Source organism: Tritonibacter mobilis (assembly GCF_001681715.1).
Taxonomy (GTDB): domain Bacteria; phylum Pseudomonadota; class Alphaproteobacteria; order Rhodobacterales; family Rhodobacteraceae; genus Epibacterium; species Epibacterium mobile.
The window spans coordinates 1-53,590 of the sequence record NZ_LNWY01000025.1; the positions used below are offsets into that span (position 1 = coordinate 1).

Here is a 53,590-nt window from a genome sequence, read left to right on the forward strand (position 1 = left end):
TTTTGTCAACACGTCCTAGGTGGTTTCACCCGAGTATTGCGGCCCCGGATGAAGGCAAGCTGTAGCATGTGCGCCAGTATTGGGCTGTGGCACGATCTGCGCGCAGTCGTCTTGAGCACGCGGGCACCGACCACGGAAGACACAGCCGGAGGGCGGGTTCATCGGGGACGGCATGTCACCTACCATCGGCATGATGCGCTTTGCTCGCTCCGCCACCGGATCAGGGATTGGCACCGCCGAAAGAAGCGCCTGTGTGTAGGGATGTTGCGGATCATTGTAGAGTTCAGCTTTTGGCGCCTTCTCCATAATCCGTCCCAGATACAGCACCATAACCTCGTCAGAGATGTTTTTAACCACACTCAAATCGTGGGCGATAAAGATCATCGCCAACCCCAAATCACGCTGCAATTCCTTCAAAAGCTCAATCACTTGTGCCTGAATTGAAACATCCAGCGCCGAGACGGGTTCATCACAGATCAAGAGTTTTGGTTCAACGATAAGCGCACGGGCAATACCGATACGCTGACATTGGCCACCGGAAAACTCATGCGGGTAGCGGTTGATCATCTGCGGCAACAATCCCACCCGCTCCATCATCTGCGCAACACGTTTGCGGCGTTCCTTGGCCGGAATATCTGGGCGGTGCGTCGCAAGTGGTTCGGCAATGATTTGCCCGAGTGTCATACGAGGGTTCAGCGAGGCCAGCGGGTCCTGAAACACCATTTGGATTTCAGAGCGGTATGGTTTCATCCGGCGTGGACTGAGCGACAGAAGGTCGGTTTCACCACGCCACGTCACCTGCCCCGTGGCCGGTACCATCTGGATCAGACCCCGCGCCATTGTAGACTTGCCGCTGCCAGACTCGCCGACAACACCGAGCGTTTTGCCCGCCTCCAGATCGAAATCCACACCGTTGACCGCGTGCAGATAGCGCGGTTTGGTCCAAGGCATGTCGCCGGGGCGCACGAGCTGAAATTTGATATCCAATTTGCGGACGGAGAGAAGTGGACTCATGCGGCGACCTCCTCAACTGGGCGCTGGCATGCGCGCGCGCGGTCTTCGGCAAAAGCTGTTAGCGCGGGCATTACGCGGCAATCCTCCGCGGCAAAGCGACAGCGTGGGCGAAAGGGGCATCCTTCCGGCGGAGCGGCCATATTCGGCGGGTTGCCGGGGATTGCCTTCATTGCGGCGTCAGCATCATCGACACGCGGCACTGCCGCCAACAATCCGCACGTATAAGGATGCGAGGGAGCCGCAAAAAGCGGCTCTGTGGGGCCCTGCTCCATCACGCGACCGCCATACATAACCAGCACACGTTCGCAAAACCCCGCGACCACCCCCAAATCGTGCGTAATCAGGATCGTCGCCATGCCAAAGTCTTTTTGCAAATCGCCCAATAGATCCATGATCTGCGCCTGCACGGTCACGTCGAGCGCAGTTGTCGGTTCATCTGCGATCAAAATGTCAGGCTTGCACAAAAGTGACATGGCGATCATCACGCGCTGTCGCATGCCGCCTGAAAATTCATGCGGATAGAGCCGAACACGTTCCCTCGCTGCAGGGATTTTTACAGCATCCAACATGCGTATCGACTCTGCGAGCGCGTCTCGCTTTGACAGACCCTGATGCAATGTCAGAACTTCGGTCATCTGGTCAGATATCCGCATATAGGGGTTGAGCGACGTCATTGGATCTTGAAAGATCATCGCAACCCGCTCCGCTCGAATTTTATTGAGCACCTTGGGCTTTGCACCCAAGATCTCTTGCCCATCAAAACGTATGGAGCCTTCGGTACGTCCGTTGGGGGCGAGCAACCCCATAATAGAAAAGGCGGTTTGCGATTTGCCAGACCCGCTTTCACCGACGATGCCCAAGGTTTCACCACGGTCGATGGAAAGCGAGAGGTTATTGACCGCATGCACCGGTCCGTCTTCGCCGTCAAAAGTGACACAGAGATTGTTGATCTGCAAAAGCGACATCAGCGATCCTTGGGGTCAAGTGCGTCTCGCAGCCCGTCACCCACAAAGAACAGGCCGAACAGCGTGAGACAGAAGAACAGAAGAGGAAAACCCAACTGCCAGGTGGTGCCATAAGCGATGGTCCCAGCCCCTTCGGAAATCAGAGCCCCCAAAGAGGTCAGGGGTTCCTGTACCCCAAGGCCGAGAAACGAAATGAAGCTCTCGGTCAGGATCATCAGCGGCACCAGCAGAGTGGCATATACCGCGATCACACCAAGCAGGTTTGGCACAATATGGCGCAGAATGATTACTGGTGCGGACACCCCCGTGGCACGGGCGGCCTCGACGAATTCTCGGCCCTTGATGGTCAACGTCTGGCCCCGCACGATGCGCGCCATTTCCATCCATGAGATCACACCTATGCCCGCGAATAGTATCGTAATCGAGCGTCCGTACATGACCAAAAGCAGGATCAGCACAAACATGTAAGGCACCGCCATAAAGATATCGACGAGCCGCATCATGATGTTGTCTGTACGCCCGCCGACGTAACCTGCGATAGCCCCGTAAAGAGTACCAATGATGCAAGCGATCAGCGCACCGACCAGTCCAACCGCGAGACTGATTTGCGTTCCTTGTACCGTACGCGCAAAGAGATCCCGTCCCAGATCATCAGTGCCAAAATAGTGGCCACTTGCGAATGATGGCCCACCCAATTCGGCAACCTGCCCCATCACGTTATAGTCGAGTTCCTCGTTCGACCACTGTGCGAAAAAATTTCCAAAGAGTGCGAAAACCACCACGAAACCGAGGATGGCGAGCCCCACAAGGGCCGCCTTGTTGCGAAAGAAACGCCGCCGTGCATCAGACCATGGGGATCGGCCTTTTCCAACGAGCGCATTGGCTTCGACGGCCTGTTCCGGTGTCATTGCCATGTTAATACCTGATCTTTGGATCGATCCATCCATAAAGGATATCGACCACGAGGTTGAAGAAGATGGTCAGCGCCCCCATCAGGATCGTCACGCCCATCATGACTGCGTAATCGCGATTCAGGGCGCTATCGACAAAAGCCTTGCCGATGCCGCCGGTCGAAAAATAGATATCAACCACCACCGAGCCTGTGATCATCGCCACAAAGGCGGGACCAAGATAGGAAATGACAGGAAGCATCGCAGGCTTCAGCGCGTGACGCAAAATTACCTGACGTTCGGGCAGGCCTTTCGCACGCGCTGTACGGATATGGTTTGAGGTCAGCACCTCAAGCATGGATGAGCGCGTGATCCGCGCGATCGACGCCATGAAAGACGTTGAAAGCGCGATCACTGGCATGATCCAATATTCGGGTCCCTGCCAGCCACCTCCCGGCAACCAACTGAGCCACAGTGTGAAGACCAGTACGAGGATTGGTGCCATCACGAAGTTGGGCAACACTTGCGCGCCGATGGAAACACCTACTGCGGCATAATCCAACAGAGAGTTGTGTCGCATGGCTGCTGCCACACCAAGGCTCGCGCCAACAATCACCGCAACAGCGAAGGACAAAAGCCCATAGGTCAATGTGATCGGGAAGCCTTGCGCGATGATCTCGTTTACCGTGCGGTCTTTGTAGACAAAACTCGGGCCGAAATCGAATTCGCTGACGATCCCCCAGACATAATTGACGATCTGCCTCCACAAGGGATCGTCGAGGCCGTATTTCGCATTTAGGTTGGCCAAGACCTGCGGCGGCAATTCCCGTTCCGATGTAAATGGCCCGCCGGGGGCGGAATGCATCAACACGAAGGAAATCACGATCAAAAGCAAAAGCGTCGGGATCGCAATAGCAAGACGCTTAAGGATGTAAGTGAACAAGACTGTCGCTCCCGGAACAAGTCGAGGTGGCTAGGTATAAAGGCGAGCGATCCACCAAAAAGGACCGCTCGCCCGAGTAGGATTACTCCGCGACGCGGTATAGATCCTTACCATACCAGTTATTGTTCACATTGTTCTGCGGCAGACCTTTGATATCTTCGGCGATCATATCGACGTTGGCATAGTGATAGATCGGGATAATCGGCATTTCTTCCGCCAGAATGCGTTCAGCGTCTTGATAGAGCGGCTGCGGATTTTCAGCGGTCTTGCTATCTTTCATGACCTTGTCATAGGCGTCGTTGAAAAACTCGCCGTTGTTGTGGCCAGAGTAAGAGGTCATCAAGTCCAGATAGGTCGACGCCTCATTGTAGTCTCCGCACCACGCATAACGCGCCATGTCAAAGTCCTGATTATGCATCCGATCAGTGTGAACCTTCCACTCATAGTTATCGAGCGTGATGTTCACACCGATTTGCTTGAGCATTTGTGAGGCCGCGATGGCAATCTTCTTGTGGTCCTCGGACGTGTTGTACTGCAGCGTCAGATCAAGCGGATTGTCTGATCCATATCCAGCCTCTGCCATCAGGGCCTTGGCTTTTTCGAGACGTTGAGACTGATCCATCTCATCCGCCCATGCCAACTCCGGACGCTCAAAGTCGGCAATTGCCCAATGGGTCCAATTATATGAGGCCTTTTGCCCCCCCTGCAGAATGCGGTCGACGATAATGTCGCGGTCAATCGCATAGGCCAGCGCCTGACGAACCCGCACATCGCGCAAGGCTTCAGGACCCTTTTCCCCCACATTCAGCACGTAGATGTAAGAACAATTATAAGGGGTCGAGACCGCTTGCTCAGGGTATTCTTTCTTTAGCCGCGGATATTGCCCAGCGGGAATATCAACCCGATCCAGCTCGCCCGCAAGGTAGCGTGTCAAGCCTTGGTTCACATCATTAATGGTCAATGCCGTGAGTGTTTCCATCACCACATTGTCAGCATCCCAATAGGTGTCGTTTTTCTCCATGACGACCCGTTCGCCCAGTTGATGCGCGGTCAGAGTATAGGCCCCGTTGCCCACCAGCGTTCCCGCATCGGTCCAGTCATCCCCATGCTCTTCCACAACACTTTGTAGCACCGGGAAGGTTGATGCGTGGACGAGCATTTGGGGGAAATAGGGCAACGGTGTCGTGATCTTGACCTCTAGGGTGTGGTCGTCCACTGCACGCACACCAAGTTCTTCGGGAGATTTGTCACCCGCGATCACCTCAGGTGCATTCTCAACCTGCATCAATTCCATGTACCACGCGTACTCCGACGCGGTCGCAGGGTTGGCCAACCGACGCCAAGAATAAACAAAATCCGCAGCGGTCACTGGTTCGCCATTCGACCACTTGGCATCTTTGCGCAGGTTGAATGTGTAGGTTTTACCATCCTCCGACACCTCGTGATCCAGTGCCACGCCGGGAACCAAGTCGCCGTTTCCGTCTTCGTTGTAGAGCCCTTCAAAGATGTTACGCAGAACATCAGAACCTTCGACATCGGTATTGATTTGCGGGTCCATCGACTTGATCGCATCCAAAAGCCAGAAGGTATAGGACTGATCAGCGGCCAAAGTTACGCCCTCAGGCACATCCGCCGCATGCGCCTGCAACGCGAGGCCCAAGGCAAGTGCCGAGGACGCCAATGTTGTGCGAATTTTCATGATGACTCTCCGTCTGTTGGTAGCTTTTCTCGTTATGATTGAAGTCATCCAATCTGAATCTGTATTCAGTTGCAAGAGGGTGCCTTGCGTCATCAACAGAGAGCAATTTTGCGCCGATGGAAGAACGGGCGGTGTGCAAAGGAAAGGAATATGAGGCTTGGCTGGGCCCTCCGCATTTTTCCTAATCGGTCATAAATCGATTGCCCGCCATCACACGTGTACCGCCATTTGGCAGCCTGCGGATACGGCACGGGGTCAGGGGAATAGACCTGCGGCTTTTGATGATGTCACACGCCTGACAACTGCTCGCGAACCCACGGGCGTTCAGGTATTTGGCCTTAGATGACAACGCCCCGTGTTGCGATGTGGATGGATGGCACAAATAGGTATCAAGCGGCGACCCATCACGGCCAACAGCGCATAGATCACCCGCGCCCCTATCAGAACAAATCTACGAACTCAGCACCGTACAGCATGTTCCGGAACACCTGATTGCTCCACGGGAACTTGATAAACACAGCCCTGAGATGGATTTGGGTTGGCAATTCCCTCAAAGGCCGTCGTTACAAAAAGTGTCTGCATATTCGGCCCACCAAACGCAGGACAAGAAGAATGCAACCCTGCCACTTCAATGATCCGGTCAACTTCTCCGTCTTGAGAATACCGAACTACCCTACCCGCACCCCATTGCGCATTCCAAAGGCCACCTTGTGCATCAACCACCGAACCGTCTGGGTTAAAACCTTCGGATCCGGGATCAGCAAAGGCGCCGGGTTCCCCTTTGGGCCACCCTTCATGGTCAAGCGGTTGCTTCAAAATCCGCCCCTGCTGCGTATCTGCAAAATACGCAGTGCTTCCATCCGGAGAAAAGCAGATCGAATTGGGGATCGACAGGCCCGACCAGAGATTTCGCAACTCGCCACGATAATACCGGTAAATCGCGCCGTATCCGGCTTCTGCGCGCTTTCCCATGGTGCCGATCCAGAACCCGCCTTTTGGGTCGGCGCGACCATCGTTTGATCTGGTATCAGGATTGTTGGCTTCAAGTTCACAAATCAAATCGCGATGACCTGTGCCAATATCAAATCTCCACAGCCCAGTCTCCGAGGCGATAAGCAATGTGTCTTTATCAATCCAACCCGCGGCAGAGTGGCATTCGCTGAATTGCCATTCCAAGGCCTGACCGTTGACACGGGACAAGAGTCTATGGCCAAGAATATCAAACCAGAACAAGTGCTTGCGCAAAGGGTGCCACAACGGGCCTTCCCCCAATTCGCAGGCGCGCTCATCAAATACTGTCGCAATATCTGTCATGGTCGGGCCTCGTCGTAGCTCGCCGCAAATGCGGCGGCTTTGTCTGCTACGATTTGAGCCGTATCCCCCGGCTTAAAAAGTGCACTCCCAACGCCGACGCCATTGGCCCCAGCCGCAAACCAGTGCCCCAATGTTGTTGGTGAAACGCCACCGACCGCCCAGCAGGGCACTTCAGATGGTAAAACTGCACGGACAGCCTTTAGTCCGGTCGGCCCGATAACCTCACCCGGGAAGAACTTTAGCGCATCTGCACCACTGGCCAGAGCCGTGAAAGACTCAGAAGGCGTCATCACCCCCGGATAGGATGTAAGCCCAATCTGCTTGGTCGCGCGAATAACATCTGGGTTTACGTTCGGCGAAACCACAAAGCGCCCGCCTGCCGCGGCGACCTCGCCCACCTGTGTAGATGTCAGCACTGTTCCGGCTCCAATACTGGCCCGTACTCCGTGTGCTTGAACCATGCGGCTGATAGAGGAGAGAGGATCGGGAGAATTTAGCGGCACCTCAATGATGGTAATGCCTGAATCGATCAGGGCCCCGCAAATTGCAACGGCTTCATCCGGGGTGACGCCGCGCAGTATCGCCATAATGTTTCGGATCACACATCTTCTCCTTTTAGCGCAGACCGTGCAGCGATGAGACCTGCGAGGGTCATGTCCTCAGTTTCGGCGTGGCGGACCTCGGGCGCAAGTCGGCCCAGAGAAGCATATAGCTCCCTTGTCCGTTTCTCGCCCACTAGAATTACAGGGTTTTGTTCCCAGAACGAACGCGCCCCAGCGAGTTCCAAACCTATCAACACTCCTGATAAGCGCGCCCGCGTTTCCCCGCGACCTGTTGTGGCGAGCAAATTCTGCGCTCTCAAACCAAAGAGCGCCGCGCTGGTGTCTTCAGGGGTGGCTAAACCCTGTGACACGGCGTCGGTAAACGCGGCATTGTCCCAATCACCGTCGAGGCTCTGCCGTAGGATCGAGTGTTGCGTGAGAATGGCAAACAACTCTCCAGTCATAAACGTCCTGAACTCAAGGACCGCGCCACCTGCGACGCGCACCCATTTTGTATGCGTACCGGGCAAGCAGATTACGCCGTCAAACTCCGGATTTCGGGCGAGAACACCAGCTATCTGAGTTTCTTCGCCCCGCATCACATCCGGCGGGTTTGTTTGTGACAAGCCCGGCAAGATGCGCACATCTATGCGACTATCATTCGTGATAACCCGCGATACGGTCCCGTTTTGCGGGGCCGCGGGAACCGAAACATAACCTGCCTCCCGCCAGCCGCCTCGCGCCCCAGCCATACCGCAAACCAAAACCGGAGTTGGGCGGTCTGGCAGCAAGTCTTCGACAAGCGACAGAAAGCTCTCCTCAAATTGGTCCTCTCGCAGACGACCCATCCCGTGATCCGATTTACGCCGTTCCAGAACAGTGTCATCGGCGCGCATTGCCCAAATCCGAAGGTTGGATGTCCCCCAATCAACCGCGATCCAATCTGGTGCTGTCATAAGCCGCTCACGTCGTTGGGCAGCAGCGCGTCAGGCATATTCTGATAGCAAACCGGACGCAGAAAACGCCGGATCGCCAGCGTTCCCACACTGGTCGCGCCGAAGTTGGTCGATGCAGGATATGGTCCGCCATGCACCATACTGTCGCAAACCTCGACTCCGGTTGGATAGCCGTTGGTCAAAATACGCCCTGCCTTTCGCTCAAGAACTGGCATGAGGTGGTGCGCAAGGTCGCTGTCACTCTCATCCATCATCAGCGTGCAGGTCAGTTGACCCTTGAGAGCGCGCGCCACAGCAAGCATCTCCTCACGATCTTTTACTCGAACTATCACACCAAATGGGCCAAAAATCTCGTGAGCGAGCGTGTCGTTTGCCAGCCATTCCTCGCCCGTTGTATCGGAGAGGTACGGCTTTGCCCTGCGCCCATCACAGGCAGAACTCAGAACCTCCGTTACTCCACTCATGTTAGCAACCCGTTCGCAGCCAGCCCGATAGCTGTTTGCAATCCCTTCGGTCAGCATGGTCTGGGCACCACCCTCAGACAGGGCCAAACGCGCAGTTTCAGTGAAAAAGTCTGCACTGGGCCCCTCCATCAAAACGACCACGCCGGGATTGGTACAAAACTGTCCTGCTCCCATGGTGAGTGATGCGGCCCAATCTTGGGCCAAGGCCTCGCTCCGCGCTGACATCGCTTCTGGCAGCAGGAATATAGGGTTCACACTGCCCAATTCGCCGAAGAACGGGATCGGCGTTGGGCGGCTAGCACACAAGTCAAAGAGCGCGCGCCCGGCACCGAGCGATCCGGTGAACCCCACCGCTGCAATCAGCGGGTGCTGCACCAATGCGGCGCCCAATTCCTTCGTATTGCCTTGCACAAGATTAAAGCACCCAGGATGCAGATCGCATTTCGTGATCGCGGCAAGGACCGCTTCGGCAATAATTTCGCCTGTGCCTGGGTGGGCTGGGTGGCCCTTAACGACAACCGGACACCCGGCTGCCAAGGCTGACGCGGTATCGCCGCCGGCTGTAGAAAAGGCGAGCGGGAAGTTTGATGCACCAAAAACCGCAACTGGCCCTATGGGGCGCTGCACCATCTTGAGGTCCGGTCGTGCCAGAGGCTGACGGTTCGGTAATGCGGGATCGTGACGATGGTCGAGGTATTCGCCCACTTCAATATGGTCTGCGAACAGACGCAACTGACCAGTGGTCCGGCCCCGTTCCCCCTGCAATCGCGCCTCAGGCAGGCCGGTTTCTCGAACGCCAATTTCTGTGATTTCATCTGCCCGAGCCTCGATCTCCTCCGCGATGGAGCGTAAAAACGCTGCCCGCTCTGCGCGAGAGGTAGAGCCAAAGGTCCAGAACGCGTCCTCTGCGGCTTGAACCGCGCGATCGACATCCTTTGCGTCACCATTGGCCGTCTCGTGCGATAGTCCGTCGATCGGCTGCGACGCAAAAGTGGTGGCAGAGCCGATCCATGCGCCTCTAATCAAGTGTTTTCCGTGCGGTCGATACGCCATGAATTACCTCTTTATTTACCCCAGCGCAGCGCGATCAGGTCGAGTTCTCGTGACAGCGAAATAAGCCGCTCTTTGGTACGTGGCGACAGCGGAGTCAGCGGATGGCGCACGTAATCAGAGCCGATAACGCCACCCTCCATCATCACCGTTTTTGCAGCGCGCAGCCCACACTGGCGGTTTTCGTGGTTGATCAGCGGCAGGCATAGCTTCCACTGATCCAGTGCCGCCTCCATGTTGCCTGCACGGTAGTCTGTTACAATGGGGCGGATCTTTTCCGGCTGCAGTGCCGAGGTCATCGTTCCCGTACAGCCTGCATCAAGATCGGCCAGCAAGGTCACTGCTTCTTCGCCATCAAATGGTCCGACAATATGCTCTGCGCCCAAGTCGATCAGCGCGGCGAGTTTGTCGGCTGCAAACGGTGTTTCGATCTTAAAGTAAGAGACGTGTTCGATCTCCTTCGCCATCTTGACCAGCAATGGTACGGGCAAGGACACTCCCGATAGCGGAGCATCCTGCACCATGATCGGGATAGAAATCGCGTTCGAGACGGCCGCAAAATGTTCGAACACTCCCTGTTCAGAAGGAGCAAGCCCCACGCCATGATACGGCGGCATCATCATGAGCATCGACGCCCCCAAACTCTGCGCTTCTTTCGCGCGGTGTATGACGATGTCTGTTGCAAAATGGCTGATCGTGACAATGACCGGAACCCGGCCCGCCACATGGTCAAGACTGACCCGAGTGAGGGTCGCGCGCTCTTCGTCCGACAGCAGGAACTGTTCGGAATAGTTGGCAAGGATACAGATCGCATCAACGCCTTGGTCGATCATACAATCAAGCACGCGCCGCATCCCATCGGGATCAATGGCCCCATCGCTGTGAAACGGTGTTGGAGCGACCGGCAGAATACCGGTAAGTGGATTTTGCATTTTGACCTCTCAGTCTCAGGTCACGCCAAGACGTGAAACCTGCATGAAAACTGCCCTCTGCACTGCCAGAGAAGCGAAAGAGTCAGCGTTGCGCTGGACTTGGTGCTCAACGACTCCCAGCCCCCGCTCAGTCGATTACCATTCGAAGGGTTCAACGGTGATGCGCTTGCCGAGTGTAAAAGCATCGGCCACATGCCGCATGGGCGACAGATCCATATCTATGCCCCCCCTTTGCACCAAAGAGGCCATCTGAGCGTAAAGACGAGGGTATTCACCGGTCAGATCCGAGACACTTTCGTCAATCTCGCCATCAATCGTCAGCTTATCACCACCATTTTCTAGGATCATAATGCCTTGATCGGTTTCGGCCTGAATGGTCCATGTCGGCGCACCGGGCTCCAGCCAGTCGAGGTTCATGGACACCTCAGCTCCCCTCGGATGATGAAAGCTGCATTCCGCTGCAATTGGCGCCTCGCGGTTCGCGGGAAAGTGGAGCTGAGCCCCGGTCAGATGAACTGGCTCAGGCAGAATTTCCGTCAGGATCGACAGTGCGTTGATGCCCGGATCAAAGACACCTAAACCGCCTGCCTCAAACACCCAGTCTTGCCCGGGATGCCATTGCCGCACATCTTCTCGCCAGTTGATCGTCAGTTTCTGCAGCGCCTTTTCTGCAAGCCAAGCCTTTGCCGCAAGCACTTTGTCTGCTTGCCGTGAATGCCACGTTGCATAAAGCGACACCCGATGAGCTTGCGCCATCGCTTTGAGCGCGTGGCATTCCGACAGCGTCGCACCGGGCGGTTTTTCAAGCATCACGTGCCGACCCGCGCGGATTGCCGCAGCCGCATAGTCAAACCGTGGAACCGGCGGCAGGCAGAGCGACACGACACGGATGTCTGGCCGCTCTTCCAGCATCTGTGCAAAATCATGAAAGGCAGGAACGCCCGCCACTGTACCATGACGTGACACGGTCGCAGATAAATTCCAGTCAGGGCTGTTCTGGATCGCGGGCACATGTTGGTCGATTGCGATCTTTCCGATGCCGATTAATGCGATTTCCATCAATGAGAGTCCTTTCCGACAGGAGATCCGCGGCAACCCTTCAGAAAATCGAGATCAGCGCCGGTATCCGCGCCCTGCACGTGCTGCTGATGCATCCAGAGATAGCCGCTATCAACTTGCTCGTGGCTCGGCGCCCAAGCCTGTAGCCGGGCCGTCAGTTCAGCGTTGGGAATATCGAGGTGCAAACGTCGCGCTTCTACGTCCAATTCAATCATGTCCCCGGTCCTGACCACCGCAAGGGGTCCGCCTGCTGCGGCCTCGGGCGAGGTATGTAAAACGACAGTTCCATAAGCCGTACCCGACATGCGCGCATCCGAGATACGAACCATATCGGTTATACCTTTCCTCAGAACTTTGGGTGGCAGCCCCATGTTGCCGACCTCCGCCATGCCGGGGTAGCCCTTTGGGCCGCAATTCTTCAGAACCATCACGCAGCTCTCGTCTATGTCGAGCGCCTCGTCATTGATCCTAGCTTTGTAGTCGTCAATATCCTCGAACACGACCGCCCTGCCCCGGTGTTTGAGCAGCTGTGGTGTGGCAGCCGAAGGTTTCAAAACCGCGCCCTGCGGGGCAAGGTTGCCACGGACCACGGCGATGCCGCCCTGCTGGGTCAGCGCTTTGGAGAGCGGCAGGATGACGTCTTCGTTCCAGTTGCGGACATCCTTCACCTCGTCCCAGATCGTTTGTCCGGATACCGTTAGCGCAGTTTTGTGCAACTGCCCTCCTTCACCCAAGCGTTTCAGAACGACAGGCAGGCCACCTGCATAAAAGAACTCCTCCATCAGATAGGCCCCCGAGGGCATCAGGTTGACGATCGTGGCAACGTCCCGCCCGCAACGATCCCAATCGTCCAGCGTCAGATCGACCCCGACCCTGCCCGCGATGGCAAGCATGTGGATCACTGCATTGGTTGACCCCCCGATCGCGCCATTTGTCCTGATTGCGTTTTCAAAGGCCTGCTTTGTCATAATGTCCGAGGGCTTCAAATCATCCTTCACCATCTGAACGATGCGTCGTCCTGACATCTGCGCGATCACCCGGCGGCGACTGTCGACAGCTGGAATTGCAGCATTGCCTGAAAGAGCCATACCAAGCGCCTCAGCCATACTCGCCATCGTCGAAGCGGTGCCCATGGTATTACAAGTCCCGGATGACCGGCTCATGGATTCTTCGGCTTCGAGGAACTCGTCCTGTGTCATCTCGCCCGCCTTCACCGCCTCGGAGAACTTCCACAAATGAGTGCCTGATCCGACCCGCTCACCGCGAAAATACCCGTTCAGCATCGGCCCGCCCGTCACCACGATAGATGGCAAATCAGTAGAAGCCGCCGCCATCAACAATGACGGTGTGGTCTTGTCACACCCAACCAGCAACACCGCACCATCGATTGGTTGCCCTCGCATCTGCTCTTCAATCGACATGGCGGCGAGGTTGCGAAACATCATCGCTGTTGGACGAAACGTATTCTCAGAAGCTGAAAAGACCGGAACTTCGACGGGGAAACCGCCCGCCTCCCAGATGCCAGCCTTCACCTTCTCAGCCAACTCGCGAAGATGCCCGTTGCAAGGTGTCAGATCGGACCAAGTATTAAGGATACCGATGATCGGACGCCCGTCGAACAGATCATGTGGGTAGCCTTGGTTTTTCATCCAGCCGCGGTGATAGATCGTGTCGCGACCGTTTCCGGCATACCATTCCTGCGAGCGGAGCCTGCGCGGCCAGGGTGCGGGTTCGAACGCCATAGCTTACCCCTGCTTTGATTTGTTGTAGACGTCAAAGATGACAGCGGCGAGCAGAACAAGCCCCTTGATCATCTGCTGATAATCGATGCCGATCCCCATGATCGACATGCCGTTGTTGAGCACCCCCATCAAGAATGCACCGACCACTGCCCCAACGATCGTGCCCACCCCGCCGGACATGGATGCGCCGCCAATGAAGACTGCCGCGATCACGTCGAGTTCCAGCGCGAACCCTGCTTTTGGCGTCGCAGTGTTCAGGCGCGCGGCAAAGACCAGACCCGCCGCCGCTGCCAGCACCCCCATGTTTACAAAGGCCAGAAAAGTCAGCCGCTCGGTCTTAATGCCAGATAATTTCGCCGCCTTCTGATTGCCGCCTAGCGCATAAACCCTGCGCCCCAGCACGGTGCGCTCTGTGAGGAACGCGTAGATCATGGTCAGCACACCCATGGTAATCAGCACATTCGGCAAGCCCCGAAAGGTCGAGAGCTTGAACATAATGAATACGATGGCTCCTACGACGATCACATTGCGGGCAATAAAGAACGCGCGCGGCTCGTCCACGACACCGTATGCGCGATTGCGGGCTCTGGCGCGCAGGCCGCTCCAGACGATTGCGACTGCCGCGATGATCCCGACACCAAGCGCTAGGACGTTCACCTGTCGCGCACCAAACATCGCCGCAAATGTCTGCCCAATTCCTGCGGGAAAGACGTCCGCCACAAACCCATTGGCCAGGGCCTGAAATTCCCGCGGGAACGGTCCGACAGATTGACCTTCAAGCAGCAACAAAGACAGCCCACGAAACACCAGCATTCCTGCAAGCGTCACTATGAACGACGGGATTTTCCAATATGCGACCCAATATCCCTGCGCCGCACCAATCAGGCCCCCGACGACAAGGCAGATCACGATAGCCAAGAGATAAGGCACATCCAATTGCACGATCATCACCGCCGCAAGCGCACCGACAAAGCCCATGACAGACCCAACCGACAAGTCGATGTTTCCCGACACGATGACGATCAGCATCCCAAGCGCCATGATGATGATGTAACTGTTTTGTAGCAGCAGATTGGTAATATTGACCGGCCGCAGCAATGTACCAGACGTCGAAATCTGAAAGAAAATCATGATGGCGATAAGCGCGAAAAGCAGCCCGTAAGTCCGCAGATGGCCCAACAGATATTCACCGATCCGCATCGGCTCTGCTTCGGTGGTGGTGGCTTGCGCAAGTGTCATTCCTTGCTCCTCTCTATTCGGTCACGATGAGCGACATAATCCGCTCTTGGCTGGCCTCTTCGGCGGTCAACTCACCGACCAGAGCGCCTTCGTTCATGACGTAGATGCGATCACACATGCCCAAGAGTTCGGGCATCTCGGACGAAATCATCAAAACGCCTTTCCCCATCGCGGAGAGCTCGTTGATGATCCCGTAAATTTCGAATTTGGCACCGACATCGATCCCGCGTGTCGGCTCGTCCAGGATCAGAACCCCAGGCTCGGCAAAGAGCCATTTGGACAGCACCACCTTTTGCTGGTTGCCACCTGACAGGTTCATCACCTTCTGAAATACAGATGGCGTGCGAATATTCATCGCCTTGCGATAGCGCTCGGCCACCTCTGTTTCGAGGTTGTCGTTCAGGATTCCGTTTTGTGAGACACCCTGCAGGTGGGCGAGCGATACGTTGCGACTGATCGGCTCCTCCAGGATCAGCCCAAGGCTTTTGCGATCTTCGGTCACATAGGCAAGCCCGGCGTCGATGGCGCGATCAACACGGCTGACATCCACCTCCTGCCCTTTAATACGGGCTGAGCCCGAGATGTTTTGACCATAAGAACGGCCGAAAATACTCATAGCGAGCTCAGTCCGGCCGGACCCCATAAGCCCTGCGATCCCCACGACTTCGCCAGCGCATACCTTGAGATTGGCCGATTTAATCACCTGCCGGTCAGACTGTTCGGGATGCCAGACATTCCAGTTTTGAACCTCGAAAAGAACATCTTTTGCAACACGTCTCCGGGCCGGATAGCGATGCGCCATATCCCGGCCAACCATGTCGCGCACAATGGCGTCTTCGGTGATCTCCTGCGTGCGCGCATCCATGCTGGAAACGGTCGCCCCGTCACGAATGACAGTGACGCTGTCAGCGACGCGACGCACCTCATTGAGCTTGTGACTGATGATGATGCTGGTCACGCCCTGTGCCTTCAACTCAAGCAGCAGATCCAGCAACGCTTGACTGTCGCTTTCCGACAGTGCTGCCGTTGGCTCGTCGAGGATCAGCAGACGCACTTCTTTGGACAGCGCCTTGGCAATCTCGACCAATTGCTGCTTACCCACGCCCAGTTTGCCGACCAGTGTTGTAGGTGCCTCGCGCAAGCCAACTTTATGCAGCAGTTCTTCTGTCCGCCGAAAGGTGCCATGCCAGTTGATAACCCCGCGCGAGGCTTGCTCGTTGCCCAGGAACAGGTTTTCCGCGATCGACAGAAGCGGCACAAGTGCCAGTTCCTGATGAATGATGATAATGCCACGTTTCTCGCTGTCGGCTATGTTGCGGAACTCGGCCAAACCGCCGGAATAGTGAATTTCACCCTCGTAACTGCCCGCCGGATACACACCGGACAGAACTTTCATCAGTGTTGATTTCCCGGCTCCGTTTTCCCCGACCAACGCGTGAATTTCTCCCTCGCGGACCGTCAGGCTGACCTCATCCAGTGCCTTCACGCCAGGAAAGGTTTTCGTGATCGAGCGCATTTCAAGAAGTGCGGACATAAAACCCTCTCGGACTTTTTGTGGACCTGCCCGCACAAATGCCCGGGCAGGCCAAGGAAAATCCTTTGTTTACGCAGGTATTACTGGATTTGGTCCATGGTGTAGTAGCCCGAACCGACAAGCACCTCTTCCCAGTTCGCAGCCGTCACCGGCAGTGGTTCGAGCAGATATGAGGGCACGACTTTTACGCCATTGTCATAGGTTGTCGTGTCGTTGATCTCTGGCTCGCTGCCTTTGAGCAGCGCATCCACCATACCCACGGTCACCCCAGCCAATGCGCGCGTGTCCTTAAAAATGGTGGAATACTGCTCGCCCGCGATCATGGATTTGACCGAAGGCACCTCCGCATCCTGCCCGGTCACAATCGGCATCTGCATGTCGCCAGACCCGTAGCCCACGCCCTTGAGAGATGAGAGAATACCAATCGACAAACCGTCATAGGGGGATAGGGCACCGTGCAGGGGCTTGTCTGTGTAATTTGCGGACAAGAGGTTATCCATCCGCGCTTGTGCAACAGCGCCATCCCAACGCAGGGTCCCCACGGTATCCATACCCATCTGGCCAGACACAACCTGGATCGAGCCGTCGTCGATCAGCGGTTGCAGCACGCTCATCGCGCCATCATAGAAAAAATACGCATTGTTGTCGTCGGGCGAGCCTCCGAACAGCTCGACATTCCAAGGCTTTACATCCGGAAAGCGCTCCTTCAAGCCATCAACCAGCGTCGTCGCTTGCTGCACACCAACCTTAAAGTTGTCGAATGTCGCGTAATAATCGACATTTCCGCTGTCGCGGATCAGCCGGTCATAGGCAATGACCTTGATGCCAGAGGCCGCCGCATTTTCCAAAGCGTTCGACAAGGTCGTGCCATCAATCGCGGCGATCACCAGTACATCGACCCCCTTGGTAATCATGTTTTCGATCTGAGCCAGCTGGTTCGGGATATCGTCTTCCGCATATTGAAGATCGGTCTCATATCCTGCGGCCTCAAACTGATCGACCATGGAATTGCCATCCGAGATCCAGCGCGCCGAAGACTTGGTCGGCATGGCGATCCCGACAGTGCCATCTGCCAATGCCGCTGTCGCCAGAATGGCAAGAGCACTGGCCGAGGCCAGGATTTTCTTGAACTGCATGGTGTTCCTCCAACTTGAAGCCAGCATCTCCCGGCTGTGCTTCATCTCCCTTTCAGGTCCTCCCGAACCCTGAAGATGGGTAACAGGTGAAATTCATACCACTCAATTCGAATTTTCGAGATTCTGCATATCACTTATGGTATACACCAGTATGGATTTAGCCAGTCACCTCAAACCAGCACATCTCAACCTGTTGATGAAAATCGCGGAATCCGGTCAGCTGCAAAGAGCTGCTCAGATGGTCGGCATGTCGCAACCCGCTGCATCCCGGATCCTCGCCGAGATAGAAGAACGCGTGGGCGGCCCGCTCTTTGAGCGTCACCCCAAGGGAATGGTGGCGACGGCGCTTTGCGAGATCTGCATCAGGCACGCCAAGATTATCCTAGAAGAATATCATGCACTTGATGAAGACGCCCGCCGGATCATGTCGGGTCAGGCGGGCCGCGCCCGAGTTGGCGCGGTGACAGGGCCTGCGGTTGGGCTGTTGATGCCCGCGATCCGTGCCATCAAAGCGTCAGCCCCCGATATCGAAATGACCATCGAAGTCGGCCCTTCCACGGAGTTGGTGCGCGGTCTGGTCGAAGGTCGTTTCGATTTTGTGATCGCCCGCATCCCGCCGGAGTATGACGCGCGTGATTTCCGCCTTCAGCCCGCGCGTAGCGAGATCGTTTCCCTTCTCGTACACCCGGAACACCCATTAGCCAGCAAGACGCGCATTGATCTGGCAGAACTCACCGCGTTTGAATGGGTCGTGCAGGAAATAGGTTCCCCGATCCGTCAGGCCGTCGAAGCCGCCTTTCACGAAAAAAAGGTTGAAACACCAACGCGGGTCACCAATTCGTCCTCTTTGTTGGTGGTTCTGTCGTTGCTCGAGTCAAAAGAGATGATCGCGCCACAATCTGAAGAAGTCGCAAAAATGCTGGCGCACGGGCCGCTCGGGACCAAACTGGTTGCTCTCGATCTGGCTGACCCGATCATGGTTTCGCCTTGTTTCATCATCCGCAACAGATTTCGGCAACTTCCTCAGTCCGCCATGCAGGTTCTCGATTCTGTATATGGAAATCTATAGTCAACAAATTGATGTTGTCAGATTGCGAAGGGTGACTTTCGCTACTCACTCCAACCAAAGTGGACCCGTTCGAATGCTCTTGCATGATGAAACGGTGGACGAACACGATAGTTTGTGAGGTCAGCCTATGCCCGAGGGTACTAGGTCCATTTCAGTGCTTTGTGTTGAGGACCTCTACTTAAAACTCTGCAACTATCTGTATAAATTTCGTTTCCCCCTGGCAGGGCTTTTTTGACTTGAAGAGGCTCTCCATGCAACCTATCACGACCATGTGCCGCTGTGGTGGAATGGTAGACACAAGAGACTTAAAATCTCTAGCCTGTATGGGCGTACCGGTTCGAGTCCGGTCAGCGGTACCACTCATTTACATGAGTTGAATTCACTTTCACCAGCGGCTCATTCGGTTACAGCTTCTACTCGGATCGCGAGCATAACATGAGCAGCCGACAGTGGCTGAGCTGCGCCAACTGAATAGTCCAAGTTGAAAGTTGAGTGCATGGTCGGCCTTTACCCGTCAGAACGATGCCCTCGATGAAATAGCCCGCAGTCAGGTGCGGGCGCTGGGCCTGCTGCAAGTCGGGATCGCCGAAAACCTAGAGGCGCAAAACATCGGCTTTAATCGCATCGAGATCGCACTTACACCCGTGCTCGCGCAGCGGTTCGGGCCCAAGGAGGCGCCCGTTGGGGGCAGCTAAGCCGGTCATCCCTATACGATCTTTGAAGACGAAGGCGCGTTCTACGGGCCAGAGCAGGAATATGTCCTGCGCGACGCCATCGGTCGGGACTGGCAATGCGGCGCGCTTCAGGTGGATTTCAACCTGCCGGAAGCCTCACCCGAATCCACATGTTGATGACAGGTGCGAGCTGAGTAGGGTTAACGTCAGCAATTGGGCTTGCGGCCCTCGTAATCGATTGGCTTTAAACTCAATAAAAACAGGTGATAATTCATTGATTTTGCGTGGTGTTCACACAGGCCACGGCATCCCCGCCTGCGTCATCACCTCTGCGAACCACCAGCTTTTGATTGAGAACAAGACCATGTGGATCAATAATCTACAATTAAAACCAAAGTTGCACCTCTTGCACCAATGTGCTTTTACATGAGCGCCTTCAGCTAATCTCAGATCGCTCCCAACCAGTATTTTCGGTTTCCGGTAGCAATTTAGGAAAGCCAGTCTTTCAAAATTCATAGGAAACGATCATGCCGCAAAATTTGCGAATACTTCGTCGTGTCTTAACGACGACCACCAGTTGTGCTGCGCTCAGTCTTTGGGGGCTGAATGCCCATGCAGCCGAACAAGAGCCTCACGCGCTGCAGGAAATAAAAGTCACCGAAGGACATGAGGGAGACACAGCTGTTTCCTCCGACGACCTCATACTCAAGAGTGCGACAAACCCGCAGAATGTCTTAAACTCCACGCCTGGCGTTTCAACGCGCCAAAGCCCTAACCAGCCGGGAATTGAAGTCAATATCCGCGGCCTTTCGGGATATGGCCGGGTCAATAGCATGATCGACGGTGTGCCGCAGACCTTCAAGAATACCGCAGGACATGAAAGCTCCGGCGGCAATCTTCTCTACACGCATCCTGAACTGCTTGCGGGCGTCGAAATCGAACGCGGCGTGGTCAACGGCGCACACGGCGCCGGCACCCTCGCTGGGGCTGCGAATTTCCGTACACTCACGTTTAGCGATGTTGTGAAAGCCGGTCAAAACCAAGGAATCATGGCGCGCCTCAGAACAGGGAGCAACGGCTTTGACCATTCCGGCGTGCTGGCGATCGGGAAGCGGTTTGAAGGGATTTGGGAGCAACAAGGCCATATTGATGTGGTATTGGCCTATGCTGAATCCGAAGAAAGCGAATACCAGACCGGATCGGGAAGAGAGCTCGACAGCTCTGACTGGAATCGCGGCTCGGCCAATACACCACGTGGAGCTTTGGCAAAGGTGGAATTCGTGCCCAACGATCAGCATCGCGTGGCGCTGGGATATCGGTGGTATGAAAACAGCTTCCGCAATTCAGGATATGGCTGGGATGTGGACAACCGCACATGGACGCTCGACTATCAGTTCACGCCCGGCGGCAATTTAATCGATCTCACCTTCGCTGCCTATTATAACGATACAAATCTAGAATATCCGGGCACGGGCGGGTCTTATGCGGGGCGCAAAACGCAGGAAGAGACGTCCGGTTTTTCCATTACCAACACCAGCCTGCTGCAAACAGGACGTGGCGAAGACATTAAGCTCAACTACGGGATCAGCTGGAACCGCGATGATTTTCAGACGCATGCGATGCGAGGTGGCAATCATCCGGGCAAACTCGACAAAGCCAGTATCTTTGCCGATGCAGAATTCACCCACGGGCGCATCACTTTCCTCGGGGGGCTGCGGTATGATCACTGGAGCATCAATGGCTATCGCCCGCCCTACAGCGCGGGCGTAGCGGATTGTCCAGCAGGGGGACCAAGCTGCGGTGATGACTGGGTAAAAAGGAACGGAGGCAAGCTACTTCCAAACATTGGTATCAACTACCAACTCTCCTCAGAGGTCATGCTTTCCGCCAGCTATGCCCACACCTTCCGCCCGCCCACAACGCATGAGGCGTTCTATAGTCTCGTTCCGTTTGGCGATGGTGTCGGCACTGGTGAAACCAACAATATCAACCTCAAACCTGAATTCAGTCGAACTTTTGAACTGAGCGCAGAGTATCGCGATACTGGCCTATTTTCATCTGGCGATGAGGCGTGGCTCAAGGTAACAGCCTTCCACAGCCGGATTGATGACTATATCTACAATGATTTTGTAGAAATTCCCGGTCGGTCTTTTACCCGCGCGATGTGGGTCAACGCCGATGACACCACCACCATGCAAGGTCTCGAACTGGAGGGCGGCGTCGATACCGGTCGGTTCTATGCAAAACTGAACCTGTCACTTAGTGATACGGATACCGCACCAATTGGACAGGGAACCGCGATGGGCAACGGTCTGACCTCGGCTCAGCCTGATACATCAGCGTCTCTCGACTTGGGGTTCCGGGCCATGGATGGACATCTGACGCTTGGCGGGATCGTGCGTTACACGGGCAAAGCCACACAGGCAGCATTTGACTGGTCGAATTGGCCGGATGGAGCCTACGTGGAGACTATGGACAGCTACACACTCGTCGATCTTTACGGCAGCTATGAGCTGTCAGATCACGCCACACTCTTTGTCTCGGTGGAAAATGCCTTTGACAAAGAATACGGCTATTCTGGGGGAAGCGTCTCAGGGTACCAAGAATTGAGCGGGCGCGGACGTACCGTCGTCGCGGGCGTAACAGCGAGATTCTAAAGTCAATGAAACCTGCGCCTCGTCTGAGAATTCCCCAGATGAGGCGCATTTCAAATGGCGGCAGCATAGGTACTGACTGCTGCGATACAGTATCGATTGGCTGATGCAGACAGCGGCTATTGAACCAGCCGCCACACTCGAATGTTGCATGAACCGCTGAAGAAAAACTGCCCGATAGGGCGTCCCCTGCCCTTTTTTTGGGCTTACTCCCCAATCCTTTCGTCACGTTGGCGAAAATGGGACGGCGCTACACCGAAGGCCTTCTTTATCGCGGTCGCAAAGTTTTCAGGCGAGGAATAGCCAACACGATATGCGGCCTCACTGATGCTTAACCCAAGCCGCTCTATTGCATCCCGACCCGCGTTCGTGCGTTCAGCCCTTAGGTATGTCCCCAGCCCCACACCTTCATATTGCGAAAACAGACGTTGGAACGTGCGCAAACCGACACCGCAGGCCGCCGCCACATCCTTGGAGGAAATCTGGCGATGGAGGTTTTGAGAGATGTAGTGCTTTGCATGCTGCATTACCAGCGCATGGTCATCCGCACGCCTGCGCAAATCATCGAGTGCGCCATTAAAGAGATCAAGACCCAATGCCATGCGAGTGATCTTGGCTTCGTTCTCGACAAGCTCGCGTGCCAAGGCAACCAGCGCCGATCCGGGTTTCCATGCCCTATAGGCCAGAGGCCCCGCGCCCGAAATCAACGATGGCATCCGCCCGACGCCGATCACTTGCATCCAGTCAGGTGACATCGACACAGCCGTTTTGATCAACGGGTTTCCTTGGTTTTCGAGGAAACGAACGGGCAGCGCCGCATCTGTTTGAAACAGCAATGCAGCCGGGGACTGCGTGGCATCCATCGCGAACTCCTGCGCGCCCAACTGAAACTTTTGCCGCCCTGACAAAAGGCAAAGAAGCGAAACCTTAGGCTCTGCGAGCTTGCCGTCTTCCGCCATGACGCCGTCCACGCGCTGGTTCAAAACGCCAACGCGAAAATTTCCGGGAAATCGTTCAACGCCCATGTGCTCTGCCTACTGTTTTGGAGCTTTACGTGTTGGCGCGAAATCAAAGGCGTTTGTCAGCTACTCAAATGCCAATGTTATCGACGGGCTACGCTCAGCACTAATATAACCTCGCAAATGACTCAAGTATTCTGACCGCCTAGCGAATACATGACAGCGCCATGCTGCCGAGCTGGGTACAGCTGAAAAAGGACCCCCCAATGATGAAGCGCATGACCCGCACCTCTCTCGGCGCGCTTATGCTGACAGTTGTTATTCCGTCAGCCGCCCTTTCCCAAAACGTCACAGAGCTGGAAGAGATCAACGTCGTCGCTGAGGACGCAGATGGCGTGGTCGAAGGTTACATTGCGACGAATACCTTATCGGGTAGTAAGACAGGCACCGCACTTGTCCGCCTCGATCAAACAGTGAATGTCGTTCCAGCTGACCAGATCGAAGACCAAGGCGCGCAGAGCGTTGCTGAGGCTCTGCGTTACACGCCGGGTGTCTTTACAGAATATCGCGGCACATCGAACCTGCATGACGAAACATACATCCGTGGGTTTGGCTATGCCCCGCGGTTCGTGGATGGGTTAGCGTTTGGCCGCAACTCATTTGGCCAGATGGACCCGTGGTTGCTTGAACGGGTTGAGGTCATCAAAGGCCCGGCATCCGTTCTCTATGGTCAGGCCAATCCCGGCGGCATAATAAACCTCGCGACCAAGCGCCCCACCGGTGAAAGCGCCCGGCGTGGTCGGTTGACGCTGGGATCGGATAACCGCGCAGAATTTAGCTTTGATATGGGGGGCAGTTTTGCGGACAACCCCGCGTACGCTTGGCGTATCGTTGGGATGGCACAGCAGTCTGACACCCCCGAAAACGGATTGAAGGAACGTCGCTACGCGATCATGCCATCGCTCACCTGGCGCCCCGATGACAGCCGCAGCCTGACCTTGTCCTTCCTGAGCCAAAACGAACCAGACGCCGGTTTTCGAAACTTCCGCGAACGCCTCGGCACCTTGGACCCCACCTTTTTTGGATATATCCCGCGTGACTTCTTGGTCTCCGATCCGAGCTTTCAACAGTCCGAACGCACCACACATGCGTTTTCACTCCAATACGAACAGGAAATCGGTGCAGCCTCCACTCTGCGCTCGAACCTGCACATCACCGATTTTGCAACAAAATACCGCAGCCTAACATGGGGCTCGCTTGCAGCGGATGAAGTGACGATCTCTCGGACCGCATCGGGCGGCACCGATGATCTGTTCCAAATCGCCCTAGATACAAATCTCGAAACCCGGTTCTCGACAGGCGCGGCGGAACATACGTTGCTCGCCGGGGTCGACCTGCAGCGCAACAAACGAGATTACGCTTGGGGCTTCAATTTCTCGGTGCCCTCAATTGATTGGCGCAATCCAGTCTACGGTCTTAACCCCGAAGACTACCCGCTAACAGATCGCCAGAGCAACACCGACACAACATCGCATCAGGCTGGTCTTTATATTTCTGACCGTGTCGAGATCGGTGCACTGATGCTCTCGGGCGGTCTGCGCTATGACTGGTTCGAAACCGAAGTGACCGACAATCTGGCCGGCTCAGTGAACACCTACAGCGACAGCGCATTGACCGGTCACATTGGCGCGCTTTACAGCCTCGACAATGGGCTTGCGCCTTACTTCAGCTATTCAACCAGCTTTGAACCCGTGACGGAAACGCCGCTGCCCGGCAGCCCTGCATTTGACCCAACAGAAGGTGAGCAAGTCGAAATCGGGGTCAAATGGCAATCTCAGGATGGCCGCTATTTTGCACAGGCCGCGCTGTTCGACATCACTCAGAAAGGCGTACTCAACTATAACTCCACCTTAGGGGGCTATGAACAAACCGGAAAAATCGCCAGCAAGGGATTTGAACTCGAAGGGCGCGCCGAACTGGCTCAGGGGCTGAGCCTTATTGCGAGCTACTCCTATGTTGATGCCATCGTGGAGGAATCCGTCAGACCCTCCGAAGTCGGCAAAACACCCGCGCGTTTGCCCCAACAACAAGCGTCCATCTGGGCGAACTATCAGATGGACTCGGGTCTCGGCCTTGGGGCCGGTCTGCGTTACATCGGCACAAGCCAAGGCGACGGCAGTAATAGCTTTGAAGTGCCGGCCGTCACTCTGGTCGATCTTGCACTGAGTTATGATTTCGGACGTCGCAATCCCCGCCTCGAAGGGCTGACAGCGCAGCTGAACGTGCGCAATGTAGCAGATAAATTTTACACCGCATCATGCGCGTCCACCTACGCTTGTTTTGTGGGCACCGGGCGCACAGTCACCGCATCCATGGACTTTGCATTCTGATGTCGCGCATTGGACAACTGGTCATGGCAGCAGCGGCAGGGATCTCCCTGCCGTTGGCGGCCCACACAAAAGACCTGAATGTCAGCGGGACGCTTGATGGTACTGCCGCCATCATCGCGCTGGAAGGTAACATCGGCGATTACTACAGTGGCCATCTGCAACCTGGCAAAGCCGAGGTCTATATCTTCGCGCCAAACGCAACGGACAAACGCCTGCTGGCGCGCGGATCGGGTGGCTCAGAACGCATCCATTTCGTCGCAGCCACTGATGAGCCGCGGCTCGAAATTGTTGGCGCTAAAGGCACAGACTATGAGATTATGCTCACCCGTCGCACCCCCAATGGATCCCAAGACGCACCAACCCATGAGCTGCGCAGCCCCAAACTACAACAAACCCTGACCGCACTGCAGGCAGGTGCAAATTCTGACGCATTCTGGATTGATGTCTCGGCGCAAGGCACGCCCCTCATCGAACATGTCGATGGCCGCACCCTCATGACGTTTCTCTATCGCGGGGCGGCAAACAATGTGCGTCTCCTTGGCGGCCCCTCTTCGGATCATGACTGGCTAGCCCGTCTTGGCGATAGTGACATCTGGTATAAAACATATGAGGTGCCAGACGAAACCCGCCTGTCCTACCGGCTCGCCCCAGATGTGCCGCGCTTTGACGGGAACCCGCGCGATCAGCGCATGGCAATTCTCGCAACCGCCGCTGCAGATCCGCGTAATCGCGCGCCGTGGCCGGAAACGGCACCCAGTCGCTGGCAACAATGGTCCACCGTGAGCTTGGAAAACGCACCTGTGCAACCGGGCTTTCCGTTGAAAGGCGCGAAAACGCCGGATCTTACCTCAGAGAGTTTTGCATCGGATGTTCTCGGAAATCGCCGCGAAATCACCTTCTTCCGGTCTGAAAACTTCAGCCCGGATGCAAACGACGCGGTGCTTCTGTTCATGTTCGACGGCCCCAGAGCAATCGCAGAGATGCAGATCCCCCAGATGCTCGACCGGCTTACGGCATCACAGGCCATCCCCCCTGTCGCGGCTGTATTTATTGATCCGATCGACGTGGCCCATCGCGGTGCGGAACTGCCGGGAAACCCGGACTTCAGCGCCTTCATGGCCCAAGAGCTCCTGCCGCGCGCGTTGCAGCATTTTGGCATGGAACACGACCGGACCCGCACGGTATTGGCGGGGGCCAGCTACGGTGGAATTGGCTCAACCAATGCGGCCTTGGATAAACCTCAGTCGTTTGGGAACGTCATCTCACTCTCGGGGTCTTACTGGTGGGCGCCAGAAGGTGCAGCATCAGACAACGGATTATCTTATGTAGCCAACCGCTTGATCGAAAGCGATCTATCAGAGGAAATTCGCTTCTTCATCGGCGCAGGCCGTTTTGAAACCAGCACAACAGGACACTACGAAATCCGCGAGACATCTCGGCAACTGCATGCCGTACTTAAGGCGAAAGGCATGGAAAGCCATTGGTGTGAATACGATGGAGGCCACGACAGTTTCGTCTGGAGAGGTGGCTACGGAGACGGCCTGATCGCCCTGTTTGGAGGCGGTGCGAAGGTTTGCGATGAGAGCGAATAAGGTGCTGATTCTATGTAATAAGTCTCGAGTGCCGAAGCACACTGACCTATCCACAACGAAGTACCTGGTAAACCACCGCTTCAGTGCTTGATGCTCTTACAGTCTGCGCGCTGGTGGAGCATTTCATGCTTGATCCATGCCAACACACCCCGGCACGTAACACCTTGAGTATGGGACCAGCAAACCTCAGAGCACTGTGTAAGAAGCAACAAAGGCGCCCAAGGGCGCCTTGTTTTATTGGTCGGAGCGAGAGGATTCGAACCTCCGGCCCCTGCCTCCCGAAGACAGTGCTCTACCAGGCTGAGCTACGCTCCGACCGTGGCGCGTGAATTATACTTAGCCCACAGCATTTGCAAGCCCTATTCAGAGCGATTTTCATCAGAACTTGACTTGGACAACCAAGACAAACCAAAGCCACTGCTTAGGACGGGGCGGCTGCGGGATTTAAGGACAGGCGTCGTGGAAGAGCGTCCTCCCCGGGCCTCTCTGAGGACAATGAAGACGCCGCTTGCGATGATGATACCCGCACCAAGGATTGTGAGCAGATCCACACTCTCTTGGAACAAGAAGACACCAAACAGGATAGCCCAGATCATCTGTGAATATTGCATCGGGGCGACCACGGCCGACTCCCCGAGCGAGTATGAATAAACCAGCAGCAAGGTGGCACAAAACCCGAAGGCGGATATGATCACCAATCCCCCCATCTGCGCGCCGGTGAGCGGCACATAGACGAATGGAAGAGCGACCCCCATGACCACCACTGTCGTCAGGATCGGAAACAGCATCAATACCACTCGGCGTTCCACATGCCTGAGCTTGCGTAAAATGACCGACTGAAAAGCGTTTCCAAAAGCTGCCAACAGGGCAGCGGCATGACCAAGCCCCAGCTCGGTTTCACCCGGACGTAGAACCACCAAAACGCCAACAAACCCCGCAATCACCGCCGCCATTCGAGGCAGGCCCACTTTTTCACCAAGCAAAGGAATTGAAAGGATGGTGATCAGAAATGGCGTTGCAAACAACAGCGCATAGGTCTGCGCCAGCGGCAGCACTGAGAACGCATAAAACGCACATGCCGGTATGATCGCCATGGCGAGCGATCTTAACGCGATCCAACCGGGGCGGTTAGGCCGAAGTGTGCCGGGCGTTGCATCGCGCACCATCATCAACGTCAGCAATGGAAAGGACAACAGGCTTGAAAAGAATACGATCTGAAAAGCAGAGACTTCCGCACTGACATATTTCACCACCACATCATGGGTGGAGAATATTCCATAGGCCAGCAAGGCCAAAAGCGCCGCTTTAATGTTCATCCAATCACCAACATTCGTCTTTACTGGCGACCGATGCGCCTCTCACCTATAGCGCTAACTCTGACGAGGGGGATGTGGCAAGAGCGTGATGACCTCTCAGGGCACAGCTTGTTGAAAAAGCAACAGGCCGGAGCATAAACTCCGGCCTGAACGTAAAGATATGAGAATAATATCAGAGGCTCGCGTCGAGCGCGCTAACGATCGCGTCACCCATTTCGGATGTGGTCACCGGGGTTACCCCTTCTTCACCAAGCAAGTCTGCGGTACGCACGCCATCGGCGAGAACCTTCTCAACAGCGGCCTCGAGACGATCGGCCTCGGCCCCCATATCGAAACTATAGCGCAAGGACATCGCGAAGGAGAGAATGCAGGCGATCGGGTTAGCTTTGCCTTGGCCCGCGATATCCGGCGCGGAGCCATGTACCGGCTCATAAAGCGCCTTAGGGCGACCGTTGGCCATCGGTGCACCGAGTGACGCAGATGGAAGCATGCCAAGGGAACCTGTCAGCATTGCTGCCGCATCGGACAACAGGTCGCCAAAGAGGTTGTCGGTTACAATGACGTCAAACTGTTTGGGCCAGCGGCACAGCTGCATCGCGCCAGCATCTGCGTACATATGAGACAGCTCAACTTCGGGGTAGTCCTTGCCCACTTCTGTCACAACTTCGCGCCACAGAATGCCGCTCTCCATAACGTTAGCTTTTTCCATCGAGCAGAGCTTTTTCCCGCGACGCATCGCCAGTTCAAAAGCGGAGCGCGCAACGCGGTCGATCTCAGACTCTGTATAGCGCTGGGTGTTGATCCCCACACGCTCGTTGCCTTCCTCGATAATGCCGCGTGGTTCGCCGAAATAGATGCCGGATGTCAGCTCGCGCACGATCATAATATCGAGACCAGCGACGACGTCCTTTTTCAGTGACGAGAAATCCGCCAGCGCGTCAAAGCACTGAGCCGGACGCAGGTTGGAGTAAAGATCCATTTCCTTGCGCAGGCGCAGAAGGCCGCGCTCGGGCTTTACGGAGAAATCAAGCGCATCGTATTTAGGCCCGCCCACGGCACCAAGCAGAACCGCGTCCACCTCTTGCGCCTTGGCCATTGTGTCGTCATGCAACGGTGTGCCATGGGCATCATAAGCCGAGCCACCAACGAGATCTTCGCTCACATCGAACTGAACGTCACGCTTGGCACCGTACCAAGAAATGACCTTTTTGACCTCCGCCATAACCTCTGGGCCGATGCCGTCTCCGGGCAAAATCAGAATCGATGGGTTAGACATCTCGAAAACTCCTTTGACGTGTTGCCAAAGGGCGTAGCGGGCCGCTGTCGCGGGGTCAATAATCGCAGCGCAATTATGCTGCGCATGAAGCGCTTTCAGCGCCTAATATCGACCCAAACCAGCCCGTGGCGGCTGCCTTTGCTGCGCAGGATGCCGGAATCGATCACATTCATGCCTTTGGATGGCAGCACATAGTCAACCCGCATCGGGCCGGTTCGCTCCCAATTCACCGTATGCGCGCCTTGTGAATCCGATGGCTCGACTGCTTGCAGATGAGGATCATTCAACAGCCGATGAATTGCGTCCTTGTGTCCTTCGCCGCGGTCGGGATCATTGTTTGCATCCCCCATCAGGACAAACGGCTCAGGCATCCTGTCGCCGAGCAAACCGTTTAAGACATGCACCCAAAGCAGGATCTCATCCGCATTGCGTCGTCCGTTTCGATCCTCAGGCCCATCAAACACAGGCGGGGTCGCATGAAAGCTCAAGATCCAGAGCGGTTCGCCATCCGGCAATATCACAGGCACCGCCCAGTGGTTGCTGGACGACAACCGCAGTTGTGCTGCGGTCGCGGCGTTCGGATAAGGCTGCCCTTCTTTGGTGAGAGGCATGCGATGATCTGGTAAATCCTGCCAGCGCATCTGGGTAAAATCTTGCGCTTGATCCGCCGCTACAGGGAACTTCGACAACAGCGCTATACCGCCTTGTCCGGTAAACCGCCCCCACCCCCAAGCATCTTCCGGCTCACCCGTTCGGCCGTCACCATCCAGATCCAATCCAGAAGCGACGCCCGCGTTAGGTTTGAGCATGAAGAAATAAGGATACTCCACGCCACGCATTGCGATACCCGATTGCAAAGTACGTAGCGCGGTATTTTCATGGTCCCAATCCAACCCTTGCAGTGCAAGGATGTCCGCGTCTGCGGCCGCAATTGTCGCGATCACCGCCAACACCTGCTCATTATCACCGCGCAAATCCTTTAGCAGCAACCCCGGCCCTTTGCGGCTCAGTTCTGCATTAAAGGTCGCAACGCGTATGGTCTCAGCCGTCACACCAAGCGGCAATAAAAGGGTCACGAGCAGCCACGTAAATGCCGCTCGCCCAATCATACGACTTGAAGGTCGTTGTCGTGATTGAAGGTGCGGCGTTTCTGTTCGATCAGATCTGCAACACGAAGGCGCGCCATGCCGCGGGTAATCATACTCGCTGGGACCATCGCCCAGCCGGTCACGCACCAGATCAGCAATTGAGGACTGCCAAGCAAAGCAGGATCAAATACGCTGGCGGTCATCTGCACCAGAGCAGGCAGCAGAAAGGGCAGCAGAACGCCCGCCACAATATGTAGTTTTGCATCGCGTTGCAGCCGGGTCACCACATCACCGCCGGTGGTCGGGTCGAACAACGGCAAGTTCACCCAGACGTTAAAAGTGCCGCTTGCCAAAGGCCAGTTCCGCAACCGTATCACATAGGCGAAATACGCAATCGACACCAATGAGATCAGATAAGACAACCCAGCAGCCGCCCGCACCAGATCCACCGTATATTGCGGAACATGCGACGGCATCATCAACCGCGCCAGTTGCACCGGCGAATAAGCAAAGTCGAGCGCATCGCCAACCGTAAAGGCAAGCTTATGCACCAAGGCGGAAAAACCCGTGGGCTGAAAAGGATGACCTGCAAGAAGACTGAGCAGAATCATGCAGAGCGATACAAAGATGAACCGGCTGCGGTTCAACGGTGGCGCATCTCGAAATTCCAGAAAGCTCGGGAAATTTGAGTAGTACTCAGCAAAAATCAAACCGCCCGCGAGCAATGCGGTAAAGGCAACAATTTCCGGAGACTGCGTTGCCGCTACTGGCAACAGCAAAGAAGGCAGCACGACCAGCAGCGCTACCAATAGCCCACGAATTGCCGCGCTTGTTATGCGTGCAAGCACTCTCTGTTCCCTTCACCCTAGGGTCTTCCGGTTTTTTAGTGGAATGACCCGGTATGAAGCACCCCGACTGTGTCAGGCTGCTCTGCCTCATTTTTGCCCTAATTGTGCACGGCGTCTCCCGGTTTCTCAAGCATAGGGTTAAGAAAATGCATCAAATTTGACAGGCCGGGCATGAAGTGATGCCAGCATGCATCAATCTAAGGTCGATAAATCATGCACTTAACGAACATTCTTGAGAGATCATGAGGCACTCCAGCCACCGTATGCAGTTAAGACGCCATTAAATTCGTTGGCGCACATGCAGAGCGATGCGGCTTTTGATCTTGCCACCACACAGGATCAAACTGTCCACATGAGGGAAATTTTGCATCTCTCAAAGGTCCAAAATGTCCGCGAACTTAGGTTTTTATCGCCTGCAATTGGGAATCCCTTGCGAGACGGAGGTGTGGATCGCTAATCTCTACGTCGGAGAAAATGCAAAAGGCGTAAATTTTGCAAAACATGGGAGAAGCTCTTTCATTGGCTGTTCAGCTGGTGATATCCGGGGACGCCGATCTGTTCGAGATCGTCGGTCTTTCCCTGCGCGTGAGTCTCAGCGCGACGCTGTTGGCATGTCTCATTGGATTTCCGGTTGGTGCATTGGTGGCAATTAGCCGTTTTCCCGGTCGTGGAGCGGTTTTGGTGCTGATGAACGCGCTCATGGGGCTGCCGCCGGTTGTGGTTGGCTTGTTGGTGTATCTGCACCTCTCTCGCTCCGGCCCTCTCGGTTTTCTGGGGCTGCTCTATACGCCCACTGCAATGATCATTGCGCAAACCATTCTCATCGCTCCCATTGTTGCGGCGCTGTCGCGACAAGTGATCGAAGATCTGCACGCCGAATACGCCGAACAGTTTCGCTCCCTGTGCCTGAGCCGCATGCAGACTGTGACGGCCTTATTATGGGATGCACGGTACTCCCTCCTGACTGTCGGGCTGGCCGGGTTTGGCAGAGCCGTGGCAGAGGTCGGCGCAGTGATTATCGTTGGCGGCAACATCGACCATCTGACCCGCGTGATGACCACCGCGATTGCGCTTGAGACCTCTAAAGGGGATCTGGCGCTGGCATTGGCGCTGGGACTAATCCTGCTGGTGATTGCTCTCGGCGTGAATGCCGCGGTGCAAGGCCTTCGTATGAGCGCTCGGAGGCAAGCCTATGTCTAATGCCCAAATCGCAACCTTCAGCCCAACCGCCCAACGGGTAACGACCGATCCTTGCCTGCTGCCGCTGCGCGTGCGCGATCTGGGCCTAAAATGCGCTGAGACCTCTATTTTACATGGGCTTGATTTAGATCTTGCCCCCCGTGGCTGCACGGTGATCATGGGTCCGAATGGCGCTGGCAAAAGCATGTTGTTGAAACTGCTGCATGGATTGATCCAACCAACAGCTGGGCGGATCGAGTGGGGCGGAAAATCCCCGACGGAGGTCACAGCCCGTCAGGCCATGGTGTTTCAAAAGCCGGTTCTGTTGCGCCGGTCTGTTGGAGCCAACATCGATTTTGTCCTGAAAGCGCGACGCAAACCCCTCACACAAAGGGACTCGCTGCTTGAGCACGTGGGATTGCTCCACAAAGCGCGCGACCCGGCGCGGCGGCTGTCGGGGGGCGAGGCGCAGCGTTTGGCGCTTGCACGCGCTTTGGCATCCGAACCCGAGGTCTTGTTCCTTGATGAGGCAACGGCGAGCCTTGACCCCGCTTCGGTGAAGGCCATTGAGGACATCATTCTTGATGCCAGCGCACGCGGTATTCGCATCATCCTTGTGACCCATGACATCGGGCAGGCCAAACGCCTCGCTGATGACGTGGTCTTTTTGCAAGGCGGCCGTGTCGCAGAACACAGTGCCGCGCGCGATTTCTTTCCCAATCCGCAATCCCCTGCGGCGCGGGATTATTTGAACGGCAGACTTGTTTTCTGACCCAAAACTCTAGGGAGATCCTACATGAAACTGAGCCACACCATTGGCGCGACATTGTCCGCGCTGACCCTCGCCACGGGCGCGATAGCGGCGGACCAATCCATTATTGTGCAGTCGACCACATCCACTGCCAACTCGGGTCTTTATGATTACCTGCTGCCGCTGTTTCAGGACAAAAGCGGCATTCAGGTGAACGTCGTCGCAGTCGGCACTGGTCAAGCGATCAAGAACGCACAGAACTGCGACGGGGATGTGCTGTTGGTCCACGCCAAGGCGGCGGAAGAAAAGTTTGTTGAGGCCGGATTTGGCACCACGCGCACCGATCTGATGTATAATGATTTTGTCATTGTTGGCCCCGACGCCGATCCCGCAGGCGTAGAAGGCATGAATGATGTGCAAGGCGCGCTGGCAAAGATCTCCGAAACCGGTGCCCTCTTTGCGTCGCGTGGCGATGATTCCGGCACTCATAAGAAAGAGGTCGCCCTTTGGGCGGATGCAGGTGTCGACCCCACCGCAGCCTCTGGCGAGTGGTATCGCGAAACTGGGTCTGGCATGGGGGCCACTTTGAATGCGGGTATCGGCATGGGCGCTTATGTGATGACCGACCGCGCCACTTGGATCAGCTTTGATAACAAGCAGGATTACACCATCAAGGTCGAAGGTGACGACGATCTGTTCAACCAGTATGGCGTTATCCCAGTCAATCAGGAGCAATGCCCATCGGTGAATGCCGAGGCCGCCAAGACTTTCGCAGATTGGCTGATCTCGGATGAAGGCCAAAACGCCATTGCCGCCTATAAAGTGAGCGAGCAGCAACTGTTCTTCCCCAACGCACCGAAGAACTGATACAGTCAAAGGGGAGCGGCCAGTGTTTCGGCCGCCCCCTTATTAGACTGCACCATGACCAAATTTGATCTGCCAGACCACGAATACCTCACCGTTCCTGAACTGGCGGAGTTGCTCCGCCTCAAGGAACGCAAAATCTATGATCTCGCGGCATCGGGTGAGGTGCCCTGCTCTCGGGCTACGGGTAAATTGCTGTTTCCTGCGCTCGAAATTCGAGCGTGGATAGAACGGGCAAAATCTGGCGGTGACAACACCACGCCCATGGAACGCCCACAAATCCTGCTCGGCAGTCATGATCCCCTGCTGGATTGGGCGATGCGCCAGTCACGGTCTGGCCTTGCGAGTTATGTCGACGGCTCGCAAGATGGGTTGGAGCGTTTCATCAAGGGTGACGGGATCGCCACCGGACTTCACTTGCGTGATAGCAAAACCGGCCAATGGAATACGCCTATTGTAGAGCGAATGGCCGCGCGTCAAAACGCGGTTCTGATTCACTTTGCCAGCCGCCAGCGTGGGCTCGTTTATCGGGGCGATGGCCATGAATTGACAGCCCTCGATGACATCGCGGACTTGCGGTTTGTGCCGCGCCAAGCGGGCTCTGGCACGGATCGGCTGTTTCTCGATTTAGCCTCTGAAACGAGCCTCAATCTTGGCAAACTGACACAGTCAGACGTGGCCCGTTCTGAAGATGAAGCAGTCGAGAGCATTCGACGTGGCACCGCAGATGTGACCTTTGGCCTAGAGGCCGTCGCACAGAGTTACGAGTTAAGTTTCACACCGCTCATCGAAGAAAAATTCGCGTTGCTTGTGGACCGAAAAGCGTGGTTCGAGCCCGCATTTCAGTGTTTCTTGACCTTCTGTCAGACCGAAGCGTTCGCCCAACGTGCGGCAAGCATGGGCGGCTATGATGTCAGCGGCCTTGGCAAGGTGCTTTGGAATGCCTGACTTGGCGCGGCGCTCCCTCAGGAACGCCAGCCCAGCACCCGCCGCTCAATCATGCCGATGGCCCCGGACGTAAGTACCCCGAGCAGCGACAGGATGACCACGCCCGCGAACAGACGCTCCAGATCATAAAGGGAACCTGCCTCAAGGATATAGGCACCGATCCCGTATTGCGCCCCCAGCATTTCTGCGGCCACAAGCAGGATGATTGCAATCGCAAGACTGATACGCAGGCCCGAGAGGATACCCGGCATCGCCCCCGGCAAGACGATTTTGCGGACAATTGACAACCACGACAGACCAAAGCTCTGCCCCATACGGATCAAGGAGCGATCCACATTGTCCACCGCACCATAGGTGGCAACCACTGTCGGCGTGAACGTGCCAAAGGCGATCAGAGCGTATTTCGACCCCTCATCAATGCCGAACCAAATCACAAACAACGGCAGCAACGCGATTTTGGGAATGGGAAAGATTGCCGCCATAACCGGCACTAAACCAGCACGGATGTAAGAAAACAGGCCGATCAGTATACCGACCCCCACCCCGAGGCTCGCCCCAAGCGCGGCCCCCACCGCAAGCCGGGTCAGCGAAGGCCCCATGTGTTTGAAAAACAAACCAGATTGCCATAGCTCGACCAAGGTCGCGAAGACATCCGAGGGCTTAGGCAGCGTCAGTGCAGAGATGAAACCAACACGCGTGCCCCATTCGACAAACCCGATGACGACAACAAAAACCGCCAGGCCCACCCAGCGACGATTGCCGGGCGCAAAGCCACCACCGCGAAACCGGACCTCAAGCGGCTGTCGGGAAAGAGAGGTATCAGACATTGAGCAACTCCTCGTCCGCCGCGCGGGCCTCGTCTCGCATCAGGTTCCACAGGTGTTTTTGAACCTGCTCTAACTCCGGGTCTGCATAACCACGCTGCGATAGGGTTTTTTTGATTTCGACCACTTCACGGATCTGCCCGGGACGCCGTGACAGCACGACAATCTTATGCCCCAGACGCACCGCCTCAGCGAGGTTATGGGTGACGTAGACTGCCGTAAAAGGCTGTCGTTCCCAAAGGGCAATCAGATCATCCATCAGCAATTCGCGCGTCTGACTGTCGAGTGCCGAGAGCGGCTCATCCATCAGCATCACCGCGGGCTTTACTGCCAGTGCCCGCGCAATCGCGACACGTTGTTTCATACCGCCAGACAGTTGTTTGGGCAGCGCTTTGGCAAAGTCCGTGAGCTTTGTGCGCGCAAGCACATCTGCGATGATCTCTTCTGCCTTGGCTCCGCGAATTCCGTGATCTTCAAGCACGAGGGAAATATTCCCGCGTACGCTGCGCCAAGGCAGCAACGCGAAATCCTGAAACACATAGGTGAGCGGGTTGAGGCATCCTTCTGGCGGCGTTCCCAATTGCAAAACCCGACCGGCTGACGGCCGCTCTAACCCGCCAAGAAAGCGCAGGAGCGTAGATTTACCGCATCCAGATGGCCCCACGAGGCAGACGATCTGCCCAGAGGCCACGTCCAGAGAAATGTCCCTCAGGACTTCGGTCTCGCCATAAGAATGGCTGATCCCGTCCAGTCGAATATCCATGAGAATATGCCTTGTGTGGGGAGCGGCATCACCGCCGCTCCCGGAAGTTCCGGTTCAGGCGCCGATGGTCTCGACGTAGCTAGTATCAAGGAAGGTCTCCAGCGTGATCTCGCTGTTCACCAGACCTTCCGCCTGCATCCACGCCAGTTGATCTGCAACAGAAGCGACATTGATCGCAGCATCTTTGTTCAGACGCATGGAGCCATTGATGATCGACGGCGCGGCCTTCTCGCGCGGGCGATCAGTGTAGACATATTTGTGGATCAGATCGACCATCTCATTGATCGCCTCGTCCCCGTTTTCCTTGTCAACCATAGTGGCGTTGTAATCCGACACCCCCATGCCAAAACCCTTGAGGAAGCTCTCTGTCAGACCCCGCTCATCGCTGGCGTTCTTGGCTGATGTGAAAACGGTCGTGACCTGATAATTCGGCAAATAGTCCGCGACATTGCCAATGATATGCACCGCGCCGGAACCGGCCAGCGGTTTCGCGATATGGGGCACGATGGACCATGCGTCGATCTGGCCAGATTTGAGCGCCCCGATGATTGCGCCGACTTTTTGCAAAGGCACGAACTGTGGCGTGCCGCCTTCGGCTCCCGCAATCTTTGATCCCATATAGTGAAAGGACGATCCCGCCGTGGTCATACCAAACCGTTTGCCGTCCAGACCTGTGGCTGAGGTCAGGCCAGCCTGAAACGCCGCGTCGGAGGCGAGGATTTTCTGGCCGTCGATGCCCGGCTCCTCGGAGAGAGCGCCCCCGATCACCTTGACCGCGCCCTTGTCTGCAAGGCTGATCAAGCCGCCGGAAATCGCGGTCACGCCAAAATCTACATCACCAGAGGCAATCGCAACCGCCATTGGCTGTGCCGCCTGAAAGAACTTCAATTCGACATCAAGTCCCGCCTCTTTGAAGTAGCCGCGCTCCAGTGCGATAAAGCTTCCTGAATGGCTCGTAAGGCTCAGTGCGCCCACAACCGGCTTTTTGCCCGACGCAATAGCTGGAGCTGCGAGGCCGGACGCGGCGGCCGCGCCCATAAGCGCCAGTGTCTGTCGTCTGTTGAATGTCATGATGGTGTCCTCCCTGTGGTCGTTGACCGGCAAGCATCCGGTCGTATTTGTCAGTTTATTAACCACGCAAATCTGCGCACGTATCTTCCTCCAGCAGTCTGAGCGCAGATGCAAAATCACGCTCCATCACTGCAGATTTCAGGGCTTCATGCCGGTCGCGGCGGGCCCCAAAATCTATGCGCCCTTCCCTGAGACGCGCCAGTCGGAACCGGCGGGACTGATCGTAAAACCGCCCAACCATCTCATGAAGGCGTGGTGATCGACATGCAGAGATCAGGGTCGTGAGATAGGATCGACAGGCCTCGTCCCAGCCAAGCGCCGTGGCGTCATCTGGTTGCTGGCACAGCTGGTCTTCGGCACGTATCATCTGATGATGCGCTGCGACGACGGCCGCCTCCCAATCAACACCACCGTGCTTCATTGCGCGTTCAAGTGCCAGTTTCTCTACCTCGATCCGCATCATGAGGATGTCGGCCAGATCATCCTCTGTTGCGGAGGTCACCCGGAATCCACGTTGGTTGGTTGCTTCAACCATCCCCTCGGAGACCAGCATGCGCAGGGTTTCCCGCATGGAATGATTAGAGCCACCGTATCGCTGGCGCAGGGCTTCGATTTTTAGTTTTTCGTCAGGGTGCAACACACCAAAGGAGATATCGCGCCGGATCGCTGATGCGAGCATGGCGACGACGGTCTCGTCTTCGGCGGATCGGCGAGAAAACAGCATTTCATCCCTGAAAATCGAAAATGTTGGATATTTAGGACTCTGCTCCACCAAACTGTCAACCCGCCAGTCCGATAAGTGCGCTCTCTTCGACCCTTCGCGGACTCTCAAAGTTTACGCGAGAAAGCGCCTCAGCAGGAAATCTTCGAGCAGCTATATACTTGACTCTTTTAAATAGGTTTTATAGCCGCTGAAGCATTCAAGCCGTTGCCGCCAAAAAACGCAGCATCGACGCCGCAGCACCAAACCAATCAAGCGAGTTTGCACGCATGGACCTCCACCTGGGCAATATCGAGAGCAAACCTCGCGCAGAAATCTACAATTTATGCTTCAACAACAATGACTTGTCTGACCATATCAACCAAAGTGAAAGCAGCACATAATGCGCTGTTTCGCTCTACTCATCGCCTTATTTTTTGCGTCATGGCTCCCTGCACGCGTTATGGCCCAGAGCTTTCCGGTCGAAATCGAAACGATCTACGGCGTTGCGCGAATTGAAGCGGAACCCAAGCGCGTCGTTTCGCTTAGCTTCATTGGACATGACTTTCTGCTCTCCCTCGGGGTGGTGCCATACGCGTTGCGCAAATGGTATGGACCGTACCCTCAGGGTGTCTGGCCTTGGGCCAATAAGGCACTTGGTGAGGCAACCCCGATCGTGATGCAGGGTGAAATCGACATTGAAAGAATCGCAGCGCTCCAGCCAGATCTGATCGTGGCGCAGTGGTCTGGGATTACCCAACGAGAATATGATCTTCTGTCGCAAATTGCCCCCACAATTGCGCCAGCGCCCGGCGAAGGGGATTACAGCATGGCGTGGCAATACATGCTGATGAGGCTTGGAAAAGCAACAGGACGCAGTTCGCGTGCAACCGAGGTCATCGACCGGATTGATCAGCGCTTTACCTCATTGCGTCAGCGCCACCCGGACTGGCAAGGCGCCACGGGTATCATGGTCTGGGCGGGTACCACTGGCGCATACACTGAAACAGATCTCCGGGGAAAATTCCTCGCACAGCTTGGGTTCGTGATGCCGGATGCTATTCGCACCAATGCAGGCGCACGCATGGGCTATTTTCCAATTTCGCCAGAAGACCTATCACCCATAGATGCGGATGTATTGATCTGGCTCGACAGCGGTGCGTCCATTGATCGCCTAAACAGGCTTCCACTGCGCCGTTTCATGCGCGCCTACCGTGAGGGCCGCGAGATTTATTCAGGTGCGTTGCTGTCGTCAGCGGTGTCGCATTCAAGCCCGCTCAGTCTCGACTACGCGCTTGATGAATTAGAGCCATTGCTGGAGCAGGCCATGGACGGCGATCCCAAAACCACCGTCACAAGCTCTGAAAAAGTTGGTATTCTGGCAAAAGGCGTTTCAGATGGCAGCTGACAGCTCCTCCGTCGCGTTCAGTGGGCACCGCCCTCATCGCCTGATGTGGCTCGGCATTGGTATTCTTGCCATGCTGATTAGCGCTTTGTTGTCCTTGCGCCTTGGCGTGCGCCTCATTGGTTGGGCAGATATTGGGCGAGCGCTGTTTTCTTTTGATCCCGATACGGCAGATCACATCGTGCTATGGCAGATCCGTCTGCCCCGCATGGTTGGCGCGTTGCTCTGCGGCGGCTGCCTCGGGGTCGCTGGTGCATTGATGCAAGCCCTCACACGCAACCCACTCGCAGACCCCGGCCTGTTGGGCGTCAACGCAGGTGCAGCTCTTGGGGTTGTCATCTGCACGATTGCGCTCGGGCTAACTGACCCTGCCCAGTTTATCTGGGCCGCGCTCGCAGGGGCTGCAATTGCCGCAGCGCTGGTTTTTGCACTTGGTGGAAACGCCCCTTCTGGCACTGGGCGACTGATCCTCGCCGGAGCCGCCGTAAGCGCCCTTTTTTATGCGCTGATCCGTGGGTTACTTCTCGTCAGCCGTTCCTCGCTAGAGGTCTATCGAGTCTGGGTATTGGGCGGTTTTGACAACGTCACATTCTACATGGTGGCAACTCTGATGCCGTTTCTTATCGTGGGATTGGTCTTGGCATTTGCCGCCGGGTTCAGCCTCAACGCGCTACAACTTGGCGAAAGTACCGCACAAAGCCTCGGTGTGAGAGTCGGATTTTTGCAACTTCTGACCGGGGCCGCCATTGTTCTTCTGTGTGGAACGACGGTGGCGATGGCCGGTCCAATTGCCTTCATCGGCTTGATCGTACCGCATCTGGCCCGCGTCACTGCCCCGACCGATATGCGATGGCTATCAATTTACAGTGCAGTCTACGGCGCAACCCTGATGGCGCTTGCAGATCTGATTGCACGTTCTGGCATGTTCGGAAGCAACATGCAGGCCGGTGTGATGTCTGCGATCATCGGCGGCCCGGTCCTGATCTGGCTTGTGCGCAGTAAGGGAGTGCGCAAACTATGATCTACACAGTCCGGCTTGGCTCCCTGTCTGTACGCCTTGCAAGACGACACCTCCTCATCGGAATGGGGCTACTCTTAGCTCTACTGATTGCGGGAGGTATGGCCTTGCAACTGGGTCAGTTTGATCTGGGTGCAGGCGATCTCTGGACAGCCTATCGCGGTGAATTGGACAAGATCAGCCAGATGATCCTGCTGGATCACCGCCTGCCGCGTGTGCTCGTTGCGATTGGTGCGGGCGCGGCCTTTGGGGTGTCCGGTGCCATTTTTCAATCAATGCTGCGCAACCCGATGGCCTCACCAGATGTGATTGGTTTCAACGCTGGTGCAAGTTGCGCTGCGGTACTTGCGATCCTCGTATTTGGATCTGCACGTTTTGTATTGCCTTGGGCCCTAACGGGCGGGCTTTTGACGGCAGCACTGGTCTTGCTGCTTGCATGGGATCGAAACGGAAAATCTGGTATTGACCCCTACCGCCTCATCCTTGTGGGGATCGGGGCCAGCCTCACCCTAGGCGCGACGAGCGATTTGCTGATGTCGATGACCGACGAGCAGCGCGCAGCCGATATGGCACAATGGCTGACCGGTACGCTCAACGCTCGCAATCAGGCGGATGCAGCCTTGATTTGGGGCGGTCTGGCCGCGCTGACACCGGTTCTGATCTGGCTACAATTTCCATTGAACCGTCTGATTATGTCCGATGACTTCGTCCATGGTTTTGGCCTCCGACTGGCCGGTTTGCGTCTGCTCATCACCGGTGTTGGCGTTCTGCTTGCAGCCCTCGCCGTGAGCGTCGCAGGCCCTCTGCCCTTTGTAGCATTTGTGGCAGGCCCGGTTGCCCGAAGGGTGCTGAAAACCGGGGCGCCCGTCCTGTTTGCGGCGGCGCTGGTTGGCGCTTTGGTCACGCTAGGCGCGGACACCGCAGCGCGTATGCTTTCTGTCGTTCAACTGCCCGCAGGGGTCTTTACCGCCGTGATCGGCGCCCCCGTTTTGATGTGGCTGCTCGTCGCCCAATTTCGCAAAGGAGCCCTCTAGACCATGAGCGCAGAACCCCGCCTCGCAGCCTGTGAGCTGAGCGTCAAGTTTGACCGAACCACTGTACTGGATCACCTGTCAGTCGGCTTGCCCGATGGTCAAGTCACCGCAATTGTCGGCCCAAATGCCTGCGGAAAATCGACATTGCTGCGCAGCCTTGCCCGGCTACAAAAAGCAAGTTCCGGGCAAGTGATCCTGGACGGTCAAAGCATCGCAGCGCAAAACAGCAAATCCATCGCCCGCCGGCTGGCTATCCTGTCTCAGTCCCCCGTCGCGCCCGAAGGATTAACGGTGCGAGATCTGGTCCTGCGTGGGCGCACACCACATCAATCAGCTTGGCGACAATACTCTGTCGAGGATGCGGCCGCCGTTGCAGCAGCCATTTCTGCCACTGGCCTCAACGGGCTGGAAGAGCGCGTATTAGACACATTGTCCGGAGGCCAGCGCCAGCGCGCATGGATCGCCATGGCATTGGCCCAAGACACAGAGCTCCTGCTGCTTGATGAGCCTACAACCTACCTAGATCTGCCGCATCAGGTCGAGTTGCTTGAACTCGTACGCAAACTCAACCGTGAAACCGGTCGTACCATCGCTATGGTTTTACACGATATCAATCTTGCGGCCCGGTACTGTGATCACATCGTTGCCCTACGCGGGGGACAGATCCACAGCACCGGCACCCCGCAATCCGTCATTACTCAGAACATGATGCAGGATGTTTTTGGCCTGTCCTGCACGATTATCGCCGATCCAAATCACGGCACACCTCATATCATTCCAACCTGAAAAGGACGCTTTCATGTCCATACAAGAGCAGTTCCCATTCGCAGCGCATACTTTGCTGCCAAACATCTCATATCCGACCTTACGCAACGCGATCCAACATCGTGCAAAGGAATTCGACTTACCGCTGGCGCAAGACAGCGAAACCGAAATTCAACTCAAAACCGCCTATGGCACCTATCGCTTTTGGCAAGGGGATGAGGCTCCTATTGCAGAAATCGGGTCGAGCCGGTCTGACTGGCTGTATGTGCTGAAAGAAAGCCTGCAGGATATCGTGCACGAACTCTCGCCCGAAATTGCAAAGGCAATTCATTGGTCAGATGCTCAGGAAAGTGCTGGCAACCGCCCACCGAACTTTCAGTTTATAACGATCGAGGACGTGACAGCCCTGGCCGGTGGATTCTTGCGTGTCACCGCACTGGCGGAAGACCTGTCGCATTTCACCACAGACTCAATCCATTTCCGCCTCGCTCTGCCTAATCCCGAACGTCAGGAACCGCAATGGCCGTATTTGTCAGACAGTGGCCAAACCATCTGGCCCAAGGGGGAGGCCGCATTGCATCGGCCAGTTTATACCGTGCGCGACATGGATATATCCACGTCTCGGCTCACCTTTGATATCTTCATCCATGAAGGCGGACGCGCGACCGCATGGGCGCAGAACGTGACGCCCGGCACTCGCGTTGGACTGACCGGGCCAGGTGGTGGTGGCATTCCAGAGGTCGATCAGATCACGATGTATGCGGATGAAACCGGCTTTCCCGCCGTGGCGCGCATCCTTGAGGCACTGGAGCCAAACGCCAGTGGGCATGTGGTTTTGCAACAGACCTGCAGCGCCTCAGCCCATTATCCGATGCCAACCCACCCCGGTGTAAGCATCGAATATGTGCAAGAGTCAGATTCCGACCTTGGCGATCTGGCAATAGAAACGATGCGCAACAGACCCGATCAGATGATCTGGCTTGCAGCCGAAAAGGCAGCCGCGCAAAAATTGCGAGCCGCTTTTAAAACCGAGGGGCTGAATACCAAAGAGCATTATATCGCCGCATATTGGACCCGGCCTGCAATTTCCAATACGCAGGGTTAACTTGACAAAAATGCTATGCTAAATTAGGCGCCAATTCAGGAGGGCAATCCTCCACTAGCCATCTTCGGCAAGCACTATGATGCGCGCCGTGTAGCCAAGTCAGCCTGCCAGCGAGATGCCCCCTAAGAGCACCGTTGCGCCATGTATTGCTACACGGAGCCGAATATGAAAACCTCCCTACTTATCTCGACTTTTTTGCTGCTGCCGGGTTTTGCGCTCGCGCAGAATATCGCTCCAGAAGCAGAGACCCCGCAACCGCCTGTGCCGGAAGTCGGCACAGATATGGTTGCGCCACCAGCGCCCGAAACGCCAGAATTCACAACGGCACCGGAGACAAGCGCAGCTGGTGATGCGAGCACGAGCGCGCCTGATGACACTGCAACTTCTGCACCCGTAGCAGAGGCCGCCGTGGAAGATCCTACAGTGCAAGAACAGCCCATCCTCGAAGAGCCCGCAACCCCTGGCGACGTTCAATCAATGGCACGCGGCGCGTTCGAAGAAGCAAAGACATTCCTGCAAGATGGTGGCCCTTCCATTTGGGCCATCGCGGCACTGTCGGTTGTCACCCTTGCGCTGATCCTTTGGAAAATTTGGCGTCTTGCGCTCATTGGTGCATGGTCGAAGGGCAAAGCCCGTCAGGCAATTCTCGCCTATGAGGCAGGTGATGCGGATCGCGCGCTGGCGCTAGTTCATGGCCGTCGAGGCGTGCGCTCCAAAGTGGTGGCCGCAGCACTAGGCGCTCTCAAGTCGATGCCAGAGGCCCACGCACGCGAAGAAACAGCACGCGTCGCCAAACGCGAACTGGGCTCTGCGCGCAGCGGTCTAGGGGCGTTGGAACTGATCTCGACCATTGCGCCTCTGCTGGGTCTTCTCGGCACAGTGATGGGGATGATCGCAGCCTTTCAGGCGTTACAGGCCGCCGGGTCCAAGGCAGATCCGGCGATGCTCGCTGGCGGTATCTGGGAGGCTCTCTTGACCACCGCCGCCGGTATGGCCGTGGCGATCCCCGCCTCCGCCGCGCTGACGTGGTTCGAAGCCGTGATTGATCGTATCCGCCGTGATGTCGAGGATGGGGCAACGCGTCTTTTTGTCAGCGAACAGCCCAGCAAGATCCGCCTTGCGGCGGAGTGATCCGCAATGCTGTTAAACGACATGCCACAGCGGCCACGCCGCAAACCCAGCCTCACCCCGATGATCGATGTGGTGTTCTTGCTGCTTGTCTTTTTCATGCTGGCATCACGTTTTGGGATTGATGCTGCACTGACATTGCCGCTGGCTGCGGGCGGTGGCGAGTATACCGGGCCGCCCCGATTAATCGACGTCGCCCCAGCGCAGGTCTTTGTGAATGGACGTCTCGTTCCAGAAGAGGCGCTCGCACCTGCATTAGAGCTCCTGATGGAACACAAAAGCGACGTTTTGATCTTGCGCGGCAAAGATGGTGCAAACCTGCAGCGGATCGTGACCCTGACAGAAAGTCTGCGCAGCGCTGGATTCACCTCAGTGGTGCTGGTGGAGTAACCGCAGATGGATTTTACAGACGCCCCCCGCCGCCCTCGCGCGGAATCAATTGTGCCGATGATCAACGTAGTGTTCCTGCTGCTGATCTTCTTCCTCATGACGTCCCGTTTGGCACAACCTGACCCGTTCGAGGTCACCCCGCCAGAGGCGGCTTTGGACACTCCGCTCGAAGCCCAAGCCACGCTCTATGTGGATAAGAGTGGAAAGCTATCATTTGACGGCTTTGAAGGAGACGCCGCTCTGTCTCGGTTGGCAGATGTATCGTCGCAGGATGCCGTTTTACAATTGCGTGCGGATGCAGAACTAGAAGCCGCCGCCGCTGCAGGGCTGCTTGGTCAATTGTCGGCGGCAGGCTTTGCGCGTGTCGAACTGGTGGTGAGCCCAAGATGAAACATTGGATCGAAGGCAGCCTATTTTCTGGCCTCGCACTTGCTGTTCACGTGGCGATATTCGCCAGTTTCCCACAAGACGGCAGTGAGGCCGGTGGGGCTGGGGGCGAATATGTCGTCTCAATCGCCGGCGCTGCTCCGACGGTTCGGGAGATGGTGCAACAGTGGGAAAAACCGCCAGAAACGCCACAAGTTCAGCAAGAGGTTCTGGATGCACCAGAGATGGATACGCCTCCTCCCCCCGGACTTGCGCAACTGGATAACACCCCCGCCCCCCGCGCCGAAGTGCGACTGGCCATGGCTGAACCCCAAAAGGTAGATGCGCCTGAAATCGATACGGAAACAGCGCCGCCACCACCGGAACCCGAGCCAGAACCTGAACCCGAGCCTGAGCCGGAAGAAGCTCCTGAAACCGGACAAAAAGCGCAAAACAACAGCGCCGGGCGCACCGAACAACGCGCCGCTGGTTCGGGTGGCTCATCGCAGGCAGGAACCTCGACGAGCGCCAATACAACCCTTAACAAAGGGCAACAGGCAAAACTCGTCGCTGTTTGGGGCGCAAAAATTCGCTCGCGTATCGAGCGACGCAAACGCTACCCCTCAGGGGGGCGAGGCGACGGGTCGGTTGTTGTGCGACTGACGGTCAGCCGCGATGGGCAGCTGCTGAATTACGGTATCGCGCGGTCCTCAGGACAGGCTGCCTTTGACCAGGCGGCGCTCAGCGCAATCAAAAGCGCACGCAGGTTCCCCAAAGCGCCGAACAATTTGCCGGGAACTCAGTTCCCATTCTCCCTGAAGATCTCATTTAGCCGATAAGCTTTGGCAACAAACAGCGTGTCCGGTGTGGAACCACCCCCTCCGGGCGCGCTCTTTTTATGGCCTGCCTGTCTGCCGTTCTCATGACCCGGCTCGGAGATCAAACAGTGTTTCAATACGCCCATAGCCACGGGAACAATTTCCCACGTCATGCGTATTATTCACCATGTCGGACCTGTCTGCATGCGTGGCATTGAAGTTGCGCCGCCTGATCGATACCTGCGGGTCAAGTCAATGGAGCTTACCCATGAAGAAACAGATCGCCATCACCGCACTCACCCTCGCCACCGCATTCGGCACTGCCCATGCGGAAACCATCAATGTCGGCATGTCCGGCGGCTACTTTCCCTTCACCTTCGTCAAGCTGGATGAACTGCAAGGGTTTGAAGTTGATGTGATCAACGCAATCGCCGAAGAAACCGGCGATGAGGTGAATTTTGTCACCATGTCGTTCTCGGGCCTGATTGGCGCATTGGAATCCGGCCGCATCGACACTATCGCAAATCAGATCACCATCACGCCCGAACGCGAGCAGAAATTCGCGTTTTCTCAGCCGTATGTCTACGATGGCGCGCAGGTCGTGGTCAAACGCGGCAATGAGGACACCATCAAGAACACCTCTGATCTGAGCGGGAAATCCGTGGCCGTGAACCTTGGCTCCAATTTTGAGGAGCTGCTGAACACACTTCCGAACGCCTCTGAAATCGAGATCCGCACCTATGAAAGCAACATTGCACAAGATACCGCTCTGGGCCGTGTCGATGCCTTTGTGATGGATCGGGTGTCTTCGGCGCAGCTGATTTCCGAAAGCCCGTTGCCGCTCGCGCTCGCGGGGTCTCCTTTCAGCGAAATCCGCAACGCCCTGCCCTTCCGCACTGATGAAAACGGTATCGCGCTGCGTGACAAATTTGATGCCGCGCTGACCACGCTCAAAGAAGACGGCACCCTGTCGGAGATTTCGAACAAATGGTTCGGCACCGACATCACCGTGGCGGAGTAATCCTGTGCAAGGCCTGAATCTGGAATACATGTGGGATCTGGTTCCGATCCTGCTGGGCTATGTTCCCCTGACGCTGTTTATGGCGGTTGTCGGCATGGCCTGTGCGCTGGTGCTGGCATCCATCCTTGCAGTCGAGCGGGTCTTTCAGATTCCGGTTCTTGATGGTGTGGTACGGCTGTTTATCAGCTTCTTTCGCGGCACACCGCTGCTGGTTCAGCTGTTCTTGTTCTACTATGGCTTGCCACAGGTGCTATCATTCCTTGGCACCATCAACGGCGTGACCGCAACGATCATGGGGCTGACGCTGCATTTCTCGGCCTATATGGCCGAGAGCATTCGCGCAGCCATCCTCGGGGTTGATCGCAGCCAGTGGGAAGCCGCCCAAGCGGTTGGCATGACGCAAGGCCAGATGATGCGGCAGATCATCCTGCCACAGGCCGCCCGCGTCGCAGCTCCGACGCTGGTCAACTACTTCATCGACATGATCAAAGGCACGTCTCTGGCGTTTACGCTGGGCGTCACCGAACTGATGGGCGCGACGCAAAAAGAAGCTGCTGGCAGCTTTCTCTACTTCGAAGCCTTTCTGGTCGCCGCCGCGATCTACTGGGGCATTGTCGAGGCGCTCTCTTTTGGTCAGCGTCATCTGGAAACCTACCTGAACAAGGCGCACGCACGATGAGCGAGACCGCAGGCATCAGCATTTCCGGCCTCAGCAAATCTTTTGGCGAGACAACCGTTCTTCGCGATATCTCGCTTGAGATCGAACCGGGTGAGCGCGTGGTCATTATTGGCCCGTCTGGCACTGGGAAATCGACGCTGCTGCGCAGCCTGAACTTTCTCGACCAGCCGGACCGCGGATTGATCCGGGTTGGCGATTTGACGGTAGACGCCGCACAAGCAAGCCGAGCCGATATCCTCGCGTTGCGGCGGCGCACGTCCTTTGTGTTCCAAAACTATGCGCTCTTTGCCAATAAGACCGCACAACAAAACATCACGCAGGCTCTGATCACGGTTAAGGGCCTCTCTCGCCCGGAGGCCGATGCGCGCGCAGAGGCGATTTTGAAAGAAACCGGCCTGTTGGATAAGGCAAACGCCTACCCAGCTGCACTTTCAGGCGGGCAGCAGCAACGGGTTGGGATCGGTCGTGCGATGGCATTGGATGCCGATCTGATGTTGTTTGATGAGCCAACCTCTGCGCTCGATCCAGAATGGGTGGGAGAGGTGCTTGATCTGATGCGCCGGGTTGCTGAAAAGGGGCAAACCATGTTGATCGTCACGCACGAGATGCAATTCGCCCGCGAAATCGCGGATCGGATCATTTTCATGACTGGGGGTGACGTGGTCGAACAGGGCCCGCCAGACCAAATTCTCAACACCCCCCAAGACCCGCGCACGCGCGCATTTTTGCGCCGCGTCTTATAATTGCGCCTGCGAATGAACTGATCCGTAGCCGCGCGACCGAAAAGGCCCCGAGCACAGGATTGAACATTAGCCCGGCCCTGACGGGCTCGTGTGCCCACTACAGAGATACAGCCATTCGGCACAGCCTCACAGCCGAGCGCTCAAAGCTGCAACAAAGCGCTTTCTCGCGACTTTAGCGTCAGGCGTGCGGAGGGGCCGTAGTTTTGCCAATCTGACATGAGTTCCAGAACTTCGGCCCGTGTCTCGGCATCAAATGCTTCAAGCGTCTCGGCACCAGGGTGATAACTTTCGCTTTCCAGCCCGTTTCCACACACGATTTCATGGCGGTCAAAGAGCAGATGCACATATGAAACAAGTGCGCCATCTGCCTGAAAACGAATGGTATCACCATTGACGAGATGCTTTGCCTTAACCAGCACTTCAGATTGACCAAACTGCAAATCCGCCAGTTCAGACGTAACAAGAACGCGGTGATTGGGCGACAGCGCCACTTCTCCATGGTCCCCTAATGCACCGGAGGCAAAAACGACCGGTGCATTGTGCCCGGTTGCATAGCGCCGGCTGCGCCCGATCCAGCGTAGAGGCTGTAGCCCGTGGTCTCGGGTCACAATGTGCATACCGATGCTGAGATCTTCGACCGCGATCGGCCCCACCTCGGTATTGATCAATGTGCCTGCCACAAAGCAAGGTGGCGGCGTGACCTTGGTTTCCACTTGAACCAACCCGGTGTCACTGTGTCCTTGGTCGTCCTTGACCGTATAGGTGAAACTGCTGGTTTCATCATGAGGTGTGTCGTTGGTTATCGTGAGCGTACCATCCGCATTCAGCTTCACCACCTCACCGCTGCTCAGCGTCACCGAGTCCCCGGCGGAAACCGGTTTTCCTGCAATATGAGTGATGGTCAGTGTGCTGCCGTCGGGATGTTCGTCATTGCCCAGGATATCAATGGTTTCCGATCCATCTCCAGAAATCGAAATCACATCGTCAATGGCGACAAGTTCAGGCTCAAATGGGCCAGTCAACGTGTCGATATCGGACTTCCAGACCAGATCCCCCAATAAGCCCCCACCGGGAAGCCCAGTGAAGTCAATCGTCATCGTGGTGTAGAGGTCACCGACAGGTGCGTTGCCATTCAGGCCCGCAATACCAGAGTAGGTCGTGGTGATCTTGCCGCTCAAATCCTCATAGTCTGGGGAAAGTTGGAAAGGAAAACCCTCCTTCGACCCGGTTGTCGAGGGGTCATCTGGATTGCCGTCACTGGCGTAGGTGGTATCGAAAACAGAGTTTGCAGGCGCGAGATCAATTTGCAGCGACGTCAGGGTCTTGGTCGTGGACAATTCGTGCCAGTCATACCCGAAGAACATATCGATGTTGTCGCCGGTGGCTCCGCCGGCAGTGTAGGGGTCCAGCGCCTTCCAGGTAATGGTCTCAGTTGTTCCATCTGCATAGGTGGCAACAATCTGCGCCCCCTCAAGATCAACCCCGCGAGACGCCGTGTCCGCCCGAATGCCATGATCGCTTTGCCGGGGATCCTCGTCGAGCCGGATAATGTCGATTTCGGGCATGGCCTACGCCTCTTCGTAACAAACACACTCTGCCAATGGCAGAATTAGGTAAAGATATCGAAACACCCCGCGCACATGTGAGCCACCTCATAGGCGGCGCAGGAACGCGATATGGCTTCGATGTATCCCGGCACTTTCACCATGAGGGCAGCGACAACCGGCATTCATTGCATGTGTTACGTCTTGGGTAGGCAGTGTGATCTTATGATGGCAAAAACACATCATGTTTGCGGCACATACCATTCACGGAATGTGACATATTCAGAAAATGACACAGAACTTGGCGCGCATCCGTCTCATCCATCTTGTTGATGCGTCGCCTACGAACACGCCCCATATTTGTCCGTCGTCAGGGATTTTGGGACAATTGGCTGCGTGATCTAGGGTCAGGATGCATTGATTTCGGTCGCACTGCCTGATTCACAGCTCCGAAAATGGAGCTGTGACATGAGCGATCTTTTCTGGCTGACCGACGCGCAAATGGCGCGTCTGGAACCTTTCTTTCCGAAGTCGCACGGAAAGCCCCGGGTCGATGACAACCGCGTTCTGAGTGGGGTAATATTCATCAACCGCAATGGGTTAAGGTGACGCGCTGCCCCTGCAGCCTATGGCCCGCACAGTTGAAGGGGACCGTGGCCCCGGTGGGGCCGCATAAGCCCCGGAAACGCTTTACAGCCGCTGGAAGCATTGGAGCGAGAAAGGCATCTTCGCTCGAATGATGGTCGGGCTGGCTGCGAAACACGGCGAGGAGAAGACCGTGATGATCGAAGCAACATACCTCAAGGCACATCGAACGGCGACCAGTATGGTTGCCGAAAAAGGGGGACGTGGTCGCCTGATCGGTCGCACCAAGGGCGGTACGAACACCAAGCTGCACACCATCTGTGACAGCCAGGCTCGGCCGCTGAACCTGTTCGTCACCGCTGGGCAGGTCAGTGATTACATCGGCGCGCGAGCTCTGCTGGGCAGTCTGCCAAACGTAAAATGGCTGCTCGGAGACCGAGGCTACGACGCCGACTGGTTCAGAGAAGCCTTGCAAGACAAGGGCATACGCGCTTGCAATCCAGGCCGGAAGCAGCGGAAGACATCGGTCAAATATGACAAGCGCCGCTACAAACGGCGAAACCGTATCGAGATCATGTTCGGCAGGCTCAAGGATTGGAGGCGCGTGGCAATCCGCTATGACCGATGCCCCAAGGTGTTCCTCTCAGCCATCGCCCTAGCTTCTCTCGTAATTTATTGCTTATGAATCATGACCCTAGGGGTTGCGTATCAAACCTGTGAACTCAGTTTTCAAAATTGAATGACCGCAACACTGAGGCGGGGCTGATGGCCCCGCCGCTTCTGTTTTGTGGGCCAGTGGGATTTGGAAAAGCCAAACGCCCCTGGCCGTCAGGGAGAGGGTGCTACCCTCCCCCTCGGGCAATCCGATTAGACCGGGCCGTGTCCTCGGCTGCGCCTGCGGGCCGCACCTACCCGGTCGAATAGCATTGCCTCGCCCCCTCCCGCGTTCGCCACGTGGCAGATCAGCAGGAACAGGCGGCTTCGCCGACTGAACCTGCAAATCAGCCCTGATTTTCCGAATGGAAGGTCAGATCAACGCAACAAGCCACACGGCAAAAACAGTGGATTGGGTCAGTTTATGACGCCTAGGTCAATTTCGCCTGACGTTCAACAAATGTGTGGAACGTCGAACACCTATGACCCAATCAACGACCAAAACCTAAAGAAACTACAAGACCGCAGCTTTCAATTCTGACCCAAACGTCAAGCATTTCTGACCCAAAATCGACAGCGGCCATTCATGCAGAGCGGCGAAAGCTGACTGCAAGTTTGCCCGTGTCAGGCGGCAGCGGATGCAACGCCGGCAACAACAAGGTAGCGTCCGCCCTTTGCGATGGTCACGATAAGCACGAAGCGCCAAAGCGGTTCGCGCAGGAGACCTGCCGCCAGCGTCAGTGGATCTCCAATCACTGGCACCCAAGACCCGAGAAGACTCCAGCGCCCATATTTGCCGTACCAAGCCGCTGCCTGATCCAATCGCGCACGAGATACCGGGAACCAGCCGCGATCCGAGAAATGCATCAGATACCGCCCGGCCGCCCAGTTGAGGATAGAACCCAGGACATTTCCTGATGTTGCAACCGCCAGAAGCAGCCATACCGGGTGACTGCCGACAACCACCATCCCAGCGAGCACAGCCTCTGACTGTGCAGGCACGAGCGTTGCAGCCACCAAGGCCGCCGTAAACAGACCGGCGATGGACAGCATGTCAGGAGCGCATCGGCCAACTGCGGTGCAGATCGTCAATGATGACCTCATGCTTGTGCCCGGTTACCCCGTGATCCCGCAGATGCGGGTGGTCAAGCGGCAGATCGTCGTGCGTGTGCTCGATTTCCCCAGCCGTTCCGCTGGGCCACAGCAGCAGACAGACCATGATCCCAATTCCCGCCAGCGCGGCCAAGGTGACCAGCGCGGGGATGGCACCCAACTGTGTCATCAGCCAGCCGGACAGCGGATAGGTGACCAGCCAGCAGGCATGCGACAGCGCGAACTGTGCAGCAAACACTGCGGGCCTGTCCTCGGCATGCGCCGAACGCTTCAACAACCGCCCTGCGGGGGTCAGCACTGCGGAATAGCCGAAGCCCGCAATCAGCCAGGCGAGAAGCAGAGCTCCCCAGTGCAGATCCGAAGCGGCGATGCTTCCCGCGAGCCCAAGCAAGGAGAGAATCATGAGGAAGGCACCCGAGAGCATGACGGGGCGGTCGGGAAGCCGGTCCAGAAGCCTTGGTAGCAGCAGTGCCGCCGCCATGGAGCCTGTGCCGAATGCGAACATCGTCCAGGCTAGCGCGCTTTCCGGCAGGCCGAGCAGGCCGCGCACCAGAACGACCGAGTTGACCAGAACCATCGCCCCGGTTGCCGAGACCGCAAGGTTGAGCGCAAGTAGGCCGCGCAATCGCGGGGTTGCCAGGTAAATGCGCATTCCACGCGTTGTGCGGTCATAAATTCCCCGCGGTTCCGCGGCCTGAGGGCTCGGCAGTATCACTGAAACCACTAAAAGCGCTGAAGCAGCAAAGCCGGCCACAGTTCCTAGGAACAGCGTATTGT

At 56.3% G+C, this 53,590-nt stretch carries 48 protein-coding genes, 2 tRNA genes and 1 pseudogene; 23 read left to right on the forward strand and 28 right to left on the reverse strand.

Translation table 11 applies throughout. From position 1 onward, the window contains the following. Nucleotides 1–15 precede the first annotated feature (15 nt). The 15 genes from UB90_RS20360 to chvE all read right to left on the reverse strand — a co-directional run bounded on the left by UB90_RS20360 (nucleotide 16) and on the right by chvE (nucleotide 17,479). Complete coding sequence (locus UB90_RS20360; RefSeq protein WP_065326707.1) at nucleotides 16–1,014, reverse strand: oligopeptide/dipeptide ABC transporter ATP-binding protein; 999 nt, start codon at nucleotides 1,012–1,014, stop codon at nucleotides 16–18. Continuing rightward, entirely contained in the window at nucleotides 1,011–1,979 is a 969-nt protein-coding gene (locus tag UB90_RS20365; RefSeq protein WP_065326708.1) for an oligopeptide/dipeptide ABC transporter ATP-binding protein, read from the reverse strand. The genes UB90_RS20360 and UB90_RS20365 overlap by 4 nt, the downstream gene beginning before the upstream one ends. Next, nucleotides 1,979–2,893 carry an ABC transporter permease gene (locus UB90_RS20370; RefSeq protein WP_065326709.1) on the reverse strand — a complete coding sequence of 305 codons (915 nt, stop codon included), beginning with the start codon at nucleotides 2,891–2,893 and terminating at the stop codon, nucleotides 1,979–1,981. Before UB90_RS20370 ends, UB90_RS20365 begins: the two co-directional genes overlap by 1 nt. Before the next feature lies 1 nt (nucleotide 2,894). After that, nucleotides 2,895–3,812, reverse strand: a complete 918-nt coding sequence (gene oppB / locus UB90_RS20375; protein ID WP_065326710.1) for an oligopeptide ABC transporter permease OppB — start codon at nucleotides 3,810–3,812, stop codon at nucleotides 2,895–2,897. Between the two features lie 82 nt (nucleotides 3,813–3,894). After that, nucleotides 3,895–5,511 carry a peptide ABC transporter substrate-binding protein gene (locus UB90_RS20380; protein WP_065326711.1) on the reverse strand — a complete coding sequence of 539 codons (1,617 nt, stop codon included), beginning with the start codon at nucleotides 5,509–5,511 and terminating at the stop codon, nucleotides 3,895–3,897. Between the two features lie 459 nt (nucleotides 5,512–5,970). After that, nucleotides 5,971–6,825 (reverse strand): SMP-30/gluconolactonase/LRE family protein, encoded by an 855-nt coding sequence (locus UB90_RS20385; protein ID WP_065326712.1) that lies wholly within the window; start codon nucleotides 6,823–6,825, stop codon nucleotides 5,971–5,973. Beyond that, nucleotides 6,822–7,427 (reverse strand): 2-dehydro-3-deoxy-6-phosphogalactonate aldolase, encoded by a 606-nt coding sequence (locus UB90_RS20390; protein WP_065326713.1) that lies wholly within the window; start codon nucleotides 7,425–7,427, stop codon nucleotides 6,822–6,824. Before UB90_RS20390 ends, UB90_RS20385 begins: the two co-directional genes overlap by 4 nt. Further along, complete coding sequence (locus UB90_RS20395; RefSeq protein ID WP_065326714.1) at nucleotides 7,424–8,323, reverse strand: 2-dehydro-3-deoxygalactonokinase; 900 nt, start codon at nucleotides 8,321–8,323, stop codon at nucleotides 7,424–7,426. Before UB90_RS20395 ends, UB90_RS20390 begins: the two co-directional genes overlap by 4 nt. Next, nucleotides 8,320–9,840: an aldehyde dehydrogenase (NADP(+)) gene (locus UB90_RS20400; protein WP_065326715.1), complete on the reverse strand. Its 1,521-nt coding sequence runs from the start codon at nucleotides 9,838–9,840 to the stop codon at nucleotides 8,320–8,322. The genes UB90_RS20395 and UB90_RS20400 overlap by 4 nt, the downstream gene beginning before the upstream one ends. Before the next feature lie 11 nt (nucleotides 9,841–9,851). Continuing rightward, complete coding sequence (locus tag UB90_RS20405) at nucleotides 9,852–10,769, reverse strand: dihydrodipicolinate synthase family protein (protein WP_065326716.1); 918 nt, start codon at nucleotides 10,767–10,769, stop codon at nucleotides 9,852–9,854. Between the two features lie 135 nt (nucleotides 10,770–10,904). Beyond that, nucleotides 10,905–11,828, reverse strand: coding sequence for a Gfo/Idh/MocA family protein (locus UB90_RS20410; protein WP_065326717.1), 924 nt, complete (start codon nucleotides 11,826–11,828; stop codon nucleotides 10,905–10,907). Then, on the reverse strand, nucleotides 11,828–13,570 hold the full coding sequence (araD, locus tag UB90_RS20415) for an L-arabinonate dehydratase (RefSeq protein ID WP_065326718.1): 1,743 nt from the start codon (nucleotides 13,568–13,570) through the stop codon (nucleotides 11,828–11,830). Before araD ends, UB90_RS20410 begins: the two co-directional genes overlap by 1 nt. 3 nt (nucleotides 13,571–13,573) lie before the next feature. Continuing rightward, a complete protein-coding gene (mmsB, locus tag UB90_RS20420; RefSeq protein ID WP_065326719.1) occupies nucleotides 13,574–14,809 on the reverse strand; it encodes a multiple monosaccharide ABC transporter permease in 1,236 nt (411 codons plus the stop codon). A 13-nt stretch (nucleotides 14,810–14,822) separates the two neighbouring features. Further along, nucleotides 14,823–16,343 (reverse strand): multiple monosaccharide ABC transporter ATP-binding protein, encoded by a 1,521-nt coding sequence (mmsA, locus tag UB90_RS20425; protein ID WP_065326720.1) that lies wholly within the window; start codon nucleotides 16,341–16,343, stop codon nucleotides 14,823–14,825. 80 nt (nucleotides 16,344–16,423) lie between these two features. Next, nucleotides 16,424–17,479 carry a multiple monosaccharide ABC transporter substrate-binding protein gene (gene chvE, locus UB90_RS20430; protein WP_065326721.1) on the reverse strand — a complete coding sequence of 352 codons (1,056 nt, stop codon included), beginning with the start codon at nucleotides 17,477–17,479 and terminating at the stop codon, nucleotides 16,424–16,426. A 151-nt stretch (nucleotides 17,480–17,630) separates the two neighbouring features. Here chvE and UB90_RS20435 point away from each other — a divergent pair, with 151 nt between their 5' ends. The 4 genes from UB90_RS20435 to UB90_RS20450 all read left to right on the forward strand — a co-directional run bounded on the left by UB90_RS20435 (nucleotide 17,631) and on the right by UB90_RS20450 (nucleotide 21,879). Further along, nucleotides 17,631–18,548 carry a LysR family transcriptional regulator gene (locus UB90_RS20435; RefSeq protein WP_065326782.1) on the forward strand — a complete coding sequence of 306 codons (918 nt, stop codon included), beginning with the start codon at nucleotides 17,631–17,633 and terminating at the stop codon, nucleotides 18,546–18,548. Between the two features lie 273 nt (nucleotides 18,549–18,821). After that, nucleotides 18,822–18,907: transfer RNA gene (locus tag UB90_RS20440), tRNA-Leu, on the forward strand. A 129-nt stretch (nucleotides 18,908–19,036) separates the two neighbouring features. Continuing rightward, nucleotides 19,037–19,243: a hypothetical protein gene (locus UB90_RS20445; protein WP_065326722.1), complete on the forward strand. Its 207-nt coding sequence runs from the start codon at nucleotides 19,037–19,039 to the stop codon at nucleotides 19,241–19,243. Between the two features lie 506 nt (nucleotides 19,244–19,749). Further along, entirely contained in the window at nucleotides 19,750–21,879 is a 2,130-nt protein-coding gene (locus tag UB90_RS20450) for a TonB-dependent receptor domain-containing protein (RefSeq protein ID WP_081285629.1), read from the forward strand. A gap of 203 nt (nucleotides 21,880–22,082) precedes the next feature. Here the strand turns inward: UB90_RS20450 and UB90_RS20455 are convergent, their stop codons facing one another. Then, nucleotides 22,083–22,901, reverse strand: a complete 819-nt coding sequence (locus UB90_RS20455; RefSeq protein WP_065326723.1) for a helix-turn-helix transcriptional regulator — start codon at nucleotides 22,899–22,901, stop codon at nucleotides 22,083–22,085. A 200-nt stretch (nucleotides 22,902–23,101) separates the two neighbouring features. Between UB90_RS20455 and UB90_RS20460 the strand changes: the two genes are divergently transcribed. Further along, entirely contained in the window at nucleotides 23,102–25,225 is a 2,124-nt protein-coding gene (locus UB90_RS20460; protein ID WP_157888774.1) for a TonB-dependent siderophore receptor, read from the forward strand. Continuing rightward, entirely contained in the window at nucleotides 25,225–26,817 is a 1,593-nt protein-coding gene (locus UB90_RS20465; protein ID WP_065326724.1) for an alpha/beta hydrolase-fold protein, read from the forward strand. Before UB90_RS20460 ends, UB90_RS20465 begins: the two co-directional genes overlap by 1 nt. 238 nt (nucleotides 26,818–27,055) lie before the next feature. Here the strand turns inward: UB90_RS20465 and UB90_RS20470 are convergent. The 5 genes from UB90_RS20470 to UB90_RS20490 all read right to left on the reverse strand — a co-directional run bounded on the left by UB90_RS20470 (nucleotide 27,056) and on the right by UB90_RS20490 (nucleotide 31,345). Continuing rightward, nucleotides 27,056–27,132 (reverse strand) — tRNA-Pro (locus tag UB90_RS20470). A 44-nt stretch (nucleotides 27,133–27,176) separates the two neighbouring features. Continuing rightward, nucleotides 27,177–28,133 carry a DMT family transporter gene (locus UB90_RS20475; RefSeq protein WP_065326725.1) on the reverse strand — a complete coding sequence of 319 codons (957 nt, stop codon included), beginning with the start codon at nucleotides 28,131–28,133 and terminating at the stop codon, nucleotides 27,177–27,179. Between the two features lie 172 nt (nucleotides 28,134–28,305). After that, on the reverse strand, nucleotides 28,306–29,409 hold the full coding sequence (gene leuB / locus UB90_RS20480) for a 3-isopropylmalate dehydrogenase (RefSeq protein ID WP_065326726.1): 1,104 nt from the start codon (nucleotides 29,407–29,409) through the stop codon (nucleotides 28,306–28,308). A gap of 95 nt (nucleotides 29,410–29,504) precedes the next feature. Next, nucleotides 29,505–30,518, reverse strand: a complete 1,014-nt coding sequence (locus UB90_RS20485; protein ID WP_065326727.1) for an endonuclease/exonuclease/phosphatase family protein — start codon at nucleotides 30,516–30,518, stop codon at nucleotides 29,505–29,507. After that, nucleotides 30,515–31,345, reverse strand: a complete 831-nt coding sequence (locus tag UB90_RS20490; protein ID WP_005614060.1) for a hypothetical protein — start codon at nucleotides 31,343–31,345, stop codon at nucleotides 30,515–30,517. The genes UB90_RS20485 and UB90_RS20490 overlap by 4 nt, the downstream gene beginning before the upstream one ends. 492 nt (nucleotides 31,346–31,837) lie before the next feature. On the opposite strand from UB90_RS20490, the gene UB90_RS20495 reads away from it, so the two are divergent. The 4 genes from UB90_RS20495 to UB90_RS20510 are packed head-to-tail and all read left to right on the forward strand — an operon-like array spanning nucleotide 31,838 to nucleotide 35,087. Beyond that, nucleotides 31,838–32,545 (forward strand): ABC transporter permease, encoded by a 708-nt coding sequence (locus UB90_RS20495; RefSeq protein WP_065326728.1) that lies wholly within the window; start codon nucleotides 31,838–31,840, stop codon nucleotides 32,543–32,545. After that, complete coding sequence (locus UB90_RS20500; protein ID WP_065326729.1) at nucleotides 32,538–33,296, forward strand: ATP-binding cassette domain-containing protein; 759 nt, start codon at nucleotides 32,538–32,540, stop codon at nucleotides 33,294–33,296. Before UB90_RS20495 ends, UB90_RS20500 begins: the two co-directional genes overlap by 8 nt. A gap of 24 nt (nucleotides 33,297–33,320) precedes the next feature. Beyond that, nucleotides 33,321–34,142, forward strand: coding sequence for an ABC transporter substrate-binding protein (locus tag UB90_RS20505; RefSeq protein WP_065326730.1), 822 nt, complete (start codon nucleotides 33,321–33,323; stop codon nucleotides 34,140–34,142). A 54-nt stretch (nucleotides 34,143–34,196) separates the two neighbouring features. After that, nucleotides 34,197–35,087, forward strand: a complete 891-nt coding sequence (locus tag UB90_RS20510) for a helix-turn-helix transcriptional regulator (protein ID WP_065326731.1) — start codon at nucleotides 34,197–34,199, stop codon at nucleotides 35,085–35,087. Between the two features lie 17 nt (nucleotides 35,088–35,104). On the opposite strand, the gene UB90_RS20515 is transcribed toward UB90_RS20510, so the two are convergent. The 4 genes from UB90_RS20515 to UB90_RS20530 are packed head-to-tail and all read right to left on the reverse strand — an operon-like array spanning nucleotide 35,105 to nucleotide 38,469. Beyond that, on the reverse strand, nucleotides 35,105–35,914 hold the full coding sequence (locus UB90_RS20515) for an ABC transporter permease (RefSeq protein WP_009178508.1): 810 nt from the start codon (nucleotides 35,912–35,914) through the stop codon (nucleotides 35,105–35,107). Beyond that, nucleotides 35,907–36,674 (reverse strand): ABC transporter ATP-binding protein, encoded by a 768-nt coding sequence (locus tag UB90_RS20520; RefSeq protein WP_065326732.1) that lies wholly within the window; start codon nucleotides 36,672–36,674, stop codon nucleotides 35,907–35,909. The genes UB90_RS20515 and UB90_RS20520 overlap by 8 nt, the downstream gene beginning before the upstream one ends. Nucleotides 36,675–36,728: 54 nt before the next feature. Further along, a complete protein-coding gene (locus tag UB90_RS20525; protein ID WP_065326733.1) occupies nucleotides 36,729–37,745 on the reverse strand; it encodes an ABC transporter substrate-binding protein in 1,017 nt (338 codons plus the stop codon). A 58-nt stretch (nucleotides 37,746–37,803) separates the two neighbouring features. Further along, the gene (locus tag UB90_RS20530; protein ID WP_065326734.1) at nucleotides 37,804–38,469 is read right to left on the reverse strand and encodes a GntR family transcriptional regulator; all 666 of its coding nucleotides are present in this window, start codon (nucleotides 38,467–38,469) and stop codon (nucleotides 37,804–37,806) included. 439 nt (nucleotides 38,470–38,908) lie between these two features. Here UB90_RS20530 and UB90_RS20535 point away from each other — a divergent pair, with 439 nt between their 5' ends. The 12 genes from UB90_RS20535 to UB90_RS20590 all read left to right on the forward strand — a co-directional run bounded on the left by UB90_RS20535 (nucleotide 38,909) and on the right by UB90_RS20590 (nucleotide 48,917). After that, the gene (locus UB90_RS20535) at nucleotides 38,909–39,853 is read left to right on the forward strand and encodes an ABC transporter substrate-binding protein (RefSeq protein ID WP_227512064.1); all 945 of its coding nucleotides are present in this window, start codon (nucleotides 38,909–38,911) and stop codon (nucleotides 39,851–39,853) included. Next, on the forward strand, nucleotides 39,843–40,871 hold the full coding sequence (locus UB90_RS20540) for a FecCD family ABC transporter permease (protein ID WP_065326736.1): 1,029 nt from the start codon (nucleotides 39,843–39,845) through the stop codon (nucleotides 40,869–40,871). The genes UB90_RS20535 and UB90_RS20540 overlap by 11 nt, the downstream gene beginning before the upstream one ends. Further along, nucleotides 40,868–41,902, forward strand: a complete 1,035-nt coding sequence (locus UB90_RS20545; protein ID WP_065326737.1) for a FecCD family ABC transporter permease — start codon at nucleotides 40,868–40,870, stop codon at nucleotides 41,900–41,902. The genes UB90_RS20540 and UB90_RS20545 overlap by 4 nt, the downstream gene beginning before the upstream one ends. A gap of 3 nt (nucleotides 41,903–41,905) precedes the next feature. After that, entirely contained in the window at nucleotides 41,906–42,688 is a 783-nt protein-coding gene (locus UB90_RS20550; RefSeq protein WP_065326738.1) for an ABC transporter ATP-binding protein, read from the forward strand. Nucleotides 42,689–42,701: 13 nt separating this feature from the next. Next, nucleotides 42,702–43,772, forward strand: coding sequence for a siderophore-interacting protein (locus tag UB90_RS20555; RefSeq protein ID WP_065326739.1), 1,071 nt, complete (start codon nucleotides 42,702–42,704; stop codon nucleotides 43,770–43,772). Nucleotides 43,773–43,937: 165 nt separating this feature from the next. Continuing rightward, nucleotides 43,938–44,903: a MotA/TolQ/ExbB proton channel family protein gene (locus tag UB90_RS20560; RefSeq protein ID WP_065326740.1), complete on the forward strand. Its 966-nt coding sequence runs from the start codon at nucleotides 43,938–43,940 to the stop codon at nucleotides 44,901–44,903. 6 nt (nucleotides 44,904–44,909) lie between these two features. Beyond that, on the forward strand, nucleotides 44,910–45,290 hold the full coding sequence (locus UB90_RS20565; RefSeq protein WP_009178561.1) for an ExbD/TolR family protein: 381 nt from the start codon (nucleotides 44,910–44,912) through the stop codon (nucleotides 45,288–45,290). A gap of 6 nt (nucleotides 45,291–45,296) precedes the next feature. Beyond that, a complete protein-coding gene (locus UB90_RS20570) occupies nucleotides 45,297–45,680 on the forward strand; it encodes an ExbD/TolR family protein (protein WP_065323843.1) in 384 nt (127 codons plus the stop codon). Further along, entirely contained in the window at nucleotides 45,677–46,495 is an 819-nt protein-coding gene (locus tag UB90_RS20575) for an energy transducer TonB (protein WP_065326741.1), read from the forward strand. The genes UB90_RS20570 and UB90_RS20575 overlap by 4 nt, the downstream gene beginning before the upstream one ends. Nucleotides 46,496–46,742: 247 nt before the next feature. Further along, nucleotides 46,743–47,495 (forward strand): amino acid ABC transporter substrate-binding protein, encoded by a 753-nt coding sequence (locus UB90_RS20580; RefSeq protein ID WP_065326742.1) that lies wholly within the window; start codon nucleotides 46,743–46,745, stop codon nucleotides 47,493–47,495. 4 nt (nucleotides 47,496–47,499) lie between these two features. Then, a complete protein-coding gene (locus tag UB90_RS20585; protein ID WP_065326743.1) occupies nucleotides 47,500–48,174 on the forward strand; it encodes an amino acid ABC transporter permease in 675 nt (224 codons plus the stop codon). After that, nucleotides 48,171–48,917 carry an amino acid ABC transporter ATP-binding protein gene (locus UB90_RS20590; protein ID WP_009178554.1) on the forward strand — a complete coding sequence of 249 codons (747 nt, stop codon included), beginning with the start codon at nucleotides 48,171–48,173 and terminating at the stop codon, nucleotides 48,915–48,917. Before UB90_RS20585 ends, UB90_RS20590 begins: the two co-directional genes overlap by 4 nt. A 140-nt stretch (nucleotides 48,918–49,057) precedes the next feature. Here the strand turns inward: UB90_RS20590 and UB90_RS20595 are convergent, their stop codons facing one another. Continuing rightward, on the reverse strand, nucleotides 49,058–50,482 hold the full coding sequence (locus UB90_RS20595) for a Hint domain-containing protein (protein WP_065326744.1): 1,425 nt from the start codon (nucleotides 50,480–50,482) through the stop codon (nucleotides 49,058–49,060). 447 nt (nucleotides 50,483–50,929) lie between these two features. Between UB90_RS20595 and UB90_RS22625 the strand changes: the two are divergent. Continuing rightward, a pseudogene (locus UB90_RS22625) lies at nucleotides 50,930–51,731 on the forward strand (IS5 family transposase). Nucleotides 51,732–52,324: 593 nt separating this feature from the next. On the opposite strand, the gene UB90_RS20610 reads toward UB90_RS22625, so the two are convergent. Both UB90_RS20610 and UB90_RS20615 read right to left on the reverse strand, forming a co-directional pair. Then, on the reverse strand, nucleotides 52,325–52,753 hold the full coding sequence (locus tag UB90_RS20610; RefSeq protein WP_065326745.1) for a YqaA family protein: 429 nt from the start codon (nucleotides 52,751–52,753) through the stop codon (nucleotides 52,325–52,327). A 1-nt stretch (nucleotide 52,754) separates the two neighbouring features. Beyond that, nucleotides 52,755–53,590: MFS transporter (locus UB90_RS20615; protein WP_157888775.1), on the reverse strand; the 836-nt coding region annotated here is incomplete at its 5' end.

What these genes read in the sequence shown, in the direction of transcription:
- UB90_RS20380 (WP_065326711.1), bottom strand. Translation starts at nt 5,511, where the DNA reads ATGAAAATTCGCACAACATTGGCGTCCTCGGCACTTGCCTTGGGCCTC.
- UB90_RS20505 (WP_065326730.1), top strand. Translation starts at nt 33,321, where the DNA reads ATGAAACTGAGCCACACCATTGGCGCGACATTGTCCGCGCTGACCCTC.
- UB90_RS20455 (WP_065326723.1), bottom strand. Translation starts at nt 22,901, where the DNA reads ATGGGCGTTGAACGATTTCCCGGAAATTTTCGCGTTGGCGTTTTGAAC.
- UB90_RS20395 (WP_065326714.1), bottom strand. Translation starts at nt 8,323, where the DNA reads ATGACAGCACCAGATTGGATCGCGGTTGATTGGGGGACATCCAACCTT.
- UB90_RS20595 (WP_065326744.1), bottom strand. Translation starts at nt 50,482, where the DNA reads ATGCCCGAAATCGACATTATCCGGCTCGACGAGGATCCCCGGCAAAGC.
- leuB (WP_065326726.1), bottom strand. Translation starts at nt 29,409, where the DNA reads ATGTCTAACCCATCGATTCTGATTTTGCCCGGAGACGGCATCGGCCCA.
- UB90_RS20500 (WP_065326729.1), top strand. Translation starts at nt 32,538, where the DNA reads ATGTCTAATGCCCAAATCGCAACCTTCAGCCCAACCGCCCAACGGGTA.
- UB90_RS20385 (WP_065326712.1), bottom strand. Translation starts at nt 6,825, where the DNA reads ATGACAGATATTGCGACAGTATTTGATGAGCGCGCCTGCGAATTGGGG.
- UB90_RS20520 (WP_065326732.1), bottom strand. Translation starts at nt 36,674, where the DNA reads ATGGATATTCGACTGGACGGGATCAGCCATTCTTATGGCGAGACCGAA.
- UB90_RS20460 (WP_157888774.1), top strand. Translation starts at nt 23,102, where the DNA reads ATGATGAAGCGCATGACCCGCACCTCTCTCGGCGCGCTTATGCTGACA.
- araD (WP_065326718.1), bottom strand. Translation starts at nt 13,570, where the DNA reads ATGGCGTTCGAACCCGCACCCTGGCCGCGCAGGCTCCGCTCGCAGGAA.
- UB90_RS20570 (WP_065323843.1), top strand. Translation starts at nt 45,297, where the DNA reads ATGGATTTTACAGACGCCCCCCGCCGCCCTCGCGCGGAATCAATTGTG.
- UB90_RS20370 (WP_065326709.1), bottom strand. Translation starts at nt 2,893, where the DNA reads ATGGCAATGACACCGGAACAGGCCGTCGAAGCCAATGCGCTCGTTGGA.
- UB90_RS20580 (WP_065326742.1), top strand. Translation starts at nt 46,743, where the DNA reads ATGAAGAAACAGATCGCCATCACCGCACTCACCCTCGCCACCGCATTC.
- UB90_RS20525 (WP_065326733.1), bottom strand. Translation starts at nt 37,745, where the DNA reads ATGACATTCAACAGACGACAGACACTGGCGCTTATGGGCGCGGCCGCC.
- UB90_RS20550 (WP_065326738.1), top strand. Translation starts at nt 41,906, where the DNA reads ATGAGCGCAGAACCCCGCCTCGCAGCCTGTGAGCTGAGCGTCAAGTTT.
- UB90_RS20545 (WP_065326737.1), top strand. Translation starts at nt 40,868, where the DNA reads ATGATCTACACAGTCCGGCTTGGCTCCCTGTCTGTACGCCTTGCAAGA.
- UB90_RS20575 (WP_065326741.1), top strand. Translation starts at nt 45,677, where the DNA reads ATGAAACATTGGATCGAAGGCAGCCTATTTTCTGGCCTCGCACTTGCT.
- mmsB (WP_065326719.1), bottom strand. Translation starts at nt 14,809, where the DNA reads ATGACACTTGCGCAAGCCACCACCACCGAAGCAGAGCCGATGCGGATC.
- UB90_RS20590 (WP_009178554.1), top strand. Translation starts at nt 48,171, where the DNA reads ATGAGCGAGACCGCAGGCATCAGCATTTCCGGCCTCAGCAAATCTTTT.
- UB90_RS20610 (WP_065326745.1), bottom strand. Translation starts at nt 52,753, where the DNA reads ATGCTGTCCATCGCCGGTCTGTTTACGGCGGCCTTGGTGGCTGCAACG.
- UB90_RS20515 (WP_009178508.1), bottom strand. Translation starts at nt 35,914, where the DNA reads ATGTCTGATACCTCTCTTTCCCGACAGCCGCTTGAGGTCCGGTTTCGC.
- UB90_RS20400 (WP_065326715.1), bottom strand. Translation starts at nt 9,840, where the DNA reads ATGGCGTATCGACCGCACGGAAAACACTTGATTAGAGGCGCATGGATC.
- UB90_RS20410 (WP_065326717.1), bottom strand. Translation starts at nt 11,828, where the DNA reads ATGGAAATCGCATTAATCGGCATCGGAAAGATCGCAATCGACCAACAT.
- UB90_RS20485 (WP_065326727.1), bottom strand. Translation starts at nt 30,518, where the DNA reads ATGATTGGGCGAGCGGCATTTACGTGGCTGCTCGTGACCCTTTTATTG.
- UB90_RS20540 (WP_065326736.1), top strand. Translation starts at nt 39,843, where the DNA reads ATGGCAGCTGACAGCTCCTCCGTCGCGTTCAGTGGGCACCGCCCTCAT.
- UB90_RS20535 (WP_227512064.1), top strand. Translation starts at nt 38,909, where the DNA reads ATGGCCCAGAGCTTTCCGGTCGAAATCGAAACGATCTACGGCGTTGCG.
- UB90_RS20565 (WP_009178561.1), top strand. Translation starts at nt 44,910, where the DNA reads ATGCTGTTAAACGACATGCCACAGCGGCCACGCCGCAAACCCAGCCTC.
- UB90_RS20365 (WP_065326708.1), bottom strand. Translation starts at nt 1,979, where the DNA reads ATGTCGCTTTTGCAGATCAACAATCTCTGTGTCACTTTTGACGGCGAA.
- UB90_RS20465 (WP_065326724.1), top strand. Translation starts at nt 25,225, where the DNA reads ATGTCGCGCATTGGACAACTGGTCATGGCAGCAGCGGCAGGGATCTCC.
- UB90_RS20360 (WP_065326707.1), bottom strand. Translation starts at nt 1,014, where the DNA reads ATGAGTCCACTTCTCTCCGTCCGCAAATTGGATATCAAATTTCAGCTC.
- UB90_RS20405 (WP_065326716.1), bottom strand. Translation starts at nt 10,769, where the DNA reads ATGCAAAATCCACTTACCGGTATTCTGCCGGTCGCTCCAACACCGTTT.
- chvE (WP_065326721.1), bottom strand. Translation starts at nt 17,479, where the DNA reads ATGCAGTTCAAGAAAATCCTGGCCTCGGCCAGTGCTCTTGCCATTCTG.
- mmsA (WP_065326720.1), bottom strand. Translation starts at nt 16,343, where the DNA reads ATGTCCGCACTTCTTGAAATGCGCTCGATCACGAAAACCTTTCCTGGC.
- UB90_RS20510 (WP_065326731.1), top strand. Translation starts at nt 34,197, where the DNA reads ATGACCAAATTTGATCTGCCAGACCACGAATACCTCACCGTTCCTGAA.
- UB90_RS20555 (WP_065326739.1), top strand. Translation starts at nt 42,702, where the DNA reads ATGTCCATACAAGAGCAGTTCCCATTCGCAGCGCATACTTTGCTGCCA.
- UB90_RS20450 (WP_081285629.1), top strand. Translation starts at nt 19,750, where the DNA reads ATGCCGCAAAATTTGCGAATACTTCGTCGTGTCTTAACGACGACCACC.
- UB90_RS20475 (WP_065326725.1), bottom strand. Translation starts at nt 28,133, where the DNA reads ATGAACATTAAAGCGGCGCTTTTGGCCTTGCTGGCCTATGGAATATTC.
- UB90_RS20435 (WP_065326782.1), top strand. Translation starts at nt 17,631, where the DNA reads ATGGATTTAGCCAGTCACCTCAAACCAGCACATCTCAACCTGTTGATG.
- UB90_RS20530 (WP_065326734.1), bottom strand. Translation starts at nt 38,469, where the DNA reads ATGCTGTTTTCTCGCCGATCCGCCGAAGACGAGACCGTCGTCGCCATG.
- UB90_RS20560 (WP_065326740.1), top strand. Translation starts at nt 43,938, where the DNA reads ATGAAAACCTCCCTACTTATCTCGACTTTTTTGCTGCTGCCGGGTTTT.